This window comes from Pseudomonas triticifolii (genome assembly GCF_014358015.1).
In the GTDB taxonomy this organism is placed as follows: domain Bacteria; phylum Pseudomonadota; class Gammaproteobacteria; order Pseudomonadales; family Pseudomonadaceae; genus Aquipseudomonas; species Aquipseudomonas triticifolii.
Genome location: NZ_JACONV010000001.1, coordinates 1033146 through 1079084, shown reverse-complemented (window position 1 = coordinate 1079084; position 45939 = coordinate 1033146). Strand labels below are relative to the sequence as shown.

The following is a 45939-nucleotide window of genomic DNA, read 5'->3' as shown; positions in this document are numbered from 1 at the left end:
TCCCACAATCCCTTGCTTGCTGCGAGACAGCGCAGCCTCGAAGAGGCGGCGGTGTCCGCTCTGTGTGTGCCGGGTAGGTGACTTACAGCACCTTCTTGATCGCGTCGCACACCACGTCGATGTTCTTCTGGTTCAGCGCCGCGACACAGATACGGCCGGTGTCCAGGGCGTAGATGCCGAACTCGCTGCGCAGACGCTGGGCCTGTGCGGCGGTCAGGCCGGAGTAGGAGAACATGCCGCACTGGCGGCCCACGAAGCTGAAGTCCTGACCGGCCGGGTTGTCGGCCAGACGCTCAACCATCGCCTTGCGCATGCCCTGGATGCGCACGCGCATTTCGCCCAGTTCTTCTTCCCACATGGCACGCAGCGCCGGATCGTTGAGCACGGCCGCGGAGATGATTGCACCGTGGGTCGGCGGGTTGGAGTAGTTGGTGCGGATCACGCGCTTGACCTGGGACAGGACGCGGGCGGTTTCTTCTTTCGATTCAGTGATGATCGACAGCGCGCCCACACGCTCGCCATACAGCGACAGCGATTTGGAGAACGAACTGGAGGCGAAGAAGGTCAGGCCGGACTCGGCGAACAGGCGGACCGCGATGGCGTCTTCCTGAATGCCCTGGCCGAAGCCCTGATAGGCCATGTCGAGGAAAGGCACGTGGCCCTTGGCCTTGACCACTTCAAGGACCTTTTTCCAGTCTTCCAGGTTCAGGTCGACGCCGGTCGGGTTGTGGCAGCAGGCGTGCAGCACGACCACGGAATGGTCAGGCAGATTTTGCAGGTCTTCAAGCATGCCGCCACGGTTCACATCATGGGAGGCTGCATCGTAGTAACGGTAGTTCTGCACCGGGAAACCTGCGGTTTCGAACAGCGCGCGGTGGTTTTCCCAGCTCGGGTCGCTGATCGCCACAACGGCGTTGGGCAGCAATTGCTTGAGGAAGTCTGCACCGATTTTCAGTGCGCCAGTGCCGCCGACCGATTGCGTGGTCAATACACGGCCCGAAGCGATCAAGGGTGAATCAGCGCCCAGCAGCAACTTCTGCACGGCCTGGTCGTAGGCTGCGATGCCGTCAATCGGCAGGTAGCCACGTGGCGCGTGTTGCGCAACGCGGATCTTCTCGGCTTCAGCCACTGCGCGCAGCAGGGGAATGCGGCCGTCTTCGTCACAGTAGACACCCACGCCAAGGTTGACCTTGGTGGTGCGGGTGTCGGCGTTGAATGCTTCGTTGATACCCAGGATTGGATCGCGGGGCGCCATTTCGACAGCGGAGAAGAGGCTCATTTTTGCGGCAGCTCTGAATGGAGGGCGGAGAGGAATGCACGCTGCGGCCGACTGCGCCAAAGCGGTGCACAAACGGGGACCTAGTATAAAGAGCATCCCCCAAGGGGGCGACAGGGCGGGGCAGGTTTTTTCAAGGTTTTTCCGGTTATTTACAGAACGTTCGTCCTGCTGAAACCTCAATGGTGTAGCCACTGATAAAATGAGCGCCTTGAAACATGCGCAAACGTCTCCATTTACAGTGCATCACTTCAAGCACTGCCACGGCCCGACGTCTTTAACCGGACGGGATGAGTCGTTGGCGGTGATTTCGTCATTGCCGGTACACCCCGTGCAGACGAGGTCTTGTCGCGAATCCCGCGAACGAATTCAAGAGGTAGGTTATGTCCGAGTTCCAGCTCGTTACCCGTTTTGAGCCCGCTGGCGATCAGCCCGAGGCCATTCGCCAACTGGTCGAAGGGATCGACGCCGGACTTGCGCACCAGACCCTGCTGGGTGTGACGGGTTCGGGCAAGACGTTCAGCATCGCCAACGTCATCTCCCAGGTGCAGCGCCCGACGCTGGTGCTGGCACCGAACAAAACCCTGGCGGCGCAGCTGTATGGCGAGTTCAAGGCGTTCTTTCCAAACAACGCCGTCGAATACTTCGTCTCGTACTACGACTACTACCAGCCTGAAGCCTATGTGCCGTCCTCCGACACCTTCATCGAGAAGGATGCCTCGATCAACGACCACATCGAGCAGATGCGCCTGTCCGCCACCAAGGCGCTGCTGGAACGCAAGGACGCCATCATCGTCACCACGGTGTCGTGCATTTACGGTCTGGGCAGCCCGGAAACCTATCTGCGCATGGTGCTGCACATCGACCGTGGCGACAAACTTGACCAGCGCGCCTTGCTGCGCCGTCTGGCGGACCTGCAATACACGCGCAATGACATGGACTTTGCCCGCGCCACCTTCCGTGTGCGGGGCGATGTGATCGACATCTATCCGGCCGAATCGGACCTGGAGGCGATCCGTGTCGAGTTGTTCGATGACGAGGTCGAAAGTCTGTCGGCGTTCGATCCGTTGACCGGCGAGGTGATTCGCAAATTGCCGCGTTTCACCTTCTACCCCAAGAGCCACTACGTCACGCCTCGCGAAACCCTGCTGGACGCGATGGAAGGCATCAAGGTCGAGCTCGGCGAGCGTCTGGAATACCTGCGCAGCCAGAACAAGCTGGTTGAAGCCCAGCGTCTGGAACAGCGCACCCGGTTCGACCTGGAGATGATTCTGGAGCTGGGCTACTGCAACGGCATCGAGAACTACTCACGCTATCTGTCGGGACGTCCAACCGGTGCGCCCCCGCCGACGCTGTACGATTATCTGCCGCCCGACGCTTTGCTGGTGATCGACGAATCCCACGTCAGCGTGCCGCAGGTGGGCGCCATGTACAAAGGGGATCGTTCGCGCAAGGAAACCCTGGTGGAATACGGGTTCCGTTTGCCGTCGGCGCTGGACAACCGGCCGATGCGTTTCGAGGAGTGGGAAAACGTCAGTCCGCAGACCATCTTCGTCTCGGCGACCCCCGGCAAATATGAAGCGGAACATGCCGGGCGTGTGGTCGAGCAGGTGGTTCGTCCAACGGGGCTGGTGGACCCGCAGATTGAGATTCGCCCGGCGCTGACTCAGGTCGATGACCTGCTGTCGGAAATCAACAAGCGTGCGGCGATTGAAGAACGGGTGCTGGTGACCACGCTGACCAAGCGGATGGCCGAAGACCTGACCGACTACCTGAGCGACCACGGCGTGCGCGTGCGCTACCTGCACTCGGACATCGACACCGTGGAGCGCGTCGAGATCATCCGCGACCTGCGTCTGGGGACCTTCGATGTGCTGGTGGGGATCAACCTGCTGCGCGAGGGCCTGGACATGCCGGAAGTGTCGCTGGTGGCGATTCTGGACGCCGACAAGGAAGGCTTCCTGCGTTCCGACCGTTCGCTGATTCAGACCATCGGTCGGGCGGCGCGTAACCTCAACGGCCGGGCGATCCTGTACGCCGACCGGATCACCGGCTCCATGGAGCGGGCCATCGGCGAGACAGAGCGACGCCGCGAGAAGCAGATCGCGTTCAACCTGGAGCACGGCATCACGCCCAAAGGCGTGTTCAAGGACGTGGCCGACATCATGGAAGGCGCCACCGTACCCGGCTCGCGCAGCAAAAAGCGCAAAGGCATGGCCAAGGCCGCCGAGGAAAACGCCAAGTACGAAAACGAACTGCGCTCGCCCAGCGAAATCACCAAGCGCATTCGCCAACTGGAAGAGAAGATGTACCAGTTGGCCCGCGACCTGGAATTCGAGGCTGCGGCGCAGATGCGCGACGAAATCGGCAAACTGCGCGAACGCTTGCTGGCGGTCTGACGCAGCGCTGGTTCGCGGCAGACGCCGGACTTCGGGAGGCGGCTTGCGGCGATAGCGTCTGTGCCGCCGCTCATGTAGCGTCTGAAAAATCGCATCGCGGGCAAGCCCCCTCCCACGGGGGCTTTGCATTCAACCTCCAGATTCATGTAGCAGGGCGCGGGTTATGTGCTCCATCAACTACAGCGCCCGCGCTGGAGCCTGACGCCCCCGGCCTGTTAACATTCTTTGCTTGATCGACCTTATTTCGGGATTTTCCATGACCACCGTTCGTACCCGCATCGCGCCATCGCCCACAGGCGACCCTCACGTCGGCACGGCTTACATCGCACTTTTCAACTATTGCTTTGCCAAGCAGCACGGTGGCGAGTTCATCCTGCGGATCGAAGACACCGATCAGTTGCGTTCGACCCGCGAGTCCGAACAGCAGATTTTCGACGCGCTGCGCTGGCTCGGCATCGAGTGGAGCGAAGGGCCGGACGTCGGCGGTCCGCACGGTCCGTACCGCCAGAGCGAGCGGGGCGAGATCTACCAGAAATACGCCCGGCAACTGGTTGACATGGGCCATGCCTTCCCGTGCTTCTGCACCGCTGAAGAACTGGACGAAATGCGCGCCGAGCAGATGGCCAAGGGCGAGACCCCTCGCTATGACGGCCGTGCGCTGCTGCTTTCCAAAGAAGAAGTGCAACGTCGTCTGGACGCGGGCGAGCCGCACGTCATCCGCATGAAGGTGCCGACCGAAGGCGTCTGCGTGGTGCCGGACCTGCTGCGTGGCGAAGTGGAAATTCCGTGGGACCGTATGGACATGCAGGTCCTGATGAAGACCGATGGTCTGCCGACCTACTTCCTGGCCAACGTGGTCGATGACCACCTGATGGGCATCACCCACGTACTGCGTGGCGAAGAGTGGCTGCCCTCGGCACCGAAACTGATTCTGCTGTACGAATACTTCGGCTGGGAAAAACCGCAGTTGTGCTACATGCCGCTGCTGCGTAACCCGGACAAGAGCAAGCTGTCCAAGCGCAAGAACCCGACCTCGGTGACCTTCTACGAGCGCATGGGCTTCATGCCGGAGGCGATGCTCAACTACCTGGGCCGCATGGGTTGGTCGATGCCTGACGAGCGTGAGAAGTTCTCGCTGCAGGAAATGGTCGAGCACTTCGACCTGTCCCGCGTGTCGTTGGGCGGCCCGATCTTCGACATCGAGAAACTGTCGTGGCTCAACGGTCAATGGCTGCGTGAGTTGCCTGTCGAGGAGTTCGCCGCTCGTGTGCAAAACTGGGCGCTAAACCCTGAGTACATGATGAAGATCGCCCCGCACGTGCAGGGCCGCGTCGAGACGTTCAGCCAGATTGCGCCCTTGGCCAGCTTCTTCTTCGCTGGAGGCGTCACGCCGGACGTCAAGCTGTTCGAGCACAAGAAGCTCTCAGGCGATCAGGTTCGACAACTGATGCAGTTGATCCTGTGGAAACTCGAATCGCTGCGCCAGTGGGAGAAAGACCCGATCACCGCCTGCATCCAGTCGGTGGTCGAGCACCTGGGCCTCAAGCTGCGTGATGCCATGCCGCTGATGTTCGCCTCGATCACCGGGCAAGCCAGCTCGGTGTCGGTGCTGGACGCGATGGAGATTCTTGGCCCGGACCTGACCCGTTTCCGTCTGCGCCAGGCCATCGACCTGCTGGGCGGCGTCTCGAAGAAAGAAAACAAAGAGTGGGAAAAGCTGTTGGGCGCTATTGCCTGACCCGTGAGGCATATCCCTAAGCCACTGTATGCCTGCGAGAGCAGGGCATGCAGTGGTCGGCCCGGCCTCGGATTTACGGGCTAAAACGGTAAGTGATTGTTATCCCGACGAAAAACTTTCAAATTTCGCGAAAATAAATTTGACAGCTTAGCGACTCGCGCTTAACATGCGCCCCGTCCACTGATGTGGGGCTATAGCTCAGCTGGGAGAGCGCCTGCATGGCATGCAGGAGGTCAGCGGTTCGATCCCGCTTAGCTCCACCAAATTCAAGGTTCAAGGCCTGCTAAAACGGGTTGTTGAATCGATCAGAGTCCCAACTCTGATCAGGTAGAAGGTTTTGTCCCCTTCGTCTAGTGGCCTAGGACACCGCCCTTTCACGGCGGTAACAGGGGTTCGAGTCCCCTAGGGGACGCCAGTTTCACCGAGTGATGCCGGAAGGTTGAACTCCGCCGCGAGGCGATAAATCCGGGGCTATAGCTCAGCTGGGAGAGCGCCTGCATGGCATGCAGGAGGTCAGCGGTTCGATCCCGCTTAGCTCCACCAATTTTGCCAGGGTTCATCACTGATGAACCTGACTGAAGGTTTTGCGTCCCCTTCGTCTAGTGGCCTAGGACACCGCCCTTTCACGGCGGTAACAGGGGTTCGAGTCCCCTAGGGGACGCCACGATTTCCCGCTATGCGGGACCAAGGGTCATTCGATTATTGAATGGCCCTTTTGTTTTTTCAGGGTTTTGTTTTTCTTCAAACCCTGCTCTTGCCCCCAGAAGTCTCCAGGCATGCCGGGTCTGCATTCCAGCTACACTGCCGCCCACACTCTCACCCAAACAGGAGCGAGCATGGTCTGGGATCTGGCAACGCCTTTCGTCATCGACCTGAATGTCGGCAGTGATGATATCGACGGCCTTGGGCACGCCAACAACGCGGTTTATGTCACTTGGCTTGAGCGCTGCGCCTGGCGCCATTCGCAGTATCTGGGGCTGGACCTTGCCGAATACCGCCGTCTGGACCGTGCCATGGCCGTAGTCCGCCACGAAATCGATTACCTGGCCAGCGCCTACGAGGGCGACGAGCTGCAACTGGCGACCTGGATCGTCGATTGGGATCGTCGTCTGAAAATGACCCGCCGCTTCCAGCTCAAACGCCCCTCCGACAACCTTACGCTGCTGAGGGCGCAAACTACCTTTGTCTGCATCGAACTCTCCACCGGGCGCCCGAAGCGTATGCCTGGCGAGTTCATCGACGGTTACGGCGCGGCAATATTGAATGGCAGCGTTCCCAATCCCGGTGACGGGCAGTAAACTGCCGGACTTTTTTTCGAGTGTGACCCATGCAAATTGCTCTGGCGCCCATGGAGGGGTTGGTCGACGACATCCTGCGTAATGTGCTGACTCGCGTCGGCGGCATTGACTGGTGCGTGACCGAATTCATCCGTGTGACCGAGCGGGTCATGCCTGCCACTTACTACTACAAAATGGCCTCCGAGCTGCACACCGATGCCAAAACGGCTGCGGGTGTGCCGCTGCATCTGCAGTTGCTGGGCTCCGACCCGGTATGTCTGGCAGAAAACGCCGCCTTTGCCTGCGAACTGGGCGCGCCGGTCATGGACCTCAACTTCGGCTGCCCGGCCAAGACGGTGAACCGCTCCCGTGGCGGGGCGATCCTGCTCAAGGAGCCTGATCTGCTGCATTCCATCGTCAGCCAGGTACGGCGCGCCGTGCCAGGCGAGATTCCGGTCACCGCTAAAATGCGTCTGGGCTATGAGAACACCGACGGTGCCCTCGACTGCGCCCGGGCGCTGGCCGATGGCGGTGCCGAGCGCATCGTCGTTCATGCGCGGACCAAGGTCGATGGCTACAAGCCGCCAGCACATTGGGAGTGGATCGCGCGCATTCAGGAAGTGGTCAAGGTCCCGGTCGTCGCCAACGGTGAGATCTGGACGGTCGAGGACTGGCGACGCTGTCAGGAGATCTGTGGCGCGCGAGACATCATGATCGGTCGCGGCCTGGTGGCGCGTCCTGATCTGGCGCGGCAAATTGCAGCGGCTCATGCTGGCGAGGAGGTGGTCGAGATGACCTGGGCCGAGCTGCAACCGATGCTGCGCACCTTCTGGGGCGACTGCCTGGCGAAGATGACCCTGGTGCAGGCACCGGGCCGTCTCAAGCAATGGCTGGTACTGCTGACCAAGAGCTACCCGGAGGCGACGCTGATGTTCAACGCCCTGCGCCGCGAAACCGACTGCGACCGGATCAGTGTCCTGCTCGGTTATTCAGCCGACAGCAGAGCCGACGAACGGTCATATTTTTCGTAAAAAACAGCTCTTGAAAAGTCAGCAGGCGACCCTAGTTTGGGGAATACGCGACGCCTAATCAGGGTCGCGTAACGACTCGCTGACTAACAGGAGAATTATCATGGCGACTGCATTTTCTCTGGCTCCACTGTTTCGTCACTCAGTGGGCTTTGACCGTTTTAACGACCTCTTCGAGTCGGCTGCGCGCAACGACTCGACCAGCGGCTACCCTCCCTACAACGTTGAGCGTTACAGCGACGATCAATACCGAATCGTGATCGCCGCGGCGGGCATGCAGGAGGAGGACCTTGATCTGCAGGTCGAGAAAGGTGTGTTGACCGTGACGGGCGGCAAGCGCGAGCGCGAAGCCGAAAACGTGACCTATCTGCATCAGGGGATTGCCCGGCGCGAATTCAAGCTGTCGTTCCGGCTGGCGGACAATATCGAGGTGCGAGGCGCGGATCTGTCCCATGGCCTACTGAACATCGATCTGGTGCGTAACGTGCCGGAAGAGGCCAAACCAAAGCGCATCCCGCTGAACACTCAGAAAACCATCGAGCATTGATGATGGACGTCACAGAAAGGCGCCTTCGTGCGCCTTTCTGCGTCAGTGGTCCGGCAGCAGGCTGGGTTGGTGCAGGTGCTTCTTGAGCTGCAGTAGGGTCTCGAACCCGGAATCGTCCAGCGGCTCACTGAACAGATAGCCCTGATAGACATAGCAGCCCAACTGTTCAAGAAAGGTCAGTTGCTCGATGGTCTCGACGCCTTCGGCAATGACGTTGAGGCTCAGGCTTTGCGCCATGGCGACGATAGCGCGGATGATTTCGGCGTCATTGGGATCGCTGGTGGCGTCCTGAACGAACGACTGGTCGATTTTGAGTGTGTCCACCGGCAGGCGCTTGAGGTAGGTCAGCGACGAGTAGCCAGTGCCGAAGTCATCCATGGCAAAGCTGATCCCAAGGGCCTTGAGTCTGCGCATCTTGGCGATGGTGTCTTCCAGGTTCTGGATGACGATGCCTTCGGTGATTTCCAGCTTGAGCATGCTGGCAGGCAATTGGTGCTGCTTGAGGCTGTGTTGCACCCGTTCCACGAAGTCATTCTGCCGAAACTGGCGGGGACTGATATTGACCCCCATCAGAAAGGCATTCTTGTCGATAAGGCCCTGCCTGAGCAGCCGTCCACCTGTCTTGCAGGCTTCGTCCAGCACCCAACTGCCCACTTCGAGAATCATCCCGCTTTCTTCAAGGATCTGCACAAACCGGGTCGGAGGCAACAGGCCGTAATCGGGGTGCTGCCAACGCAGCAGCGCTTCGGCCCCATTGATAGACTCATTTCGGCAGTCCACCTGAGCCTGGAAGTGCAGGTGAAATTCTTGCCGGGTCAAGGCCAGGCGCAGATCGTTTTCCATGCGCAGGCGCTGGCTGACCGCTTTTTGCATCGAACTGTGGAAGAACTGTGCGGCGTTGCGTCCTGAATCCTTGGCGCGATAAAGCGCGATATCGGCTCGCTTGAGCAGGTCGGCAGGTGTCAGGCCGTCGTCGGGAATCAGCACCATCCCGATGCTGGGGGTGACCTGCAGACGGTGACCGTCGAGAAACATCGGCTCTGCGAGCAATTCACGCAGGTTGTCGGAAAGCTCCTGCACCTGCTGAGTGACTTCGTGTCGAGCGCCTGTAAGCCCGCAGATCAGGACCACGAACTCGTCGCCGCCCAGGCGCGCCACGGTGTCTTCCTGACGCACGCTGGCTTCCAGTCTGGCGGCAATGATATTGAGCACGCTGTCGCCGACCGGATGGCCCAACGAGTCGTTGATGTGCTTGAAATGGTCCAGATCCAGAAACAGCAGCGCACCGCGCAGGCCATGATGCCTGAGCAGTGACAGCTGCTGGCTGAGGCGGTCCATGAGCAGGGCGCGATTCGGCAGGCCGGTGAGCGAGTCGTGGTAGGCCAGATGCTGAATCTGCGCCTGAGCGCTCTTCAACTGCCCGATGTCGCGCGCGTTGATCAGCAGGCACGCGGTGTCGTTCAGGGTGATGAACTCTGCGGATACATCCAGCGTCAGTGGGTCGCCATTCTTGTTGCGGCCCGCCATTTCGCGGTGATGAACCCGACCCGTCTCATGCAGTTGATCGATCATATGCTGACGCTGGTCGGTATCGGTCCAGATGCCGATTTCGTCCACGGTCTTGCCCAGTACTTCAGGTGCGCTGTAGCCGGTCAGGCGGCAAAAACCGTCGTTGACCTCCACGTAACGCCCAGTGCCCAGTTCGGTGATGGTGATGGAGTCGGGGCTTGAATGAAATGCCTTGGCGAATTTCTCTTCGCTGACTTCTAGTGCGGCCTGGGCCTGCTGCTGGGTGATGTCGAGCAGGGTGCCCGCCAGTCTGGCAGGCGCTCCGGTCTCGTCCCTGTAGAGCAGGGCGCGACTTTCCAGAAGCCGCGACTGTCCGTTTTCCAGCATGAAACGATAGGTCAGTCGGAAGGTGTCCTGTCTGGCTTTGAGCACTGCACGGTAAGCGCGGCGCATGCGTTGGCGTTCGCGGGCAGGCACATTCTTGAAAAAGTGCGCGAAGTCATCGTCCACAGGCTGTGCGCTCAGGCCGTGCAACTGCGCGGCGCGGGCCGAAGCCTGCAGTCGGTCTGTGGAAATGTCCCATTCCCAGGTGCCCATCTGCGCCGACTCAAGCGCCAGGTGAAGGCGATCCTGCGTTTCTCGCAGGGTCTGCTCCACACTGGGGTGCGTCGGCATTGTGACTGACGGCTGGTCGTGCACCGGCAGGATGGAGTCGTCCAGGGAGTTGGGCATTGATCACGAGCCTTTATAAATAAAGCCGGTAAAACGATCGCTCTGCATCCTGCATGCACTGCACTATAAACGTTATATCTGCGCGTCTAGCAATTTCATGAATGCCCTCGCGGCATTCGACAGGGTACGTTCCGTGTGCAGGATATAGCCTAGCTGGCGATTGAGCTGCACGCCTGGCAATGGAATGCGCGCGACTTGTTCGTCGAGCATGGTGCGCGGCAGAACACTCCACGCCAGCCCGATGGAAACCATCATCTTGATGGTTTCCATGTAGTTGGTGCTCATGGCGATGTTGGGTTTCAGGCCTTGGGCTTCACACAGGCCGCTGACGATGTGGTGGGTAAAGGTGTTGCCACCGGGAAACACCGCCGGATAACGCACGATGTCTTCCAGCTTCATCGGGCCGCTATTGGCCAGCGGATGTTCCGGCGCGGCAACGAAGTCCAGCGGGTCGTCCCATACCGGTGTGGCGCGCACCAGAGCATGAGGCTCGGGGGCTAGCGTGATGACCGCCAGCTCGGCCCGTCCGTGCAGAATCTCTTCATAGGCGACTTCGGAATCCAGAAACTGAATGTCCAGCGCCACGGCCGGGTAGGTCCGGGTGAACTCGCGTAATAAAGGTGGCAAGCGGTGCAGGCCGATGTGGTGACTGGTCGCCAGCGTCAGGCGCCCTGTGACCTCGCCTGTCAGGTTGGTCAGGGCGCGGCGGGTGTCATCCAGCACATTGAGGATCTGGTAAGCGCGGGGCAATAACGCCCGGCCTGCCTCGGTCAGGCTCACTTCGCGGCCCAGACGATCGAACAGGCGTACATTCAGTTGCTGTTCAAGGCCGGCAATCCGCTTGCTGATGGCTGGCTGGGTAAGGTGCAGGCGTTCACCGGCACCCGAGAAACTTCCGGTTTCAGCGATGGCAAGAAAAGCGTTTAGGTTGGCGAGGTCCATAGTCAGATTCCATTTGGTTATCCAAAGCATGAAAATTATGAATTTGAGTTATTTAAGCATATTCCCTAGGATGACCGCACAAGCCAAGGGGTCATGGATGTATTACCCAAGGCATAGAAAAAGCTGATGAGGAAGTACGTCCGATGGCCGGAAAAACGCTCTACGACAAGCTCTGGGATTCGCATTTGGTCAAACAGCGCGATGATGGTTCGGCGCTGATCTACATCGACCGCCATATCATCCATGAAGTGACTTCGCCACAAGCCTTCGAAGGCCTTCGTCTTGCCAAACGCAAGCCGTGGCGCATCGACTCGATCATTGCGACCCCCGACCATAACGTGCCGACCACCTCGGAACGCAAGGGCGGCATCGGCGCCATCGAAGATCAGGTCTCGCGTCTGCAGGTCCAGACCCTGGATGACAACTGCGACGAATACGGCATCACCGAATTCAAGATGAACGACCCGCGTCAGGGCATTGTCCACGTGATCGGTCCGGAGCAGGGCGCAACCTTGCCTGGCATGAGCGTGGTCTGTGGCGACTCACACACCTCCACCCACGGCGCATTCGGCGCACTGGCCCACGGCATCGGCACTTCCGAAGTCGAGCACGTGCTCGCCACGCAGTGCCTGGTCGCCAAGAAAATGAAGAACATGCTGGTGTCGGTCGAAGGGCAATTGCCGTTCGGCGTGACCGCCAAGGACATCGTGCTCGCAGTGATCGGCAAGATCGGCACCGCAGGCGGCAACGGCTACGCCATCGAGTTCGCGGGCAGCGCAATCCGCGACCTGTCCATCGAAGGTCGCATGACCATCTGCAACATGTCCATCGAAGCGGGTGCCCGGGTTGGCATGGTGGCCACCGACGAAAAAACCGTCGAGTACGTCAAGGGTCGTCCGTTTGCGCCAAAAGGGGCCGAATGGGACCTGGCGGTAGAAGCGTGGAAAGATCTGGTCTCCGACCCGGACGCGGTGTTCGACACCATCGTCGAGCTCAACGCTGCTGACATCAAGCCGCAAGTGAGCTGGGGCACGTCGCCCGAAATGGTACTGGCTGTCGATCAGAACGTGCCCGATCCTGCGCAGGAAATGGATCTGGTCAAGCGTGGTTCGATCGAGCGCGCCTTGAAGTACATGGGCCTCAAAGCCAACCAGCCGATCACCGACATTCAGCTGGATCGCGTGTTCATCGGTTCGTGCACCAACTCGCGCATCGAAGACCTGCGTGCTGCTGCCGACATCGCCAGGGGCCGCAAGGTTGCCGCGACCATCAAGCAGGCCATCGTGGTGCCGGGTTCGGGTCTGATCAAGGAACAGGCCGAGAAGGAAGGGCTGGACAAGATCTTCATCGAAGCCGGTTTTGAATGGCGCGAGCCAGGTTGTTCAATGTGTCTGGCGATGAACCCTGACCGCCTGGGTTCCGGCGAGCACTGTGCCTCGACGTCCAACCGTAACTTCGAGGGTCGTCAGGGCGCTGGCGGCCGGACTCACCTGGTGAGCCCGGCGATGGCAGCCGCAGCGGCCGTCAATGGCCGTTTCATCGACGTTCGCGACTTGATCCAGCACTGAGGAAACCAGCATGAAAGCCTTTACCCAGCACAATGGCCTGGTCGCTCCTCTGGATCGTGCCAACGTCGACACTGACCAGATCATTCCCAAGCAGTTTCTCAAGTCGATCAAACGTACAGGATTTGGTCCCAACCTGTTCGATGAGTGGCGTTATCTGGACGTGGGGCAGCCGTATCAGGACAACTCCAAGCGTCCGCTGAACCATGATTTCGTGCTCAACCACGAGCGTTATCAAGGCGCCAGTGTATTGCTGGCCCGCGAGAATTTCGGTTGTGGTTCCAGCCGTGAGCACGCCCCGTGGGCGCTGGAAGAGTACGGTTTCTGCGCGATCATCGCACCCAGCTATGCCGATATCTTCTTCAACAACAGCTTCAAGAACGGCCTGCTGCCGATCATTTTGACCGAAGCTGAAGTCGACGAGTTGTTCAAACAGGTCGAAGCCAGCCCGGGTTATCAGTTGAATATCGATCTGCAGGCCCAGACCGTGACCCGTCCGGACGGCAAGGTGCTCAGCTTCGAGATCGACGCGTTTCGCAAGCACTGCCTGCTCAACGGTCTGGACGATATCGGCCTGACGCTGATGGATGCCGATGCAATCGCTGCGTTCGAAAGCAAGCACCGTGCAAGTCAGCCATGGTTGTTTCGCGACTGACAGGTAGACAGTCCAGATCCGGCAGGTGCGGTGTTTCATCCGAATCTCAGCCGGATCTACTGGCCATTTCGCGAGCAAGCTCGCTCCCACTTGAATCCGTGATCGACTGACGAAGCACGGCTTATGTGAGAGCAAGCTCGCTCCCACTTGAATCCGTGATCGACTGACGAAGCACGGCTTATGTGAGAGCAAGTTGCTCCCACTTGAATCCGTGATCGACTGACGAAGCACGATTTATGTGGGAGCGAGCTTGCTCGCGAAAGCCATGTCACGAACGCCGCAGTTCAACCCCCTTAATCACCAGAGCATCTACTATGACCAGCACCGCCCACACCCAGGTCGTACAGCGTCAATTCGGCGAACAGGCCGCAGCCTATCTGAGCAGCACCGTGCATGCCCAAGGCCCCGAGTTCGCGCTGCTGCAGGATGCTGTAGAAGGTCGTAGCGAGGCGCGGGTGCTGGATCTGGGCTGCGGCGCCGGTCATGTGAGTTTCAATGTCGCCTCGTCAGTGGGTGAGGTGGTAGCGTACGACCTGTCGCAGCAGATGCTCGACGTGGTCAGCGCGGCGGCTGTCGACAAGGGCTTGGGCAACATTCGCACGGTATGCGGTGCGGCCGAGCGCTTGCCGTTTGCAGACGGCGAATTCGATTTCGTGTTCAGCCGTTATTCGGCTCACCACTGGAGCGATCTGGCCCTGGCGTTGCGTGAAGTGCGCCGGGTGCTGAAGCCGGGGGGCGTGGCTGCGTTCATTGATGTGATGTCGCCGGGCAGTCCGTTGCTGGATACCTATTTGCAAACAGTTGAAGTGCTGCGCGATACCAGTCATGTGCGCAATTATTCCGCCGCCCAATGGCTGCATCAGGTCAGCGACGCGGGGCTGTTCACCCGTAGCCACACTCGCCAGCGCCTGCATCTGGAGTTTGCATCGTGGGTGGAGCGCATGCGCACCCCGCAGACCTTGCGCGTGGCCATCCGCGAGTTGCAGCAGGCGATGGGCGAAGAAGTGCGTGAGTATTTCGAGATCGACGCGCAGGGCTCATTCAGCACCGATGTGCTGGTGCTGTGGGCGCAGCGTTAATCTTTTTGCGGTTTTAAACGTTAAAGACAGGCGCTGTTCAAAGCGCCGATGTACGAAATCGAGGAAGTTATGAGCAAGCAGATTCTGATTCTCCCAGGTGATGGCATTGGTCCGGAAATCATGACCGAAGCGGTCAAGGTGCTGGAACTGGCCAACGAGAAGTATCAGCTGGGTTTTGAATTGACCCACGACGTGATCGGTGGCGCTGCCATCGACAAGCACGGCGTGCCGCTGGCTGACGAAACCCTGGACCGCGCGCGCGCAGCTGACGCTGTTCTGCTGGGCGCTGTCGGTGGCCCGAAATGGGACACCATCGAGCGCGACATCCGTCCTGAGCGCGGCCTGCTGAAAATCCGTGCGCAACTGGGCCTGTTCGGCAACCTGCGTCCGGCGATCCTGTATCCGCAACTGGCCGACGCCTCGAGCCTCAAGCCGGAAATCGTTGCCGGTCTGGATATCCTGATCGTCCGTGAGCTGACCGGTGGTATCTACTTCGGCGCGCCACGCGGCGTTCGCGTGCTGGACAGCGGCGAGCGTCAGGCTTACGACACGCTGCCGTACAGCGAGAGCGAAATCCGTCGTATCGCCCGCGTCGGCTTCGACATGGCCATGGTACGCAACAAGAAGCTGTGTTCGGTGGACAAGGCCAACGTGCTGTCGTCCAGTCAGTTGTGGCGTGAAATCGTCGAGCAGGTCGCCAAGGATTACCCTGAGGTCGAGCTGAGCCACATGTACGTCGACAACGCCGCGATGCAACTGGTGCGTGCGCCCAAGCAGTTCGACGTGATCGTGACCGATAACCTGTTCGGCGACATCCTGTCCGACCAGGCGTCGATGTTGACCGGCTCCATCGGCATGCTGCCGTCAGCATCGCTGGATACCGCCAACAAAGGCATGTACGAGCCTTGCCACGGTTCGGCACCGGACATCGCGGGTAAAGGCATTGCCAACCCGCTGGCGACCATTCTTTCGGTCTCGATGATGCTGCGTTACAGCTTCAATCTGACCGACGCCGCCGACGCCATTGAAAAGGCGGTCAGCATCGTTCTGGATCAGGGTCTGCGTACCGGCGACATCTTTTCGTCGGGCAACACTAAAGTCGGCACGCAGGAAATGGGCGACGCAGTAGTCGCCGCGCTGCGGAATCTGTAATCTCTCCGGCCCGCTGCCTGCTGTGCATACGCAGGCAGGCGGTCCCACTTTTTTTCAAGGTGTGTTGCGATGAAACGTGTAGGTCTGATCGGTTGGCGGGGCATGGTCGGTTCCGTGCTCATGCAGCGGATGCGGGAAGAGCAGGACTTCGATCTCATTGAGCCGGTGTTCTTCACTACCTCCAATGTCGGTGGCCAGGCGCCTTCGGTGGGCAAGGATCTTGCACCGCTGAAAGATGCCTACAGCATCGACGAGCTGAAAACCCTGGACGTGGTGCTGACCTGCCAGGGCGGCGATTACACCAATGAGGTGTTCCCCAAGCTGCGTGAAGCGGGCTGGCAGGGTTACTGGATCGATGCGGCTTCCAGCCTGCGCATGCAGGATGACGCGGTCATCGTGCTGGACCCGGTCAACCGTAAGGTCATCGACCAGCAGCTCGACGCCGGAACCAAGAACTACATCGGTGGCAACTGCACGGTCAGCCTGATGCTGATGGGCCTGGGCGGTTTGTTCGACGCGGGCCTGGTCGAGTGGATGAACGTCATGACGTATCAGGCCGCTTCCGGTGCCGGCGCGCAGAACATGCGTGAGCTGATCAAACAGATGGGCGCTGTGCACGCGTCGGTTGCCGATGATCTGGCCAATCCGTCCAGCGCCATTCTGGACATCGACCGCAAGGTTGCTGAGGCCATGCGTGGCGAAGCGTTCCCGACCGAGAACTTTGGCGTGCCGCTGGCCGGCAGCCTGATCCCGTGGATCGACAAGGCGCTGCCGAACGGCCAGAGCCGTGAGGAATGGAAGGGCCAGGCCGAGACCAACAAGATTCTGGGTCGCTTCAAGAGCCCGATTCCGGTCGACGGCATCTGCGTGCGCATCGGCGCTATGCGTTGCCACAGCCAGGCGCTGACCATCAAGCTGAACAAGGATGTGCCGATTGCGGACATCGAAGGCTTGATCAGCCAGCACAACCCTTGGGTGAAGCTGGTGCCGAACAACCGCGAAGCCAGCATGCAGGAACTCAGCCCGACTGCTGTGACCGGCACCATGAGCATTCCGGTAGGTCGTCTGCGCAAGCTGAACATGGGTTCGCAGTACCTGGGCGCCTTCACGGTCGGTGACCAGTTGCTGTGGGGTGCGGCCGAGCCGCTGCGTCGCATGTTGAGAATCCTGCTGGAACGTTGATCTTCATGTAGAAACACAAAAAACCCGCTTCCTGCACAGGTCGCGGGTTTTTTGTTGTCTGTCAGTTTCTTTTTCAATCCCACTATATGGGATTGAAATTTACATATTGAGATAAATTCGATTTCGGGTTTATAGTCCGTCCTGCACTCACTTCCAAAAATATAAAAGGTGAAGCAATGCAGGCGCATTTGATCGCGCTCGACTGGGGGACCACCTCACTTCGTGCTTATCGACTTGGCGAACATGGCCGGGTTCTGGAACAACGCGCCCTGAGCGCGGGCATCATGCAATTGCCGAACACGCCACGGCGGGTCGCAGGCTCGCTGTGCAGTGACGGTTTCGAGCTGGCATTCGACGAGGCGTGCGGTGACTGGCTCGACGCGCAGCCCGACTTGCCCGTGATTGCCTGCGGCATGGTCGGTAGCGCCCAGGGTTGGCGTGAGGCGACCTATCGTGAAACGCCGGCCAGCGTTGATGAGCTGAGCGCCGCGTTACAGACTGTGCGCAGTGCGCGCGGTGTCACCGTGCATATCATCCCCGGCGTGCTTCAGCGTTCGACGCTGCCCAACGTCATGCGTGGCGAAGAAACCCAGGTGCTGGGCGTACTGGCGGGGCTCAACGAGCAGTCGGCCAGCCAGCCGCTGTTGATCGGTCTGCCGGGCAGCCATTCCAAGTGGGTGCAGGTGGCTCAGGATCGCATCGTCCATTTCGATACCTTCATGACCGGCGAGGTTTACGCTGCGCTGTGCGCCCACACCATTCTTGGACGCACCATGCAGCACAGCGAAACGTTCGACAGCGTGGCATTCGATCGCGGGCTTGCCAGCGCGCAGTCGGAGGAGGGCGCTGCGGGGCCTCTGTCCACTATTTTCAGTTGCCGCACCCTGGGCCTCACCGGCCAGCTGGCTGCGAGCGCTCAACCCGATTACCTGTCCGGCCTGCTGATCGGCCATGAGCTGGGTTCCCTCGCCAGACTTCACCACGACACCCACGGCCATTTGCCTGCGGTGATTCTCATCGGCAGCGAATCGCTGTGCCAACGCTATGCGCGTGGCCTGGCGGCCTGCGGCTTTACTCGGGTGACAGTCGCCGCTCAGGCCACCGAGCGCGGCCTCTGGCAGGTTGCGGTCCAGGCTGGCCTGGTGGCGCGCCAGTCGTACCATTACGTTCAAGAGGTGTGACATGCTCAAGCAAGCATTGAAGGAAAATGGCCTGGTCGCGATTCTGCGCGGCCTGCGTCCCGAAGAAGCCCCGGCCATTGGCGACGAGCTGTATCAGGCGGGCTTTCGGGTCATCGAAGTACCGCTCAATTCGCCCCAGCCGTTCGACAGCATCGGCCTGCTGCGCCAGCGCCTGCCTGCCGACTGCCTGATCGGGGCCGGAACCGTGCTGACGCCTGAGCAGGTGACCCACGTCAAGGACGCCGGCGGTCAGGTTATCGTCATGCCACACAGTGATGCCAGGGTGCTGCGCGCCGCCAAGGCTGCCGGCCTGTACCTGTCGCCGGGCGTGGCCACACCGACCGAGGCGTTTGCCGCTCTGTCGGAAGGCGCTGATGTGCTCAAACTGTTCCCGGCCGAGCAAATGTCGCCCGCAGTGGTCAAGGCCTGGCTGGCGGTGCTGCCTGCAGGCACGATTCTGCTGCCGGTCGGGGGCATCACCCCGGACAACATGAAGGTATTCCTCGACGCAGGCGTAAAAGGCTTCGGCCTCGGCTCGGGGCTGTTCAAACCGGGCATGAGCACTGCCGACGTCGCCGAGCGCGCCAAGGCCTATGTGGCCGCCTGGAAACAGCACACTTCCTCGCTTTGAAACGGATCGGTGCGCCAGACGCAGCCGCCCGACAAGAGAACCAATAAGAGAAACCGCACCCATGAAAATCACCAAACTGACCACCTTCATCGTTCCGCCGCGCTGGTGCTTTCTGAAAGTCGAGACCGACGAGGGCGTCGTCGGTTGGGGCGAGCCGGTTGTCGAAGGCCGTGCGCATACCGTCGCTGCCGCCGTGGAAGAGCTTTCCGACTACCTGATCGGCAAGGACCCGCGCAACATCGAAGACATCTGGACCGTGCTGTATCGCGGCGGCTTCTATCGCGGTGGCGCAATTCACATGAGCGCGCTGGCAGGGATCGATCAGGCGTTGTGGGACATCAAGGGCAAGGCGCTGGGTGTCTCGGTCAGCGATCTGCTCGGTGGTCAGGTGCGTGACAAGATTCGCGTCTACTCATGGATCGGCGGCGACCGTCCTGCCGACACGGCGCGGGCTGCGCGGGAAGCGGTCGAGCGTGGCTTTACCGCGGTGAAGATGAACGGCACCGAAGAGCTGCAGTTCCTCGACACCTTCGACAAGGTCGATCTGGCCCTGGCCAACGTGGCAGCGGTACGTGATGCAGTCGGGCCGAACGTCGGCATTGGCGTCGATTTCCACGGTCGCGTGCACAAGCCCATGGCCAAGGTGCTGATGAAAGAGCTGGACCCGTACAAGCTGATGTTCATCGAAGAACCGGTGCTCAGCGAAAACTACGAAGCGCTCAAAGAGCTGGCCCCGCTCACCAGTACCCCGATTGCCCTGGGCGAGCGTCTGTTCTCGCGCTGGGACTTCAAGCGTGTGCTGAGCGAAGGCTACGTCGACATCATCCAGCCGGATGCATCGCACGCGGGCGGCATCACCGAGACGCGCAAGATCGCCAACATGGCCGAAGCCTACGACGTCGCGCTGGCGCTGCATTGCCCGCTGGGGCCGATTGCACTGGCGGCGTGCCTGCAACTGGACGCGGTCTGCTACAACGCGTTCATCCAGGAGCAGAGCCTGGGTATCCACTACAACGAAAGCAATGACCTGCTGGACTACGTCAAGCACCCGGAAGTGTTCGACTACGACAAAGGCATGGTCAAGATCCCCAACGGGCCGGGCCTGGGCATCGAGATCAACGAAGAGTACGTCAAGGAACGCGCCGCCATCGGCCACCGCTGGCGCAACCCGATCTGGCGTCACGCCGATGGCAGCTTTGCAGAGTGGTGAGTTAGCAGCACGCATGACTGTGGGAGGCGGCTTGCTGGCGATAGCGTGACCCTTTACCTGAACGATCGCTTCGCCAGCAGGCCGCCTCCCACGAGCATGTGAACTGCCTCCTTCAGCAAGATCTGGCTTCGGAATGGGGTGGAAACGATCCGCCCTTGAAACACCTGAAACACCGTCCTCAATAAATCCAACAAGAGGCAACATTTGATGCGCACTCGTACGATGGAGGGCGCGGCATCGTTAGTGGCGCCGTCCCGCAAACGCTTCTTTATCATGGTGCTGCTGTTCATCACCGTGGTCATCAATTACCTGGACCGCAGCAACCTGTCGATTGCCGCGCCAGCGCTGACGTCAGAGCTTGGCATCGATCCGGTTCATGTCGGTCTGATCTTCTCCGCCTTCGGCTGGACTTACGCGGCCATGCAGTTGCCCGGTGGCTGGCTGGTGGATCGCGTGCCGCCGCGCATCCTGTACACGGTGGCGCTGATGCTGTGGTCGATCGCCACTATCATGCTCGGTTTTGCTGCCAGCTTCATTGCGTTGTTCGTGCTGCGCATGGCAGTCGGCGCGCTGGAAGCACCTGCGTACCCGATCAACAGCCGCGTGGTGACCACCTGGTTCCCTGAGCGCGAGCGCGCTACGGCGATTGGTTTCTACACGTCGGGACAGTTCGTCGGTCTGGCGTTTCTGACACCGGTGCTGGCCTGGCTGCAGGCGCATTACGGCTGGCACATGGTGTTCGTCGCAACCGGTGGCGTCGGCGTACTGTGGGCGGTGATCTGGTATGCGGTGTATCGCGAGCCACGTGACTTCAAGGGCGTGAACCAGCAGGAAATCGACCTGATCCGCGAAGGCGGCGGGCTGGTGGACATCCAGAAAGACGTCGACAAACAGAAACAGGGCTTCAGTTGGCTGGACCTGGGCATTGTGTTGAGCAAGCGCAAACTCTGGGGCATCTATCTCGGCCAGTTCTGCCTGAATTCTACGCTCTGGTTCTTCCTGACCTGGTTCCCGACCTATCTGGTGAAATACCGGGGCATGGACTTCATCAAGTCCGGCCTGCTGGCGTCGCTGCCGTTTCTGGCCGCGTTCGTCGGCGTACTGTGCTCGGGCTTCTTTTCCGACTGGCTGATCCGTCGCGGGCACACCGTGGGCTTCGCGCGCAAACTGCCGATCATCGCCGGTCTGCTGATTTCCACCTCGATCATCGGCGCCAACTTCGTCGACTCCACGCCACTGGTCATCGCCTTTCTGGCGCTGGCGTTCTTCGGTAATGGCCTGGCCTCGATCACCTGGTCGCTGGTGTCCACCCTGGCGCCTGCGCGTCTGCTGGGTCTGACAGGCGGCACGTTCAACTTCATCGGCAACCTGGCGGCCATCGCCACGCCGATCGTGATCGGCTTCCTGGCTTCGGGTGATTCGTTCGCACCGGCCATCACTTACATCTCGGTACTGGCGCTGCTGGGTGCGCTGTCCTACATCCTGCTGGTAGGGAAAGTAGAACGTATCGAACTCTGATATCGACGTGTCCTGACGCTGGCGACGATAATATCGCCAGCGTCCCGATCTGATTAAGGCTTGTCATGCACAACGAACCGCTTCCTGCTGAACATCCCACAGGCAAAGAACCGGCCCCCGCCGGGACCCAGACCCTGTTGCGCGGTCTGGGGGTGGTGCAGGCCGTGGCCAATGGCGCTCGGGACCTGAAGGAAATTGCCCGGCTGATCGGCACTACGCGCAGCACCACCCATCGCCTGGCCAGTTGTCTGGTCGATGAGCGCTATTTGCGGGTTGTTCCGCAGGTGGGGTATCTGCTGGGGCCGAAGCTGATCGAGCTGGGTTTTCAGGCGCGTGAGGAAGTGCCGCTGGCGATTCTGGCGCGGCCGTTTCTGGACAGGCTGTCGGCGTTGACCGGAGATACCGTGCACCTGGCGGTGCGCGAAGGTGACGACGTGCTGTACCTGCACAAGAATCCCGGTCGCAATGGACCGGAGATGCGTTCAAGGGTCGGGCATCGCATGCCGTTGGTGCGTACCGGCATCGGCAAGGCGTTGCTGCTGGACAGCCCGGAAGCCGAGTGGCTGCGTCTGTATGAAATCAGCATGCCAGCGTCAGGCAAGCATCCGCTGTGGCCCAATCATGAACAACAGACATGGGAACAATTGCAGCAGCGAAGGCAGGAGTACGTGGCGGGAGGTTATGCGTTCGATCTGGAGGACAACGAACCGTCGATCCGTTGCGTTGCGGCACCGGTGCGTGATGCCAGCCAGCAGATTGTGGCTGGCATCAGCGTGGCCAGTACGGTTCCGTACATGCCCCTGGAGAAAATGGCCGAACTGGTCCCGCTGATCCGGGAGATCGCGGCGGGACTGTCGGCCGAACTCGGGGCCGCCTGAATCAGGCTTTGAGCGTTGCCATGTCGATGACGAAACGGTATTTCACGTCACCGGCCAGCATGCGCTCGTAGGCTTCGTTGATGTTGCGGATGTCGAGCATTTCGATGTCGCAGGTGATGTCGTTCTCGGCGCAGAAATCCAGCACTTCCTGGGTTTCGGCGATACCACCGATCAACGAACCGGCCAGTACGCGACGGCTCATCACCAGATTGGCGGCATGGACCGGCGGTTCAACCGGTTCGATCAGGCCGACCAGAATGTGCACACCATCGAAACGCAGCGTCTGCAGGTAGGGGTTCAGGTCGTGCTGCACCGGAATGGTGTCAAGCAGGAAGTCGAAGTGACCTGCGGCCGCTTTCATCTGTTCGGCATCGGTGGAGACGATCACGTGATCGGCGCCCTGACGACGCGCTTCCTGAGCTTTCGACGCGGAACGGGTGAAGAGGGTGACTTCAGCGCCCATCGCCTTGGCGAACTTGATGCCCATGTGGCCCAGGCCGCCCATGCCCAGAATGCCGACCTTGTCACCGGCCTTCACGCCGTAGTGCTTGAGCGGCGAGTACGTGGTGATGCCTGCACACAGAATCGGCGCAGCTGCGGCTGGATCAAGCTTTTCGGGAACGCGCACCACGAAGTGCTCGCTGACCACGATGCTGTTGGAGTAGCCGCCCATGGTGTTGCTGCCATCCACGCGGTCTGGCGTGGCGTAGGTCATGGTCGGACCTTCCAGACAGTACTGCTCGAGATCCGACTGGCATGCCGAGCACTGACGGCAGGAATCGACCATGCAGCCGACGCCGACCAGGTCGCCGATCTTGTATTTAGTGGCATTGGCACCGGTTGCGGTCACGCGACCGACGATTTCGTGGCCCGGCATCAGCGGGTAAACGGCAATGCCCCACTCGTTGCGCGCTTGGTGGATGTCGGAGTGGCAGACGCCGCAATAGAGGATTTCGATGGCGACGTCGTCGGCACGCGGAGCGCGACGTTCGAACGTCATCGGGGCGAGGGGGGCGGTGGCCGACTGGGCAGCGTAACCGATGGCTGTGTACATAAAATACCTCGCTTAAGAAATGAAAAGGTACGAAGAAGAGGCGAATCATTGTCCGCGCCATGGTCGTATGCCGCTAGGGCGATTCCTCCGTGTTTCATGCCTATTCCTCCGGCGGTTGAATCCGGGTAACGCTCAAGCGCGCAAATCTGCGATCATGCAGCTGTCTGATCCTCTGCCGGTGCTCTCCATGTCGCTTCCTCATCCTGTCGATGGCAATGCCGTTCTGGTCTCGCTGATTCAGCCGTTGGCCGTGCGTCCCGGCTTCGTCGACACGCATTTGCCCGAGGTGCGCGTGCTCTCGGCGTTCAGCTATGTGGCCAGTAGTCCGCAGATGTATGAGCCGAGCCTGATGATCGTGGTGCAGGGCAGCAAGATCGCTTGCCTGGGCACGCGCACGTTCGAGTACGGCACCGGGCATTACCTGATTCAGGCGCTGTCGGTGCCCTTCAAATGCGAGACCTTCGCCACCCCGGACAAGCCACTGTACGGCGTGTCGGTGTCCATCGACCGGGTGTTGCTCGGCGAGCTGGTGCAGGTGATGGGGGCGACATCGCAGCAGGACTGCCAACCGCAGACCCCGGAGTCCATGACCTCGGTATTGATCGACGAGGGCATGCGCGACAGCGTCGAGCGGCTGTTGCGTTGCCTGCACGATCCGCTGGAATGTCAGGCGATGGGGCAGGCGCGGGTGCGAGAAGTGGTGTACAGCGCGCTGCGCGGTCCGCAGGCCGGCGTATTGCGTGCGCTGGTCGAGCAGCAGGGCCAGTTCGCACGGATCGCGTCGGCGGTGACCTACCTGCATGAGCATTACGCCGATGCGCTGAACGTCGACACGCTGGCGCGCTGCGCGAACATGAGCACCTCGACCTTCCATGAGCATTTCAAGCGCAGCACCTTGTTGTCGCCGGTGCAGTACCTCAAGCGCCTGCGCTTATTGAAGGCTCAGCAATTGCTGGTGGCTGAAGGGCTGGGTGTCGCGCAGGTGGCGTTGCGGGTCGGGTATCAGAGCGCTTCGCAGTTCAGCCGTGAGTACAAACGCTACTTCGAGCGCAGTCCAGGAGAGGAGAGCGCCAACCTGGGCGTTCCTGCCTGAGGCAAAGTGAACCTGATGCAACGTAAAAAGGCTCCCGAAGGAGCCTTTTTACTCGGTCGCAATCCGCTTACATGTTCGGGTAAGTCGGACCGCCTGCGCCTTCCGGTGCCACCCAGGTGATGTTCTGGGACGGATCCTTGATGTCGCAGGTCTTGCAGTGCACGCAGTTCTGCGCGTTGATCTGGAAGCGCTTCTCGCCGTCTTCCTTGGTGATCACTTCATACACGCCCGCCGGGCAGTAGCGCTGGGCGGGTTCGTCGTACAGCGGCAGGTTTTTGCTGATCGGGATGCTCGGGTCGGTCAGCTTCAAGTGGCAAGGCTGCTCCTCTTCGTGGTTGGTGCTGGAGAGGAACACCGAGCTGAGTTTGTCGAAGCTGAGTTTACCGTCGGGTTTGGGGTAGTCGATCTTCTTCGAGTCGGCCGCCAGCTTGAGGCAGGCATAGTCCGGCTTGGTGTCGTGCAGGGTGAACGGCAGTTTGCCACCGAAGATGTTCTGGTCGATGAAATTGAATGCACCGCCCTTGATCGCGCCGTATTTGTGAATGGCCACGCCGAAGTTGCGGCTGGCGAACAGTTCCTCATGCAACCAGCTGGCCTTGAAGGCCTCGACATAGGACGTCAGCGTATCGCCGCCTTCCTTGCCTGCCAGCAAAGCCTCGGCAACCGAGTCGGCGGCCAGCATGCCGGACTTCATGGCGGTGTGGCTGCCCTTGATCTTGGCGAAGTTCAGGGTACCCAGGTCGCAGCCGATCAGTGCCCCACCGGGGAAAACCATTTTCGGCAACGAGTTCAGGCCGCCCTTGGCGATGGCGCGGGCACCATAGCTGATGCGCTTGCCGCCTTCCAGGTACTGCTTGATCACCGGGTGATGCTTGTAGCGCTGGAATTCGTCGAATGGCGACAGGTACGGGTTGGTGTAGGAAAGATCGACGATCAGACCCACCACCACCTGATTGTTTTCCAGGTGGTAAAGGAAAGAGCCGCCCGGGTTGGCGTCGTCCAGCGGCCAGCCGGCGGTGTGTACCACCAGGCCCTGTTCGTGCTTCGCTGGATCGACTTCCCAGATTTCCTTGAGGCCGATGGCGTAGTGCTGAACGTCGGCTTCGTTGTCCAGATCGAAACGCTTGATCAGTTGTTTGCCAATGTGGCCACGGCAGCCTTCGGCAAACAGGGTGTACTTGGCGCGCAATTCCATGCCGGGCGTGTAAAGACCCTCTTTTGGATTGCCTTCGCGGTCGACGCCCAGGTCACCGGTAATGATGCCGCGCACCACGCCGTTTTCGTCGAACAGCGCCTCTTGTGCGGCAAAGCCCGGATAGATCTCGACGCCCAGGTTTTCGGCCTGTTGAGCCAGCCAGCGGCACAGGTTGCCCAGCGAGATGATGTAGTTGCCCTCGTTGTGCATGGTCTTGGGAACAAAAAAGTTCGGGACCTTGCGGGCTTTTTCGGCATCGCTCAGGACATAGATGTCGTCGCGCTTGACGGGGGTGTTGAGCGGGGCGCCCAGCGCCTGCCAGTCAGGGAACAGTTCGTTTAACGCGCGGGGTTCGAATACCGCGCCGGACAGGATGTGCGCACCGACTTCCGAGCCTTTTTCCACCACGCAGACGCTGATTTCCTGCCCGGCTTCAGCAGCTTTCTGCTTGAGACGGCAAGCGGCTGAAAGCCCGGACGGGCCGGCTCCGACGATAACAACGTCGAATTCCATGTATTCGCGTTCCACAGGCTATCTCCTACTCTCAAGGCTCACGGTATTTTTTTATGGGTCACGGTGGACCGACATACGGGCTTGGACCGCACATCTTTTTAAGGCGTGCATTATATCTACACCACTGCGTGGGTCCAATACAAACGTTTGTTTGAATCGGCCGCAGCCCAGATAAATCAAAGACGCGCGACTCATGACTGGCCGATTTGGCGTATTGACCGGAAAAGGCGTTGCGGTCAAGATACGGTCGGTTTTGCGTTTGCCGTAGGCTGAAGAGGGGCTCCACGGATATCTCTTGAGGATATCTGCAGCGAATCCCTTGAAAAGGCATCAGGCCAACGCAGTGCAGGCAATCAGATCAATGTCGCCCGGCGCATTTTACACACCCTGCCGGTGCATGACGGGTGACGCCCTGCTTTTATCGGGCTTTTGGCGAGATTTGCATGAAGTCATGTTCGCCTGCACGAATACGATTGCTTGTTGAGGACACATATCGATCGCCTGGTGTTGCCGGGCGACTTCTTTTCACCGGAGAGTGAGGAATCCATGAAGGTTCTTGTAGCTGTCAAACGAGTGGTCGACTACAACGTCAAGGTTCGCGTCAAGGCGGACAACTCCGGCGTCGATCTGGCCAACGTCAAAATGTCCATGAACCCCTTCTGCGAAATTGCCGTGGAAGAGGCTGTCCGTCTCAAAGAGAAAGGCGTAGCGACTGAAATCGTCGTCGTCACCATCGGCCCGACTACCGCTCAAGAGCAACTCCGCACCGCGCTGGCACTGGGTGCCGATCGCGCTGTGCTGGTCGAGTCCGCCGAGGAGCTGACGTCCCTGGCCGTTGCCAAGCTGCTCAAGGCTGTTGTCGACAAGGAGCAGCCACAACTGGTGATCCTGGGTAAACAGGCGATCGACAGCGACAACAACCAGACCGGCCAGATGCTGGCTGCGCTGAGCGGCTACCCACAGGGTACGTTCGCCTCCAAAGTGGAAGTCACAGGAGACAAGGTTGCCGTCACCCGCGAAATCGACGGAGGTCTGCAAACCGTTTCTCTGAGCCTGCCGGCCATCGTGACCACAGACCTGCGTCTGAACGAGCCACGTTACGCGTCGCTGCCCAACATCATGAAAGCCAAGAAGAAGCCGCTTGAAGTGCTGACACCCGATGCACTGGGCGTCTCCACGGCCTCGACCAACAAGACCCTCAAGGTCGAAGCGCCTGCTGCACGCAGCGCGGGTATCAAGGTCAAGTCGGTGGCTGAACTGGTCGAAAAACTGAAAACCGAAGCGAAGGTAATCTAAATGACGATCCTGGTTATCGCTGAACATGACAATGCAACCGTAGCCCCGGCGACGCTCAACACCGTCGCTGCAGCCCAGAAGATCGGTGGCGACATTCACCTGCTGGTGGCCGGTTCAGGCGTGAGCGCCGTTGCCGAAGCCGCTGCGAAAATCGCTGGCGTGGCAAAGGTGCTGGTCGCCGACAACGCCGCTTATGCGCACCAGTTGCCGGAAAACGTCGCGCCACTGGTTGTCGAGCTGGCCGCCGGTCACAGCCACGTGCTGGCCGCTGCGACCTCCAACGGCAAGAACATCCTGCCGCGCGTTGCTGCGCAGCTGGACGTGGACCAGATCTCGGAGATCGTCTCCGTCGAATCGGCCGATACCTTTACCCGTCCGATCTACGCCGGTAACGCCATCGCAACCGTGCAGTCCACTGCCTCGGTCAAGGTCATTACCGTTCGCGCCACCGGTTTCGATCCGGTTGCAGCAGAAGGTGGTTCGGCCTCCATCGAAGCCGTTTCGGCGGCTCACGATGCAGGCAAGTCGAGCTTCGTCGGCGAAGAGCTGGCCAAGTCCGATCGTCCTGAACTGACCGCTGCCAAGATCGTCGTTTCCGGCGGTCGCGGCATGCAGAACGGTGACAACTTCAAGCACCTGTACGCTCTTGCGGACAAGCTGGGTGCTGCGGTTGGTGCTTCGCGCGCCGCCGTTGACGCCGGTTTCGTGCCCAACGACATGCAGGTCGGTCAGACCGGTAAAATCGTTGCGCCGCAGCTGTACATCGCGGTCGGTATTTCCGGCGCGATTCAGCATCTGGCAGGCATGAAGGACTCCAAGGTGATCGTTGCGATCAACAAGGACGAAGAAGCGCCGATCTTCCAGGTGGCTGATTACGGCCTGGTTGCCGACCTGTTCGAAGCTATCCCGGAGCTGGAGAAGCTGGTTTAACCCAGGTTCTTCCACTATAAAGAGAACCCGTTCGATTCGGGCTTCATGAACTGCCAGGCTTGCCTGCAGTGCGTGCAGCCGGATGAACGGGTTTTTTATTGACTCGCGAAAAGGGCTGTCGATGCAACGCCATTCCATGTGCCATCCCCTAACGTTGTGCTTGTTCGTGCTGGGGCTGTCTATCGTGCCATCACTGAGCTTCGCGGCCGGCAAGTGCGAGCGGCTGATCGTGACCGGCAGTCCGGATGCGCCTCCGTATCTGTGGCGCGATCCCCAGGACCCGAAACACCTGATGGGGGCGAACGCCGACCTGCTGAAGCAGGCCGCCGGAGAGCTGGGTATCAAGGTTGAGTTTCTTTACGCGGGCAAGCGCAGTCAGGCCCTGGAAGAGGTGCGTACCGGGCGCATGGATCTGCTGGCCGACGCGCCCATGAATGCTGCTCAACTGGATGCGCTGGACTACGTGCATCCCGCCATCGTACAAAACGATATTGTGATCTGGACGCGCCATGACCAGGCCGTTGCCCTGACAACGCTGGGCGAGTTGCAGGGGCGTCACGGGGCTATATCGGAAAAGACCCGATTGACCGCATCGTTCGATGAGGCCAGTCGACAGCAGCTGACACTGGAGCGCGTCTCTGGCCTGACGCCAGCGTTCCAGAAACTGGCCTTGGGCGAGGTGGATTACGTGCTGGCCGGTCGGTACGCAGGCATGGTCGTGACCCAGACTCTGGGCCTGGCAGCGGACCTTGTGGCCCAGCCCGTGCCGCTCGACAGGCCCGGTCTGTATCTGGCTCTGTCGTTCAATTCCGCCTGCAATGATCCATGGCTACGCGGACAGTTGGCGAAAAAGATGACAGAATCGGCCGCCTCCGGCCTTGCAGGTGATGTGATCCGGCACAATCTGGATCTGTGGAAGGCCCAGTTGTTACAGCCTGTCAGTGCCAGCGCCTCAAACCAGTAGGGATGTTTTTTGTGAGTATTCGTTTTTCAATCGCCGCCTTGGCTGTTGCCACGTTGGTCGGTTGCGCCAGTGATCCGGTCCCGACCGAACAATTCAAATTGACCGAGCAGGCACTGGAGCAGGCCAAGGCCGTTGGTGCCGACGAGCAGCCTGAGCTTGAAACAGCCGAAGCCAAGTTTGCCGACGCTCGCGCAGATATGGCCGATAAATCCTACAAGCATGCGCGCATGAAGGCTGAACAGGCCGAGCTTGATGCGCGTCTGGCTGAGGCTCGCGTTCTGACACTCAAAAGTCAGGAGCAGATCACTCAGTTGAACACCCGTCTTAATCGTTTGCGCAAGCAACTGGGGGAGGCGCAATGAACCGCATTCCTCGTGTACTGAGCGTCTGCCTGTTGTTGGGCTCGGCGGGTCTTTATGGTTGTGCCGGCCACCCGAGCAGTGATCAGGCTTTGCAACAAGCCAGCGCGGATTTCCAGAAGGTCAAGGAAGACACTGATGTGCTGCGCAGCGCGCCCAAGGACGTGATCCGTGCCGGCGAATCACTTGCCCGTGCCGAGCGCCTGTCCAGTTACCTGGGCAGTGGCGCTGACGTGAGCCACTACGCTTACCTGAGCAGTCGCTACAGCGAAATCGCTCGGGAGCACAGTAACCTTATGCTGAGCCAGGAGCGCCTCGCGAAGATGGAAATGGAGCGCCAGCGCCTCCAATTGGGCTTGCGCGAAGCCAAACTGGCCAGTGCGCAGCAGCAGGGCAGGTGGCTTGAGGACCAGATTTTGAGCCTCGCCACGACCCAGACCGACCGCGGGCTGGTTATGACCCTGGGGGATGTGCTGTTCGATGCCGGTCATGCCGAGCTCAAGAACTCTGCCAGCCGCACCGTGCTCAAGGTCGTGCAGTTCCTGCAGATCAACCCGCGCCGTATCGTCAGGATCGAGGGGTATACCGACAGCACCGGTGATCGTCAGGAAAACCTCAAGTTGTCCCGTGATCGCGCGCAAGCCGTTGCGGACGTGCTGATGGATCTGGGGATTGATGAAAAGCGCATTCAGGTCGAGGGCTATGGTCAGCAATTTCCTGTGGACGCTAACGCCTCCGAGCGTGGGCGTGCACAGAATCGTCGCGTTGAAATCGTCTTTTCCGACGACAAGGGTCAGTTAGGCGCGGCTCGATAGGGCTGCTCTCTCTGGCTGATCGTGCTCACGCGCACAGTGGTGGGCACGATCCAAAGGCGAGCTGGACGCTCCAGGATTTATTTTCCGCAGCGCTCACAATCGCTGGCCCGACCTGAAACTGTTCCAGTACACTTCGTGACTATGGCCGGCAGCCGCCAATCTGTTTTACAAAAATAAATGGCCGGTCTTTTCGAGGCCGTGGTCATGACCAATCTTTTGCTCTATCAGCGCATCGCTCAGCAACTGGCTGAGGACATTCGTCGCGGCGTTTATCAGCCGGGTGAGCGGGTGCCGTCGGTGCGCAAGATGAGTTCGCAGCTCAGTGTCAGCCATGCAACGGTGTTGCAGGCCTACGCGAATCTTGAAGATCAGGGGTTGATCCGGGCGCGACCGCAGTCCGGCTATTACGTGCACCAGACACCTGCATTGACCGCGTCGACGCCGGATATCGCCCGCGTCGAGCGTCCTGGCCTGGTGACGCGCAGCAGCATCATCCAGCAGGTGCTTGAGGAGTCTCGTCGGGAAGGTGTATTCGCACTCGGTGCTGCTGTGCCCCATGTGGACTACCTGCCCGTTCGCGCGTTGCACCAGCAGTTGGCCAAAGTCACGCGCTTTCAGAGCCCGCGCGCGTTCAGTTACATGTTCAGCCCTGGCTTCGAGCCGCTGCGCCGGCAGGTGGCCATTCGGATGCGTGATGCAGGCGTCGTTGTCGATCCATCCGAGGTGGTCATTACCCACGGCTGTGTCGATGCCCTGCAGATGGCCTTGCGCGTGCTGACCCGGCCTGGCGATCTGATCGCCGCCGAATCCCCCGCCTACTATGGGTTGCTGCAACTCGCCGATCTGCTGGGCCTGAAAGTCATCGAAATTCCGAGCGATCCTTCCACCGGCATCAGCCTGGAGGCGCTGCAACTCGCCGCCAATCAGTGGTCGATCAAAGCGTTGGTGTTGACCTCGCGGTTGAGCAATCCGCTGGGTGGCACGATGCCTGAGGAGCGCCAGAAAAATCTGCTGCGTCTGGCTTCGGATTTCGACATTCAGGTGGTCGAGGATGACGTCTACGGCGAGTTGATGTTCGAGGTGGGGCGAACCAAGGCGTTGAAGGCTTTTGATCGGCTGGGCAGGGTGATGTATTGCTCCAGCTTTTCCAAGACGCTATCGCCAGGTGTGCGTATTGGCTGGATGATCGCCGGAAAATACCAGGCCGAGATCCAGCGTTTGCAGACGTTCAGCACTCATTCGGCCTGCAGTGTGACCCAGATGGCAGTTGCGGCTTACCTTGAAAACGGAGGATATGACCGTCACCTGCGGTTCATTCGCCTGGAATATCGCAAGAACCTGAGCGCCTACCAGTTGGCGGTTCAGCAGTCGTTTCCCGAGGGCACGCAAATGAGCAGACCTGCGGGTGGGTTTATTCTGTGGGTCAGTTTGCCCGGCCGGGTTAATACGCAGGAATTGCATGTTCGGGCGCTGGAGCAGGGGATCAGTATTGCACCTGGGCTTATCTTCAGTAATACCGAGCAATTCAACCACTGTATCCGTCTCAATTGTGGGATGCCTTGGAATAGAGAGGCCGAGCGGGCATTGATGACGTTGGGGATGTTGGCCAGGCAGCTGTGCCAGGAAGCGGTTGCAGCGTATTGAGGCTGGCATGTTTTTCGTCAATTGTATGGAACTCTTGACTTGTCATGTAGGCCTCAAAAGCACAGCATGTAGCTCTTTTCGGCTTTGCCACTGTCTTGTCTGATTTTTGCCTATGAATATGTTTCGTTGTCTGGGTTTATCGGTGATTGTTCTTCTGGGCGCTTGTGATGCTCGGGATGAGCCGGTGCCCAAGCCAAAGACTGAAGCCAGCGTTCCAGCTCCGGTTGCGTCGCCAGCTCCGTCGACCAGTGAATCGCCACGAGAGTCGGTGGTCGCTGAGTTGCCCGCTGCCAAAGCCCCATCGAGCATGCATGAGCTGATGCCTAACGTGCCGGTCAAACCTGTTGTGGTGGGGAAAGACGCGCCTTCCAGTCAGTCGGTGCAGATGGCGCCCGTCAAGCCTGCTACCAAAGCTGCGCCCTCGAAACCGACCGCTAGCAAGCGTGAGACGGCGAAAGCAGCCAAAGACGTCAAGGCCAAGGATGTTCGTCTGAATCGGCCGAAACTGGATCTGAGCCTGCCACCCGAGCTGGTCAAGGAGCTTGATCCACCTGCTAAGGTCATCACCGCCAAACGCAAGCCTATCTTGCCGCAGATGTTCGGCACCAAGGACCCCTCCAGTCCCAGTCCCTTTGAGTTGAACGGTCGCCTGCTGTCCAATGAAATGCAGTTGCAGATGCGCAACGAGAGCCGACGCGATGTCGAAGGCGCTGCACTGGACTTCAAATTCGCGCAATAAGGCCCTGCTTATCGTCGGGTACGCCGTTTTCAATAAGGTGTTCCGGTAGGTACTATCTCGCTTCATTTCAATCATTCAGCAAGGGTTCGGGTCATGGACTGCCGCTCCGGTTGCGGTGCATGTTGCATCGCTCCTTCCATCACGTCTCCCATTCCGGGCATGCCGAACGGCAAGCCTGCGGGGGAGCGTTGTCTGCATTTGTCGGTCGAGTTTCTCTGCGCACTGTTCGGCAAGCCGGAGCGACCTGCCGTGTGCAGCCAGTTCAAGGCGGCTGAAGATGTCTGCGGCGTTAATCAGGCTGAAGCGATTCGTCTGATAGGGTGGTGGGAGAAAATGACGTCGGTCGCCTGATGGCCGGTTTAGCTCAATGGTTTCATCGGAATCTCGACAATAAGGAATAAGACAATGGGTCCGCTGTATCGTATGGCTTTAGCCTGTGGCTTGACTGCAGTGCTGGTGGGTGCTGTTCAGGCCGAAGACTGGCAAGTGGCGAAGGATGAGGAGGGGATCAAGGTCTCGCTCAGCGATGTTCCGGGTTCCAAGTACAAGGCTTATCGCGGTGTGACAGTGATCAATGCCAGCCTGGGCAAGTTGCGCGCGTTGCAGGAGGACGTTGTCGGTGCCTGTGCCTGGATTCACGAGTGTCAGATGCAGAAGGTGCTGAAGTTCGAAGGCAACAAGGCCTGGACCTATAGCCGTTTTAATGCGCCCTGGCCGGTCACGCCGCGTGACTCGGTGTTGCTGATCACCACGCAGGAGGGGGCTGACGGCAGCCTGACCCGAAATCTGGAAGAGCTACCCACTTATATTCCAGAAGAGAAAGGCTATGTGCGCGTGGCTGAGGTCAAAGGATTCTGGAAGCTGGTGCCCAAAGGGCCGAATCAGACTGAAGTAACTTATCAGGTGCATACAGAGCCTGGCGGCAGCGTACCTTCCATGATTGCCAACAAGTTCGTCGTCGATGCGCCGTTCAACACCTTGAAAGCGCTTCGGGAAAGGGCGGCACAGTAATTTGCGGTAAATAAAAAGGGCTGCCAATGGCAGCCCTTTTTTCATGCGTACAGCGCTTACTTGCGGTCTTTCAGTTCGACGATGTCGCGTTGCACGTTGCCGGTGTACAGCTGACGTGGGCGGCCGATCTTGTAAGGGCTGGAGAGCATTTCCTTCCAGTGCGAAATCCAGCCGACGGTCCGCGCCAGGGCGAAGATCACGGTGAACATGCTGGTTGGAATGCCGATGGCCTTCAGGATGATGCCCGAGTAGAAGTCCACGTTCGGATACAGGGAGCGTTCGATGAAGTACGGGTCGGTCAGGGCGATCTCTTCGAGGCGCATGGCCAGTTCGAGCTGAGGATCGTTGGTGATGCCCAGTTCCTTGAGGACTTCGTCGCAGGTCTGTTTCATCACGGTGGCGCGCGGGTCACGGTTCTTGTAAACGCGGTGACCGAAGCCCATGAGCTTGAACGGATCGTTCTTGTCTTTCGCCTTGGCGATGAACGTATCGATGTTCGAGACATCGCCGATTTCATCGAGCATGGTCAGGACGGCCTCGTTGGCACCGCCGTGAGCCGGGCCCCAGAGCGCTGCAATGCCTGCAGCGATACAGGCGAACGGGTTGGCACCCGAAGAGCCCGCCATGCGCACTGTGGAGGTCGAGGCGTTCTGTTCGTGGTCGGCGTGCAGGATGAAGATCTTGTCCATCGCCTTGGCCAGCACCGGGCTGATCGGTTTGATCTCGCACGGTGTGTTGAACATCATGTGCAGGAAGTTTTCGGCGTAGCTGAGGTCATTGCGCGGGTACATCATGGGTTGGCCCATGGAGTACTTGTAGACCATGGCTGCCAGGGTTGGCATCTTGGCGACCAGGCGGACTGCCGAAATTTCGCGGTGCTGAGGGTTATTGATGTCCAGCGAGTCGTGGTAGAACGCTGAAAGGGCACCTACAACGCCGCACATGACCGCCATCGGGTGGGCGTCGCGACGGAAGCCGTTGAAAAAGGTCTTGAGCTGTTCGTGGACCATCGTGTGGTTCTTGACCACAGCGACGAACTGGGCTTTCTGCTCGGCGGTCGGCAGTTCGCCGTTGAGCAGCAGGTAGCAGGTTTCCAGATAATCGGAATGCTGCGCCAGTTGCTCGATAGGGTAGCCGCGGTGCAGCAGAATTCCGTTGTCACCATCAATGTAGGTGATTTTCGACTCGCAAGAGGCGGTCGACATGAAACCAGGGTCGAATGTGAAGCGGCCGGTGGCGGTGAGACCGCGTACGTCGATCACGTCCGGACCCACTGTACCGGTCAGAATTGGCAGCTCGACGGGGGCTGCGCCCTCGATGATCAACTGCGCTTTTTTGTCAGCCATGTGGCCTCCTATTTATGCTTCAAATCATCAGACAGGCCCCCCACGCAGGGCCCGCATCACTATAGTGAGATAAATTCTAAAGTCAATTTGCCTAAAGTCGTGTTCCAGAAGGCCTTGATGGAGTTTTTTCAGGCCCGTTTCCTGCCATTTACGCCTTTTATGTGATGAGCGCAATCCGCTATTGGCGGTGAGTCTGTGCGTTGTCATTAGTAACCTAACTGTCTATACTTGGCATCCGACCGCCGGGGGCTTTTGGGCCTGTTCTAAAGGGGGTCGTCACTTCCTGGGTGGTGGGTACCTGACCAGTGCACTTCCCAACAACTTGCCCTGATTGTTAGGGGCTCTTCAGTGTGAAAAAAGCCGTGAATAGCCAACGACCTGTAAATCTAGACCTAAGGACCATCAAGCTCCCAGTCACTGCTTACACGTCCATCCTTCACCGCATCTCCGGTGTCATCCTCTTTGTCTGTATTGCAATCATGCTGTATGCAATGGACAAGTCGCTGGCGTCCGAAGAAGGCTTTGGTGAAGTTAAAGCGTGTCTGACCAGCCCGCTGGCAAAGCTTGTCATCTGGGCGATGCTGTCTGCCCTGCTGTATCACCTGGTGGCCGGTATCCGCCACCTGATCATGGACTCTGGAGTGGGTGAGACGCTGGAAGGCGGCAAGCTGGGCTCCAAAATCGTTATCGCGGTTTCCGTGGTACTGATTCTTCTGGCAGGAGTATGGATATGGTAACCAACGTCACCAACCTTTCACGTTCGGGTCTCTATGACTGGATGGCACAGCGTGTCTCTGCGGTCGTGCTCGCGGCTTACTTCATTTTTCTGATCGGGTACATGGTCTTTCACCCGGGTCTGAGCTATGCCCAATGGCATGATCTGTTCGCAAGTAACTGGATGCGTATCTTCAGTCTTCTGGCCCTCGTTGCCCTCGGCGCTCACGCCTGGGTCGGCATGTGGACCATCGCGACCGACTACCTGACGCCCATGGCGCTGGGCAAGTCCGCGACTGTCGTACGTTTTCTGTTCCAGGCGGTATGCGGCGTTCTGATGTTCGCCTACTTCGTCTGGGGCGTGCAGATTCTTTGGGGTATCTGATCCATGGCTAACATAAATTCGCTTTCTTTCGACGCCATTATCATTGGTGGCGGCGGTGCAGGCATGCGCGCCGCGCTGCAGCTCGCTCAGGGTGGTCACAAGACTGCCGTGGTCACCAAGGTTTTCCCGACTCGCTCGCACACCGTATCCGCTCAGGGCGGCATCACCTGCGCAATCGCTTCGGCCGACCCGAACGATGACTGGCGCTGGCACATGTACGATACCGTCAAGGGTTCCGATTACATCGGTGACCAGGACGCTATCGAATACATGTGTTCCGTAGGTCCGGAAGCGGTCTTCGAGCTCGAGCACATGGGCTTGCCGTTTTCCCGTACCGAGCAGGGCCGCATCTATCAGCGTCCTTTCGGTGGTCAGTCCAAGGACTTCGGCAAGGGTGGTCAGGCTGCCCGTACCTGTGCCGCTGCCGACCGTACCGGTCACGCACTGCTGCACACCCTTTATCAGGCCAACCTGAAAGCGGGTACTGTATTCCTCAACGAATACTACGCAGTGGATCTGGTGAAGAATCAGGATGGCGCCTTTGTCGGCATCATCGCCATCTGCATCGAAACCGGTGAAACCTCCTATATCCGTGCCAACGCAACGGTACTGGCGACCGGCGGTGCAGGCCGTATCTACTCTTCGACCACCAACGCCCTGATCAACACGGGCGACGGTATTGGCATGGCGCTGCGCGCCGGTGTGCCGGTCCAGGATATCGAGATGTGGCAGTTCCACCCGACCGGCATCGCCGGCGCAGGTGTATTGGTCACCGAGGGTTGCCGTGGTGAAGGCGGTTACCTGATCAACAAGCACGGCGAGCGTTTCATGGAGCGTTATGCTCCGAACGCGAAAGACCTTGCAGGTCGTGACGTTGTCGCCCGTTCCATGGTCAAGGAAATCATTGCCGGCAACGGTTGTGGTCCTGACGGCGATCACGTGATGCTCAAGCTCGATCACCTGGGCGAGGAAGTGCTGCACAGCCGTCTTCCAGGCATCATGGAACTGTCCAAGACGTTTGCACACGTCGATCCGGCCACCGCACCGATTCCTGTCGTTCCGACCTGCCACTACATGATGGGCGGCGTTGCCACCAACATTCATGGTCAGGCGATCACTCAGGACGCTGCTGGAGCGGATCAGATCATTCCGGGTCTGTTCGCAGTAGGCGAAGTGGCTTGCGTATCGGTTCACGGCGCCAACCGTCTGGGCGGCAACTCGTTGCTCGACCTGGTGGTGTTCGGTCGTGCTGCGGGTATTCACCTTGAGCAGGCTCTGCGTGAAGGCGTTGATTACGCCCGTGCTTCCCAGTCCGATATCGACGCCGCTCTGGCGCGTCTTGCCGGCCTGAACGAGCGCACCCAGGGCGAAGACGTTGCCTCGCTGCGTAAAGAACTGCAAAGCTGCATGCAGAACTACTTCGGTGTATTCCGTACCGGCGAATACATGCAGAAAGGCATCGCCCAGTTGGCCGACCTGCGTGTTCGTATCGCCAACGTCAAGATCAACGACAAGAGCCAGGCATTCAACACTGCCCGTATCGAAGCGCTTGAACTGCAAAACCTGCTGGAAGTCGCCGAAGCTACAGCGATTGCCGCAGAACATCGTAAAGAGTCCCGCGGCGCCCACGCCCGTGAAGACTTTGAAGATCGCGACGACGAAAACTGGTTGTGCCACACCCTATACTTCCCGGGTGACAAGCGCGTAACCAAGCGTGCCGTGAACTTCTCGCCGAAAACTGTTCCGACTTTTGAACCTAAAATTCGGACTTATTAAGGGGTGACCGATATGTTGCAAGTCAGTGTTTATCGTTACAACCCTGAGCAGGACGCAGCGCCGTTCATGCAGGAATTCCAGGTCGATACCGGTGGTAAAGACCTGATGGTGCTGGACGTGCTGGCTCTGGTCAAAGAACAGGATCAAGGCTTCTCGTACCGCCGCTCGTGCCGTGAAGGCGTCTGCGGTTCCGATGGCATGAACATGAACGGCAAGAACGGCCTGGCGTGCATTACGCCTGTGTCTGCCGTGGTTGCCAAGGGCAAACTGATCGTTCGTCCGTTGCCTGGTTTGCCGGTCATTCGTGACCTGGTCGTCGATATGAGCATCTTCTACAAGCAGTATGAGAAGGTGAAGCCATTCCTGCAAAACGACACGCCGGCTCCGGCCATCGAACGTCTGCAGACCCCGGAAGAGCGCGAAAAGCTCGATGGCCTGTACGAGTGCATCCTGTGCGCTTGCTGCTCGACGTCCTGCCCGTCCTTCTGGTGGAACCCAGACAAGTTCCTGGGCCCTGCTGCGCTGCTGCAAGCCTACCGTTTCCTGGCTGACAGCCGTGACACCCGCACCAATGAGCGTCTGGCTTCGCTGGACGACCCGTTCAGCGTGTTCCGCTGCCGTGGGATCATGAACTGCGTCAACGTTTGTCCGAAGGGCCTGAATCCAACCAAGGCTATCGGTCACGTACGCAACATGCTTCTGCAGAACGGCGTCTGATTCATCGCTTTACCTGTAACACCGTTGCACTGAAATGACCGCGGCGCCGGCTTCAACCGGCGCCGTGGTTTTAACCTGAGCAGTAGCTCGCAAAGCTGCGGCTCTTATTTTGAAGAAATGAGACCAGCAGGGGCATCCGGGCTGGTACCCGGACTATCTGCGTGATTCCCTGGTGACTTGATACAGTCGCTGCACACGACTATTTCAGGATTGCTCTGGTGTCTTCGCCGGTGGTGTCCCCTTACCGAGGGTGACCAAGCATGCAAGAAAGCGTGATGCAGCGCATGTGGAACAGTGCCCACCTATCCGGTGGTAACGCTGCCTATGTGGAAGAGCTCTATGAGCTTTACCTGCACGACCCTAACGCTGTGCCAGAAGAATGGCGCACCTACTTTCAGAAGTTGCCAGCTGATGGCAGCTCTGCCACTGATGTATCGCATTCGACCATTCGCGATCATTTCGTGTTGCTGGCCAAAAACCAGCGCCGCGCTCAACCGGTGTCTGCCGGCAGTGTGAGCAGCGAACACGAGAAGAAGCAGGTTGAAGTACTGCGACTGATCCAGGCTTATCGTATGCGTGGCCACCAGGCTGCCCAGCTCGATCCGCTGGGTCTGTGGCAGCGTCCTGCACCCGCCGATCTGTCGATCAATCACTACGGCTTGACCAATGCCGATCTGGATACGACTTTCCGCGCCGGCGACTTGTTCATCGGCAAAGAGGAAGCGAGCCTACGCGAAATCCACGAAGCGTTGCAGCAGACATATTGTCGCACCATCGGCTCCGAGTTCACCCACATCGTGGATTCCGAACAGCGCAACTGGTTCATGCAGCGTCTGGAAAGCGTACGCGGTCGTCCTGTGTTCTCGGCCGACATCCAGAGCCATCTGCTTGAGCGCGTGACTGCCGCAGAAGGCCTCGAGAAGTACCTGGGCACCAAATACCCGGGCACCAAGCGTTTCGGTCTGGAAGGTGGCGAAAGCCTGATTCCTATGCTCGACGAGCTGATCCAGCGCTCCGGCTCCTATGGCACCAAGGAAGTCGTCATCGGCATGGCCCACCGTGGCCGTCTGAACGTGCTGGTCAACACCTTCGGCAAGAACCCGCGCGACCTGTTCGACGAGTTCGAAGGCAAGAAAAAAGTGGAACTGGGTTCCGGTGACGTCAAGTACCACCAGGGCTTCTCTTCCAACGTCATGACCGCAGGCGGTGAAGTTCACCTTGCCATGGCATTCAACCCGTCCCACCTTGAGATCGTGTCTCCGGTGGTCGAGGGGTCGGTGCGTGCGCGTCAGGATCGTCGTAACGATCCGAACGGTGACAAGGTTCTGCCGATTTCCCTTCACGGCGACGCGGCCTTTGCAGGTCAGGGCGTTGTGATGGAAACCTTCCAGATGTCGCAGACTCGCGGCTTCAAGACGGGCGGCACGATCCATATCGTGATCAACAACCAGGTCGGTTTCACCATCAGCAACCCGCTGGACTCGCGCTCCACCGAGTACGCCACCGACGTCGCCAAGATGATTCAGGCACCGATTCTCCACGTTAATGGCGATGACCCTGAAGCGGTGATGTTCGTGACCCAGCTGGCGATCGACTACCGCATGCAGTTCAAGCGTGACATCGTCATCGACCTGGTCTGCTACCGTCGTCGCGGTCACAACGAAGCTGACGAGCCGAGCGGCACCCAGCCTCTGATGTACCAGCAGATCACCAAGCAGCGCACCACCCGTGAGCTGTACGCTGAGCATCTGATCAAGACCGGCGTTCTTGATGACGCCCGTGTTCAGGCCAAGGTCGACGATTACCGCAGTGCGCTGGACAACGGTCTGCACGTGGTTAAAAGCCTGGTCAAGGAACCGAACAAGGAATTGTTCGTGGACTGGCGTCCGTATCTGGGCCACGCCTGGACGGCGCGTCACGACACTCGCTTCGATCTCAAGACCCTGCAGGAACTGTCCGCCAAGCTGATGGAGTTGCCGGAAGGCTTCGTCGTGCAGCGTCAGGTGCAGAAGATCTACGAAGATCGCCAGAAGATGCAGGTCGGTGGCTTGCCGATCAACTGGGGTTATGCCGAAACCATGGCGTACGCCACGCTGGCGTTTGAAGGTCACCCGATCCGTATGACGGGTCAGGACATCGGCCGCGGTACGTTCTCGCACCGTCACGCCGTATTGCACAACCAGAAAGATGCAGGCACCTACATCCCACTGCAGAACCTGTACGCCGGTCAGCCTCGCTTTGACCTGTATGACTCGTTCCTGTCGGAAGAAGCGGTCCTGGCGTTCGAATATGGCTATTCGACCACCCAGCCTAACGCGCTGGTCATCTGGGAAGCCCAGTTCGGCGATTTCGCCAACGGTGCCCAGGTGGTTGTCGACCAGTTCATCACCAGCGGCGAGCACAAGTGGGGCCGTCTGTGCGGTCTGACCATGCTGTTGCCTCACGGTTATGAAGGGCAGGGCCCGGAGCACTCCTCCGCACGTCTTGAGCGTTACCTGCAGCTGTGTGCCGAGCACAACATTCAGGTGTGTGTGCCGACTACGCCGGCCCAGATCTACCACTTGCTGCGTCGTCAGGTGATTCGCCCGCTGCGCAAGCCGCTGGTTGTCCTGACACCCAAGTCGCTGTTGCGTCACAAGCTGGCGGTTTCGACCCTGGAAGAACTGGCCGAAGGCTCGTTCCAGACCGTTATCCCGGAAATCGATACGCTCGATCCGGCCAAGGTAACGCGCCTGGTACTGTGCAGCGGCAAGGTCTACTACGACCTGCTGGAAAAACGCCGTGCCGAAGGTCGTGAAGATATCGCCATCGTTCGTATCGAGCAGCTGTATCCGTTCCCTGAAGATGACTTGATGGAAACGATCGCGCCTTACACCAACCTGCAGCACGCAGTGTGGTGCCAGGAAGAGCCGATGAACCAGGGTGCCTGGTACAGCAGTCAACACCATCTGCGTCGCAGCATTGGTAATCACAAACGCGAACTCGTTCTCGAGTACGCCGGTCGTGATGCTTCCGCCGCGCCAGCGTGTGGCTACGCTTCGATGCATGCCGAGCAGCAGGAAAAACTCCTGCAAGATGCCTTCACTGTTTAACGCCTTCGAGCATTAGAAACCGAATTAAGGAATTACAGATAATGGCTATCGAGATCAAAGCCCCCTCTTTCCCGGAATCCGTTGCCGACGGCACCATTTCCAAGTGGCACAAGCAACCGGGCGAAGCGGTAAAACGTGACGAGCTGCTGGTCGACATCGAGACTGACAAGGTTGTCCTCGAAGTTCTGGCCGAAGCTGACGGCGTGCTGGCATCGATCGTAAAAGGCGAGGGCGAAGTTGTCCTGTCCAATGAACTGATTGCAACGCTTGACGCTGGTGCTACCGCATCGGCCGCTCCTGCCGCAGCTGCTCCTGCCGCTGCATCGGCGCCTGCTGCTGCATCCGTTGCTGACGACGAAGATCCAATTGCAGCGCCTGCCGCTCGCAAGCTGGCTGAAGAAAACGGTATCAACCTGGCCAGCGTCAAGGGCACTGGTAAAGACGGCCGTATCACCAAGGAAGATCTGGTCGCGGCCATCGAAGCGAAGAAATCCGCTCCAGCCGCTGCGCCTGCTGCCAAGCCTGCTGCCGCTGCCGCTCCTGTTGTTGCCGCTGGCGACCGCACCGAGAAGCGCGTGCCGATGACCCGCGTGCGTGCAACGGTCGCCAAGCGTCTGGTTGAAGCTCAATCGAACATGGCCATGCTCACCACCTTCAACGAAGTGGACATGACTGAAGTCATGGCACTGCGTTCTAAGTACAAGGACCTGTTCGAGAAGTCCCACAACGGTGTGCGTCTGGGCTTCATGTCGTTCTTCGTCAAGGCCGCCACCGAAGCGCTGAAGCGTTTCCCTGCAGTCAACGCGTCGATCGACGGTTCCGATATCGTTTACCACGGCTACGCCGACGTAGGCGTTGCAGTGTCCAGCGACCGCGGTCTGGTTGTACCGGTTCTGCGTAACGCCGAGCACATGAGTCTGGCTGAAATCGAAGGCGGCATCGCCACCTTCGGCAAGAAGGCGCGTGACGGCAAGCTGTCCATCGATGAGATGACCGGCGGCACGTTCACCATCACCAACGGTGGTACCTTCGGTTCGATGATGTCGACGCCGATCGTCAACCCGCCGCAGGCCGCCATTCTGGGCATGCACAACATTCTGCAGCGTCCTATGGCAGTCAACGGTCAGGTTGTGATTCGCCCGATGATGTATCTGGCGCTGTCCTACGATCACCGTTTGATCGACGGTAAAGAAGCAGTAACCTTCCTCGTTACCATCAAGAACCTGCTGGAAGACCCGGCTCGTCTTCTGCTGGATATCTGATGAAGCGGCCGAGGGTTGCCTCCTGTCGGACCGGGTTGTCAGGTCCGTTGGTGTGCAGCCCGAGGCTGGTGTGTTGCATCTTATGAATTGGTCGCAAGTCAGTGATGCCGAAAGGCGAACCGGCTTGCAGCTTGCAGCTTGAAGCTCGCAGCTAAAAGGAATCTTTTTATGTCCCAGAAATTCGACGTGGTAGTGATTGGCGCAGGCCCTGGCGGTTATGTTGCCGCCATCAAGGCTGCGCAACTTGGTCTCAAGACTGCCTGCATCGAGAAATATCAGGACAAGGAGGGCAAGCTGGCCCTCGGCGGTACCTGCCTGAACGTGGGTTGCATTCCTTCCAAGGCGCTGCTGGACAGCTCCTGGAAGTTCTACGAGGCCAAGAATGGCTTCGCGGTTCACGGTATTTCGACGTCCGAATTGGCGATGGACGTGCCGGCCATGATCGGTCGCAAGTCCACCATCGTTAAAGGCCTGACCGGCGGCGTTGCCAGTCTGTTCAAGGCCAACGGCGTGACCACCCTGCAAGGCCACGGCAAACTGCTGGCCGGCAAGAAGGTCGAGCTGACCGGTGCTGACGGCACCGTTGAAATCATCGAAGCGGATCACGTGATCCTGGCTTCCGGTTCGCGTCCGATCGACATTCCGCCGGCTCCGGTCGACCAGAAAGTCATCGTCGACTCCACTGGCGCGCTCGAGTTTCAACAGGTTCCAAAGCGTCTGGGCGTCATCGGCGCTGGCGTGATCGGCCTGGAACTGGGTTCGGTGTGGGCGCGTCTAGGTGCTCAGGTTACCGTTCTGGAAGCCCTGGAAAAATTCATTCCGGCAGCTGACGAGGCGGTTTCCAAGGAAGCCCACAAGACGTTCACCAAACAAGGCCTGGACATCAAGCTGGGCGCTCGCGTTACCGGTTCGAGTGTCAATGGCGAAGAAGTCGAAGTCACTTACACCGACAAGGACGGCGAGCAGAAGATCACCTTCGACCGCCTGATCGTTGCGGTGGGCCGTCGTCCTGTGACGACCGACCTGCTGGCCGCTGACAGTGGCATCAACATCGACGAGCGCGGTTTCATTTTTGTCGATGAGCACTGCAACACCAGCGTTCCGGGCGTGTATGCGATCGGCGACGTGGTTCGTGGTTTGATGCTGGCGCACAAAGCGTCCGAAGAGGGCATCATGGTTGTCGAGCGCATCAAGGGCCACAAGGCCGTGATGAACTACGATCTGGTCCCTTCGGTTATCTATACCCACCCGGAAATCGCATGGGTAGGCAAGACCGAGCAGACCCTGAAGGCTGAAGGCGTTGAAGTCAACGTCGGTACCTTCCCGTTCGCAGCCAGTGGCCGTGCCATGGCCGCCAACGACACCGGTGGCTTCGTCAAGATCATCGCCGACGCCAAGACCGACCGCGTTCTGGGCGTTCACGTGATCGGCCCGAGCGCTGCCGAACTGGTTCAGCAGGGCGCTATTGCAATGGAGTTCGGGAGCAGCGCTGAAGACCTCGGCATGATGGTCTTCTCGCACCCGACTCTGTCCGAAGCGCTGCATGAAGCGGCCCTGGCAGTGAATGGCGGTGCCATTCACATCCAGAACCGCAAGAAACGCTAAGACAACAAGAAACCACGATGCAGTGCCCGTCGTGAGTCCTGCCAGCAGGGCTTACCGCGGAATCTGCGTCGGACTCGACCTCCCAGGCGGCCTCGGCAATGTCTAGCGATATTGTCGGGGTCCACCCGGAGTAGCGGTCACAGGTGGTGCGGCACGCTGACGTGCAGCACCGAATGCGCAGTACCTAAACGAAGACGGTAATAAGCATGAATCTTCACGAGTATCAGGGTAAGCAGCTGTTCGCTGAATACGGCCTGCCAGTATCCAAAGGCTACGCAGTAGACACCCCCGAAGCAGCAGCAGAAGCCTGCGACAAGATCGGCGGAACCGAATGGGTCGTCAAAGCCCAGGTTCACGCAGGCGGTCGTGGTAAAGCGGGCGGCGTCAAGCTGGTTCGCAGCAAAGAAGACGCTGCAGCGTTCGCACAGCAGTGGCTGGGCAAGCGTCTGGTGACCTACCAGACTGACGCCAATGGTCAGCCAGTGACCAAGATCCTGGTCGAGTCGTGCACCGACATCGCCAAAGAGCTGTACCTGGGCGCTGTTGTCGACCGTTCCAGCCGTCGTATCGTGTTCATGGCGTCCACCGAAGGTGGCGTGGACATCGAGAAGATCGCTCACGACACTCCTGAAAAGATTCTCAAGGCCACGATCGACCCACTGGTTGGCGCTCAGCCATTCCAGGGCCGCGATCTGGCATTCCAGCTGGGTCTGGAAGGCAAGCAGGTCACTCAGTTCGCCAAGATCTTCACTGGTCTTGCCAAGCTGTTCCAGGACCACGATCTGGCTCTGCTGGAAGTGAACCCACTGGTGATCAAGGCTGACGGCGATCTGCACTGCCTGGACGCCAAGATCAACATCGACGCCAACGCCATGTATCGTCAGCCAAAGCTGAAGGGTTTCCACGACCCGTCGCAGGATGACCCGCGCG

39 protein-coding genes and 4 tRNA genes (1 of these 43 cut by a window edge) are annotated in these 45939 nt (G+C 59.4%); 37 read left to right on the top strand and 6 right to left on the bottom strand.

The genetic code is table 11. The annotated features are described in order from the left end of the window. Positions 1 to 82: 82 nt before the first annotated feature. On the bottom strand, positions 83 to 1279 hold the full coding sequence (locus H8S56_RS04640) for an amino acid aminotransferase (RefSeq protein ID WP_187517979.1): 1197 nt from the start codon (positions 1277 to 1279) through the stop codon (positions 83 to 85). A gap of 380 nt (positions 1280 to 1659) precedes the next feature. Here H8S56_RS04640 and uvrB point away from each other — a divergent pair, with 380 nt between their 5' ends. The 9 genes from uvrB to H8S56_RS04595 all read left to right on the top strand — a co-directional run bounded on the left by uvrB (position 1660) and on the right by H8S56_RS04595 (position 8265). Continuing rightward, positions 1660 to 3675: an excinuclease ABC subunit UvrB gene (uvrB, locus tag H8S56_RS04635; RefSeq protein ID WP_024686331.1), complete on the top strand. Its 2016-nt coding sequence runs from the start codon at positions 1660 to 1662 to the stop codon at positions 3673 to 3675. A gap of 256 nt (positions 3676 to 3931) precedes the next feature. Next, positions 3932 to 5413, top strand: coding sequence for a glutamate--tRNA ligase (gene gltX / locus H8S56_RS04630; RefSeq protein ID WP_024686332.1), 1482 nt, complete (start codon positions 3932 to 3934; stop codon positions 5411 to 5413). Positions 5414 to 5600: 187 nt separating this feature from the next. After that, positions 5601 to 5676, top strand: a tRNA-Ala gene (locus tag H8S56_RS04625). 76 nt (positions 5677 to 5752) lie between these two features. Further along, positions 5753 to 5828, top strand: a tRNA-Glu gene (locus H8S56_RS04620). Positions 5829 to 5880: 52 nt separating this feature from the next. After that, a tRNA-Ala gene (locus H8S56_RS04615) sits at positions 5881 to 5956 on the top strand. A gap of 45 nt (positions 5957 to 6001) precedes the next feature. After that, positions 6002 to 6077, top strand: a tRNA-Glu gene (locus H8S56_RS04610). Between the two features lie 172 nt (positions 6078 to 6249). Next, on the top strand, positions 6250 to 6711 hold the full coding sequence (locus H8S56_RS04605; protein WP_024685777.1) for an acyl-CoA thioesterase: 462 nt from the start codon (positions 6250 to 6252) through the stop codon (positions 6709 to 6711). 29 nt (positions 6712 to 6740) lie between these two features. Continuing rightward, on the top strand, positions 6741 to 7721 hold the full coding sequence (locus H8S56_RS04600; RefSeq protein ID WP_024685778.1) for a tRNA dihydrouridine synthase: 981 nt from the start codon (positions 6741 to 6743) through the stop codon (positions 7719 to 7721). 100 nt (positions 7722 to 7821) lie between these two features. After that, positions 7822 to 8265, top strand: a complete 444-nt coding sequence (locus H8S56_RS04595; RefSeq protein ID WP_024685779.1) for an Hsp20 family protein — start codon at positions 7822 to 7824, stop codon at positions 8263 to 8265. 42 nt (positions 8266 to 8307) lie between these two features. Here the strand turns inward: H8S56_RS04595 and H8S56_RS04590 are convergent, their stop codons facing one another. Together H8S56_RS04590 and H8S56_RS04585 are read right to left on the bottom strand one after the other, a co-directional pair. Further along, the gene (locus H8S56_RS04590; RefSeq protein WP_235986747.1) at positions 8308 to 10449 is read right to left on the bottom strand and encodes a putative bifunctional diguanylate cyclase/phosphodiesterase; all 2142 of its coding nucleotides are present in this window, start codon (positions 10447 to 10449) and stop codon (positions 8308 to 8310) included. A gap of 129 nt (positions 10450 to 10578) precedes the next feature. Continuing rightward, the gene (locus tag H8S56_RS04585) at positions 10579 to 11448 is read right to left on the bottom strand and encodes a LysR family transcriptional regulator (protein WP_187517977.1); all 870 of its coding nucleotides are present in this window, start codon (positions 11446 to 11448) and stop codon (positions 10579 to 10581) included. A gap of 143 nt (positions 11449 to 11591) precedes the next feature. Between H8S56_RS04585 and leuC the strand changes: the two genes are divergently transcribed. The 10 genes from leuC to H8S56_RS04535 all read left to right on the top strand — a co-directional run bounded on the left by leuC (position 11592) and on the right by H8S56_RS04535 (position 22499). After that, a complete protein-coding gene (gene leuC, locus H8S56_RS04580) occupies positions 11592 to 13016 on the top strand; it encodes a 3-isopropylmalate dehydratase large subunit (RefSeq protein ID WP_024696376.1) in 1425 nt (474 codons plus the stop codon). A gap of 10 nt (positions 13017 to 13026) precedes the next feature. Continuing rightward, complete coding sequence (gene leuD, locus H8S56_RS04575; RefSeq protein WP_024685783.1) at positions 13027 to 13668, top strand: 3-isopropylmalate dehydratase small subunit; 642 nt, start codon at positions 13027 to 13029, stop codon at positions 13666 to 13668. 314 nt (positions 13669 to 13982) lie between these two features. Beyond that, the gene (locus H8S56_RS04570) at positions 13983 to 14747 is read left to right on the top strand and encodes a class I SAM-dependent methyltransferase (protein ID WP_187517976.1); all 765 of its coding nucleotides are present in this window, start codon (positions 13983 to 13985) and stop codon (positions 14745 to 14747) included. A gap of 69 nt (positions 14748 to 14816) precedes the next feature. After that, entirely contained in the window at positions 14817 to 15899 is a 1083-nt protein-coding gene (gene leuB, locus H8S56_RS04565) for a 3-isopropylmalate dehydrogenase (RefSeq protein ID WP_187517975.1), read from the top strand. A gap of 69 nt (positions 15900 to 15968) precedes the next feature. Further along, a complete protein-coding gene (gene asd / locus H8S56_RS04560; protein WP_024688189.1) occupies positions 15969 to 17081 on the top strand; it encodes an aspartate-semialdehyde dehydrogenase in 1113 nt (370 codons plus the stop codon). Positions 17082 to 17257: 176 nt separating this feature from the next. Beyond that, positions 17258 to 18262 (top strand): 2-dehydro-3-deoxygalactonokinase, encoded by a 1005-nt coding sequence (locus H8S56_RS04555; RefSeq protein WP_187517974.1) that lies wholly within the window; start codon positions 17258 to 17260, stop codon positions 18260 to 18262. A 1-nt stretch (position 18263) separates the two neighbouring features. After that, positions 18264 to 18893, top strand: a complete 630-nt coding sequence (locus H8S56_RS04550) for a 2-dehydro-3-deoxy-6-phosphogalactonate aldolase (RefSeq protein WP_187517973.1) — start codon at positions 18264 to 18266, stop codon at positions 18891 to 18893. A gap of 61 nt (positions 18894 to 18954) precedes the next feature. After that, positions 18955 to 20103: a galactonate dehydratase gene (dgoD, locus tag H8S56_RS04545; protein WP_004882597.1), complete on the top strand. Its 1149-nt coding sequence runs from the start codon at positions 18955 to 18957 to the stop codon at positions 20101 to 20103. Between the two features lie 207 nt (positions 20104 to 20310). Then, a complete protein-coding gene (locus H8S56_RS04540) occupies positions 20311 to 21621 on the top strand; it encodes an MFS transporter (protein WP_024688192.1) in 1311 nt (436 codons plus the stop codon). Positions 21622 to 21686: 65 nt separating this feature from the next. Beyond that, positions 21687 to 22499, top strand: coding sequence for an IclR family transcriptional regulator (locus H8S56_RS04535; RefSeq protein WP_187517972.1), 813 nt, complete (start codon positions 21687 to 21689; stop codon positions 22497 to 22499). 1 nt (position 22500) lies between these two features. On the opposite strand, the gene H8S56_RS04530 is transcribed toward H8S56_RS04535, so the two are convergent. Next, positions 22501 to 23553 carry an NAD(P)-dependent alcohol dehydrogenase gene (locus H8S56_RS04530; protein ID WP_024688194.1) on the bottom strand — a complete coding sequence of 351 codons (1053 nt, stop codon included), beginning with the start codon at positions 23551 to 23553 and terminating at the stop codon, positions 22501 to 22503. 187 nt (positions 23554 to 23740) lie between these two features. Between H8S56_RS04530 and H8S56_RS04525 the strand changes: the two genes are divergently transcribed. Continuing rightward, entirely contained in the window at positions 23741 to 24646 is a 906-nt protein-coding gene (locus tag H8S56_RS04525) for an AraC family transcriptional regulator (RefSeq protein WP_187517971.1), read from the top strand. Positions 24647 to 24713: 67 nt separating this feature from the next. Here the strand turns inward: H8S56_RS04525 and H8S56_RS04520 are convergent, their stop codons facing one another. Then, positions 24714 to 26369 (bottom strand): electron transfer flavoprotein-ubiquinone oxidoreductase, encoded by a 1656-nt coding sequence (locus H8S56_RS04520; protein WP_024694138.1) that lies wholly within the window; start codon positions 26367 to 26369, stop codon positions 24714 to 24716. Between the two features lie 531 nt (positions 26370 to 26900). Between H8S56_RS04520 and H8S56_RS04515 the strand changes: the two genes are divergently transcribed. From H8S56_RS04515 to H8S56_RS04475, 9 genes are all read left to right on the top strand, one after another. Next, a complete protein-coding gene (locus H8S56_RS04515) occupies positions 26901 to 27650 on the top strand; it encodes an electron transfer flavoprotein subunit beta/FixA family protein (protein ID WP_024688197.1) in 750 nt (249 codons plus the stop codon). Next, positions 27651 to 28580 (top strand): electron transfer flavoprotein subunit alpha/FixB family protein, encoded by a 930-nt coding sequence (locus H8S56_RS04510; RefSeq protein WP_024688198.1) that lies wholly within the window; start codon positions 27651 to 27653, stop codon positions 28578 to 28580. It begins immediately after the preceding gene. A gap of 136 nt (positions 28581 to 28716) precedes the next feature. Next, on the top strand, positions 28717 to 29544 hold the full coding sequence (locus tag H8S56_RS04505; RefSeq protein WP_187518011.1) for a substrate-binding periplasmic protein: 828 nt from the start codon (positions 28717 to 28719) through the stop codon (positions 29542 to 29544). 11 nt (positions 29545 to 29555) lie between these two features. Beyond that, positions 29556 to 29906 (top strand): DUF4398 domain-containing protein, encoded by a 351-nt coding sequence (locus tag H8S56_RS04500; protein ID WP_024688200.1) that lies wholly within the window; start codon positions 29556 to 29558, stop codon positions 29904 to 29906. Next, positions 29903 to 30718 carry an OmpA family protein gene (locus tag H8S56_RS04495; RefSeq protein ID WP_024688201.1) on the top strand — a complete coding sequence of 272 codons (816 nt, stop codon included), beginning with the start codon at positions 29903 to 29905 and terminating at the stop codon, positions 30716 to 30718. Before H8S56_RS04500 ends, H8S56_RS04495 begins: the two co-directional genes overlap by 4 nt. Before the next feature lie 204 nt (positions 30719 to 30922). Next, complete coding sequence (locus tag H8S56_RS04490) at positions 30923 to 32362, top strand: aminotransferase-like domain-containing protein (protein ID WP_024688202.1); 1440 nt, start codon at positions 30923 to 30925, stop codon at positions 32360 to 32362. A 112-nt stretch (positions 32363 to 32474) separates the two neighbouring features. Next, on the top strand, positions 32475 to 33101 hold the full coding sequence (locus tag H8S56_RS04485) for a translation initiation factor 2 (protein ID WP_080266113.1): 627 nt from the start codon (positions 32475 to 32477) through the stop codon (positions 33099 to 33101). A 93-nt stretch (positions 33102 to 33194) separates the two neighbouring features. Further along, on the top strand, positions 33195 to 33452 hold the full coding sequence (locus H8S56_RS04480; protein ID WP_024688204.1) for a YkgJ family cysteine cluster protein: 258 nt from the start codon (positions 33195 to 33197) through the stop codon (positions 33450 to 33452). Positions 33453 to 33506: 54 nt separating this feature from the next. Beyond that, complete coding sequence (locus H8S56_RS04475) at positions 33507 to 34112, top strand: START domain-containing protein (protein ID WP_187517970.1); 606 nt, start codon at positions 33507 to 33509, stop codon at positions 34110 to 34112. A 56-nt stretch (positions 34113 to 34168) separates the two neighbouring features. On the opposite strand, the gene gltA is transcribed toward H8S56_RS04475, so the two are convergent. Further along, positions 34169 to 35458: a citrate synthase gene (gene gltA / locus H8S56_RS04470; protein WP_004882582.1), complete on the bottom strand. Its 1290-nt coding sequence runs from the start codon at positions 35456 to 35458 to the stop codon at positions 34169 to 34171. A gap of 350 nt (positions 35459 to 35808) precedes the next feature. Here gltA and sdhC point away from each other — a divergent pair, with 350 nt between their 5' ends. The 8 genes from sdhC to sucC form a co-directional block, all read left to right on the top strand. Beyond that, positions 35809 to 36195 carry a succinate dehydrogenase, cytochrome b556 subunit gene (sdhC, locus tag H8S56_RS04465; protein WP_187517969.1) on the top strand — a complete coding sequence of 129 codons (387 nt, stop codon included), beginning with the start codon at positions 35809 to 35811 and terminating at the stop codon, positions 36193 to 36195. Further along, positions 36189 to 36557, top strand: coding sequence for a succinate dehydrogenase, hydrophobic membrane anchor protein (gene sdhD / locus H8S56_RS04460; RefSeq protein WP_024688207.1), 369 nt, complete (start codon positions 36189 to 36191; stop codon positions 36555 to 36557). The genes sdhC and sdhD overlap by 7 nt, the downstream gene beginning before the upstream one ends. 3 nt (positions 36558 to 36560) lie before the next feature. Next, positions 36561 to 38333, top strand: coding sequence for a succinate dehydrogenase flavoprotein subunit (sdhA, locus tag H8S56_RS04455; protein ID WP_024688208.1), 1773 nt, complete (start codon positions 36561 to 36563; stop codon positions 38331 to 38333). 12 nt (positions 38334 to 38345) lie between these two features. After that, positions 38346 to 39050: a succinate dehydrogenase iron-sulfur subunit gene (locus H8S56_RS04450; protein ID WP_024688209.1), complete on the top strand. Its 705-nt coding sequence runs from the start codon at positions 38346 to 38348 to the stop codon at positions 39048 to 39050. A 260-nt stretch (positions 39051 to 39310) separates the two neighbouring features. Continuing rightward, entirely contained in the window at positions 39311 to 42142 is a 2832-nt protein-coding gene (locus tag H8S56_RS04445) for a 2-oxoglutarate dehydrogenase E1 component (protein WP_024688210.1), read from the top strand. Positions 42143 to 42183: 41 nt separating this feature from the next. Then, positions 42184 to 43404 carry a 2-oxoglutarate dehydrogenase complex dihydrolipoyllysine-residue succinyltransferase gene (gene odhB, locus H8S56_RS04440; protein WP_187517968.1) on the top strand — a complete coding sequence of 407 codons (1221 nt, stop codon included), beginning with the start codon at positions 42184 to 42186 and terminating at the stop codon, positions 43402 to 43404. 168 nt (positions 43405 to 43572) lie between these two features. Then, entirely contained in the window at positions 43573 to 45009 is a 1437-nt protein-coding gene (lpdA, locus tag H8S56_RS04435) for a dihydrolipoyl dehydrogenase (RefSeq protein WP_024688212.1), read from the top strand. Positions 45010 to 45215: 206 nt separating this feature from the next. Beyond that, positions 45216 to 45939, top strand: partial view of an ADP-forming succinate--CoA ligase subunit beta gene (sucC, locus tag H8S56_RS04430; protein WP_002552981.1) — the 5' portion only. The gene runs 443 nt beyond the window's last position; 724 of the gene's 1167 nt are visible here — the first part of the coding sequence; its start codon is at positions 45216 to 45218; the stop codon falls past the right edge of the window.

Coding starts and splice junctions, on each gene's coding strand:
- H8S56_RS04640 (WP_187517979.1), bottom strand. CDS start 1,279: ATGAGCCTCTTCTCCGCTGTCGAAATGGCGCCCCGCGATCCAATCCTG.
- uvrB (WP_024686331.1), top strand. CDS start 1,660: ATGTCCGAGTTCCAGCTCGTTACCCGTTTTGAGCCCGCTGGCGATCAG.
- gltX (WP_024686332.1), top strand. CDS start 3,932: ATGACCACCGTTCGTACCCGCATCGCGCCATCGCCCACAGGCGACCCT.
- H8S56_RS04605 (WP_024685777.1), top strand. CDS start 6,250: ATGGTCTGGGATCTGGCAACGCCTTTCGTCATCGACCTGAATGTCGGC.
- H8S56_RS04600 (WP_024685778.1), top strand. CDS start 6,741: ATGCAAATTGCTCTGGCGCCCATGGAGGGGTTGGTCGACGACATCCTG.
- H8S56_RS04595 (WP_024685779.1), top strand. CDS start 7,822: ATGGCGACTGCATTTTCTCTGGCTCCACTGTTTCGTCACTCAGTGGGC.
- H8S56_RS04590 (WP_235986747.1), bottom strand. CDS start 10,449: ATGCCGACGCACCCCAGTGTGGAGCAGACCCTGCGAGAAACGCAGGAT.
- H8S56_RS04585 (WP_187517977.1), bottom strand. CDS start 11,448: ATGGACCTCGCCAACCTAAACGCTTTTCTTGCCATCGCTGAAACCGGA.
- leuC (WP_024696376.1), top strand. CDS start 11,592: ATGGCCGGAAAAACGCTCTACGACAAGCTCTGGGATTCGCATTTGGTC.
- leuD (WP_024685783.1), top strand. CDS start 13,027: ATGAAAGCCTTTACCCAGCACAATGGCCTGGTCGCTCCTCTGGATCGT.
- H8S56_RS04570 (WP_187517976.1), top strand. CDS start 13,983: ATGACCAGCACCGCCCACACCCAGGTCGTACAGCGTCAATTCGGCGAA.
- leuB (WP_187517975.1), top strand. CDS start 14,817: ATGAGCAAGCAGATTCTGATTCTCCCAGGTGATGGCATTGGTCCGGAA.
- asd (WP_024688189.1), top strand. CDS start 15,969: ATGAAACGTGTAGGTCTGATCGGTTGGCGGGGCATGGTCGGTTCCGTG.
- H8S56_RS04555 (WP_187517974.1), top strand. CDS start 17,258: ATGCAGGCGCATTTGATCGCGCTCGACTGGGGGACCACCTCACTTCGT.
- H8S56_RS04550 (WP_187517973.1), top strand. CDS start 18,264: ATGCTCAAGCAAGCATTGAAGGAAAATGGCCTGGTCGCGATTCTGCGC.
- dgoD (WP_004882597.1), top strand. CDS start 18,955: ATGAAAATCACCAAACTGACCACCTTCATCGTTCCGCCGCGCTGGTGC.
- H8S56_RS04540 (WP_024688192.1), top strand. CDS start 20,311: ATGCGCACTCGTACGATGGAGGGCGCGGCATCGTTAGTGGCGCCGTCC.
- H8S56_RS04535 (WP_187517972.1), top strand. CDS start 21,687: ATGCACAACGAACCGCTTCCTGCTGAACATCCCACAGGCAAAGAACCG.
- H8S56_RS04530 (WP_024688194.1), bottom strand. CDS start 23,553: ATGTACACAGCCATCGGTTACGCTGCCCAGTCGGCCACCGCCCCCCTC.
- H8S56_RS04525 (WP_187517971.1), top strand. CDS start 23,741: ATGTCGCTTCCTCATCCTGTCGATGGCAATGCCGTTCTGGTCTCGCTG.
- H8S56_RS04515 (WP_024688197.1), top strand. CDS start 26,901: ATGAAGGTTCTTGTAGCTGTCAAACGAGTGGTCGACTACAACGTCAAG.
- H8S56_RS04510 (WP_024688198.1), top strand. CDS start 27,651: ATGACGATCCTGGTTATCGCTGAACATGACAATGCAACCGTAGCCCCG.
- H8S56_RS04505 (WP_187518011.1), top strand. CDS start 28,717: ATGTGCCATCCCCTAACGTTGTGCTTGTTCGTGCTGGGGCTGTCTATC.
- H8S56_RS04495 (WP_024688201.1), top strand. CDS start 29,903: ATGAACCGCATTCCTCGTGTACTGAGCGTCTGCCTGTTGTTGGGCTCG.
- H8S56_RS04490 (WP_024688202.1), top strand. CDS start 30,923: ATGACCAATCTTTTGCTCTATCAGCGCATCGCTCAGCAACTGGCTGAG.
- H8S56_RS04485 (WP_080266113.1), top strand. CDS start 32,475: ATGAATATGTTTCGTTGTCTGGGTTTATCGGTGATTGTTCTTCTGGGC.
- H8S56_RS04480 (WP_024688204.1), top strand. CDS start 33,195: ATGGACTGCCGCTCCGGTTGCGGTGCATGTTGCATCGCTCCTTCCATC.
- H8S56_RS04475 (WP_187517970.1), top strand. CDS start 33,507: ATGGGTCCGCTGTATCGTATGGCTTTAGCCTGTGGCTTGACTGCAGTG.
- gltA (WP_004882582.1), bottom strand. CDS start 35,458: ATGGCTGACAAAAAAGCGCAGTTGATCATCGAGGGCGCAGCCCCCGTC.
- sdhD (WP_024688207.1), top strand. CDS start 36,189: ATGGTAACCAACGTCACCAACCTTTCACGTTCGGGTCTCTATGACTGG.
- sdhA (WP_024688208.1), top strand. CDS start 36,561: ATGGCTAACATAAATTCGCTTTCTTTCGACGCCATTATCATTGGTGGC.
- H8S56_RS04450 (WP_024688209.1), top strand. CDS start 38,346: ATGTTGCAAGTCAGTGTTTATCGTTACAACCCTGAGCAGGACGCAGCG.
- H8S56_RS04445 (WP_024688210.1), top strand. CDS start 39,311: ATGCAAGAAAGCGTGATGCAGCGCATGTGGAACAGTGCCCACCTATCC.
- odhB (WP_187517968.1), top strand. CDS start 42,184: ATGGCTATCGAGATCAAAGCCCCCTCTTTCCCGGAATCCGTTGCCGAC.
- lpdA (WP_024688212.1), top strand. CDS start 43,573: ATGTCCCAGAAATTCGACGTGGTAGTGATTGGCGCAGGCCCTGGCGGT.